This is a genomic window from Cupriavidus oxalaticus (genome assembly GCF_016894385.1).
In the GTDB taxonomy this organism is placed as follows: domain Bacteria; phylum Pseudomonadota; class Gammaproteobacteria; order Burkholderiales; family Burkholderiaceae; genus Cupriavidus; species Cupriavidus oxalaticus.
The window spans coordinates 1,984,539-2,040,885 of sequence record NZ_CP069811.1 but is presented as its reverse complement, the minus strand read 5'-3'; the positions used below and the strand labels follow the sequence as shown (position 1 = coordinate 2,040,885).

Below are 56,347 nucleotides of genomic sequence, written 5' to 3'. Positions count from 1 at the left end.
GCTGCGCGGCAGATAAGAGAGCTATACCTTGCCCATCGTCCATGAACTCCCGGCGACACGCCCGATCGACGCTGACAGCAGATCCCTGCTTGGCGATCTGGACGCCGCCGCGAGTCAGCTTGGCATCCGCTACTTCATTGGCGGCGCGACGGCCAGGCAGGTCATCCTGGAAAACGTCTTCGGCAACCAGCCGGGCCGGCGCACGCACGATATCGACATCGGCATCTGCATTGCAGACTGGGCGGAGCATGAGTTGCTATGCCGGCAACTGATTGCCGCGGGCCGGTTCAGGCCGGTCGACAAGAACCCGCACAAGCTGACTTATCACCGCGATGGGGAGCGGGTGATGGTTCTCGACCTGATTCCCTTCGGCGACATCGAGAAGCCCGCTGCCAGCATCGCGTGGCCGCCGGCCATGGACACGGTGATGAACGTTGCCGGATTCCGGCAAGCCTTTGACGCGGCGATTCGCATTGTTGTTGACGACAGCCTCGTCGTTCCGTTTGCATCGCTGCCGGGCCTGGCAATGCTCAAGCTCCTTGCGTGGCATGACCGCCATGGCGACGACCGGCGCGACGCTACCGACCTGCTGACCCTGCTCTGCAGCTATGAATCGGCCGGCAACCAGGATCGCCTGTTCGGACAGGAGGCTGACCTGCTGGAGAAATACGACTTCGATATCGACATCGCAGCAGCAGCGTTGCTGGCTCGCGGGGCCGAAGCGGCGACGAAGCAGATCGTTACGGTACTCGGGGACGAGCGGGTCTTTCAACGATTGCTTGACCACATGGCGTTCGGCGATCGCCAGGCAGTCGTTGGCGACGGCATGGATCCGCGGCGGGTGCATCCAAGGATGCAGGCGTTTCGGGCGGAGTTCCTGCCGCTACTTGGATTGGAGCGGTAGGCCCCTGTCCGCAGCCGCCGCTGTTAGCTGCCTCGAGCAGCCGCTCCCTCAATCACGCCCGCACAGTCTCCTTCGGCTGCCACGACACCGCGATATCCCCATGGAGCGGTCGACACGAAGCGCAGGGGGCGCCGCCGGCGCCCCTACCGCGCCCCTACCGCACCCACGCCGAAATCGCCGGCAGCATCAGGCTGACCCCGATCCCGATCAACACCCCGAACGCTACCCGCCGCGTCGTGGCCGGCGAGAACGGCGGCGGAAAGCGCCGTCCCAGCAGCGTGGCGGCCACCACCACCGGCACGCCGAGCGCCGCCTGCAGCCAGATTGCGCCATCGAGCTGGCCCTGCCACGCCGAGAACAGCGTGCGCACGCTGGACGTGACGGTGAACACCAGGATCAGCGCGCAGCGGATCTCCACGGGCTTCATCGGCTGCCGGTAGAACTGGAAGATCAGCGGCGGCCCGGACACGCCGAACATGCCGCTCAGCAGCCCGCCGAACACGCCGCTCATGAAGAAGCTGCCATCGCCGGAGCGCCGCGGCAGCGGGTCGGGTTTGAACGCGGCGCTCAGGCCGCCGTACAGGATCACCGCGCCCAGCAGCAGTTGCAGCAGCGTGGCGGCGCTGGAACTCAGGTACTCCAGCACCAGCACGCCCACCAGCACGGAGGGCAGGATGCCGATCGCGGCCGCGCCCACGGCGCGCCAGTCGATATGCTGGAACTTGCCGGGCAGCGCGCAGGCGCTGTTGGCCAGCGTCACCAGGCTGACCACGGCCGCCACGGTGGCCACCGGCGCGAGGCCCAGCCCGCTGGTGGCGCCCATCACGATCATGCCCAGGCCGAAGCCGGTCACCGTCTGGAAGTAGGTACCCGCGCCGAGCAGGGCCTGCAGCCCCAGCAGCGGCAACAACAATTCCGCTTTCATGCCGCCTGCTCGCCCTTGCCGGCCTGTTCCGCGCAGGCTTGCGCCTGGACCACGGTGACGGCGATGACATGGAACACATCGTCCGCGCTGCAGCCGCGCGACAGGTCGTTGGCGGGCTTGCTCAGCCCCTGCAGCATCGGTCCGATGGCCTTGGCGCCACCGACGCGCTCGGCCAGCTTGTAGCCGATATTGCCGGACTCCAGGTTGGGGAACACCAGCACGTTGGCGCGGCCATTGACCTGCGAATGCGCGACCTTGCGCGCGGCGATCTCGGCGACGATGGCGGCATCGAGCTGCACGTCGCCATCGATGGCCAGGCCGGGGCGCTGCGCGCGCACGCGCTCGGTCGCGGCCACCACCTTGTCGACGGCGGCGTGGTGCGCGCTGCCGCTGGTGGAGAACGACAGCATCGCCACGCGCGGCTCGTCGTTCAGCAGCGCACGTGCGCTGTCGGCGGCGGCCATGGCGATCTCCGACAGCTCTTCGGCATCGGGATTCACCACCAGCCCGCAGTCAGAGAAGATCAGCCCGCCCTTGAGCGTGTGGAAGGGCTCGCACAGCATCATCAGGAAAAAGCTCGACACCAGCCGGAAGCCGGGCGCCAGCCCGATCAGCTGGATCGCGTTGCGCACCACGTCAGCGGTGGTGTGCTCCGCCCCCGCGACCGAGCCGTCCGCATGGCCGAGGCGCACCATCAGGTTGGCGAAGCACAGCGGGTCCAGCACCGCGCGCCTGGCTTCGTCCAGCGTCATGCCTTTCTTCTGGCGCAATGCGTAGAGCTGTTGCGCGAACGAGGGCGTCAGCGCGGAGGTGGCCGGATCGACCAGCGTGATGCCGTCCAGCGCGATGCCGTGGATGGCGGCAGCCGCGTTGATCTGGCGCGGGTTGCCGGCCAGCACGATGCGCGCGATGCCTTCCTGCGTGGCACGCTGCGCGGCCTGCAGGATGCGCGGGTCTTCGGCCTCGCACAGCACGATGCGGCGGGGGGCGGCGCGGGCGCGGTCGATGATGCGGAGGATGGGTTTCATGGTGGTTGGCTCGGTGAAACTGAAAAAAGGGCCGAAGCCCTTGTCATGCTGGTGGTTGGCTCCCCTCTCCCGCTTGCGGGAGAGGGGCAGGGGGGTGAGGGCAGGCGCGTGGCAAGCACGACAGCGCTTCACTCCGTGGATGCTCCCGCCCTCACCCCAACCCTCTCCCGCAAGCGGGAGAGGGAGCACCCAATCGAGAACGAAAGGGTGCGGCTTAGATCAGACGTAGTCCTTGTACTTGTCCAGGTAACGCACCGGCTTGGCCAGCGCGTCGCGGCGGAACGGGTCGCCCAGTTCACGCGTGCACATGATCTCGATGATCGTGGTCTTGCCATGATTCATCTGCAGGTCGATGGCGCGCTTCAGGGCCGGGCCCACGTCTTCCAGGCGATCCACCACGATGCCTTCCGCGCCCATCGCCTTGGCGATTTCGGCGAAGCTCTGGTTGTCGAGCTCGCCCGCGACGAAGCGGCGGTTGTAGAAGTCCACCTGGTTCTTCTTCTCCGCGCCCCACTGGCGGTTGTGGAACACCACCGCGGTCACCGGGATGTTGTGGCGCACGCAGGTCATGGTTTCCATCAGGCTCATGCCCCAGGCGCCGTCACCGGCGTACGACACGGCCGGGCGATGCGGCGCCGCGACCTTGGCGCCGATGATGGTCGGGAAGGCATAGCCGCAGTTGCCCCAGCTCATCGCCGCAAAGAAGCTGCGCGGCTTCTCGAAGCGCAGGTAGCTGTTGGCCACCGAGTTGATGTTGCCGATGTCGGTCGAGACCATCACATCTTCCGGCATGGCCTTTTCCAGCTCGCGCAGCACCTGGCGCGGATGCAGGTAGTGGCCGCCGGTGGGCGTGCGCTCCTGCTTCTGCTCCTCGATCATGTCCAGGCTGTACGGGTCGCGCTCATGCGTCCAGTCGTCCAGCTCCTTCTCCCACGCAGCCTTCTCGTTGGCGATGTCGGTGGCGCGGCCGTCGCGGGTGGCGTCGCAGGCCAGCGTGCGGCCGGCCAGGCGCTGGGTCAGCGCGATGGCGGCAGCCTTGGCGTCGCCGCAGATGCCCACCGAGATCTTCTTCACCAGGCCCAGCATCTTGTGGTCGGCATCGATCTGGATGATCTTGGCGTTCTTCGGCCAGTAGTCCATGCCGTGCTGCGGCAGCGTGCCGAACGGCCCCAGGCGCGAGCCCAGTGCCACCACCACGTCGGCGCGCGAGATCAGCTTCATCGCCGCCTTGGAGCCCTGGTAGCCCAGCGGGCCGCACCACAGCGGGTGGCTGGCGGGGAAGGAGTCGTTGTGCAGGTAGCTGTTGACCACCGGCGCGCCCAGGCGCTCGGCCAGTGCCTTGCATTCCTCGATCGCATCGGCCATCACCACGCCGCCGCCCGAGATGATCACCGGGAATTTGGCGTTGGCCAGCAGCTCGGCGGCTTCGTTCAGGCTCTGCTCGCCGCCGGGGCCGCGATCGAGGTTCTGCGGCTTCGGGATCTCGGCGGTGATCTTGCCGTAGAAGTGGTCGCGCGGGATGTTCAGCTGCGTCGGGCCCATTTCGGCCTTGGCGCGGTCGAAGCAGCGCGCGGTGAACTCGGCCATGCGCGCCGGGTTGGTGACGTGGCCCTGGTACTTGGTGAACTCCTGGAACATCGGCAGCTGGTTGGCTTCCTGGAAGCCGCCCAGGCCGATGCCCATGGTGCCGGCTTCGGGGGTGACGATCACCACCGGGCTGTGGGCCCAGTAGGCGGCGGCGATGGAGGTCACGCAGTTGGAGATGCCGGGGCCGTTCTGGCCGATCACCACGCCGTGGCGGCCCGACACGCGCGCATAGCCGTCGGCCATGTGGCCGGCGCCTTGCTCGTGCACCACCGGGATCAGGCGGATGCCGGCGGGGGCGAAGATGTCCATGGCGTCCATGAAGGCCGAGCCCATGATGCCGAACATGTCGGTCACGCCGTTGGCGGCCATCGTTTCGACGAAGGCTTCGGACGGGGTCATGGTCTGCGGGCCAGCCGGAACCTGGCTGTCTTTCGCTGCGGCCGAGCCACCGGAAACGGCGGGCTGCTTGGTGGTTTCGAGGTCGCGCATGGCGGGTGTCTCCTGGTTGGGGTGTTATAAAATGGAACAGTACGTTCCGAAAAATTGATGCGATGGTCGAAATGTAGGCGGAAGACCGGCTGACGTCAATAAGAAGTTTTGGTTTACGGAATGAATTGAACAAAAAAATGAGACGAAACGCGTTTGCAAGAGACTTATAGGTAACTAATGGCGGCCTGCGGCGACGGACCGCTTAGTGCAACGGCACCGCGGCTGCCCCGCGCGTGCCCGCTTTGCAACTGACTCGTAGAAACCCGCATTCGGGGCCTTGATCGCGCATATGCGTTCATTAATCGCGCAAAGTGACAGATAAGACCGTTGGCTGGACGCTGGGCGGCCACTAATCTCCGGTCAACGACGCGCCCCCGTCTCTCCGCCAGGCCTCAGAGGCCCCGCATGCCGGAGTCCGGGAAGCGCGAATTACCGGAACCCAGGCACACCATGATCCACGGCAAGACCACGTTAATCCCCCACATCGGCTATCCGACGGAATCGTTCAAGGCGCCGATGATCTACAACCCCTGGTTCGACCAGCAGGGCATCGACGCCGCCGTGATCCCGATGGGGGTCAAGCCGGACGACTACGCCACGGTGTTCCCCGCGCTGTTCCGCATGACCAATATCCGCGGCGCGCTGGTGACCATGCCGCACAAGGTCGCCACCGTCGGGCTGGTCGACGAACTCACGCCCGCCGCGCGCATCGCCGGCGCCTGCAACGCCGTGCTGCGGCGCGACGACGGCACGCTGGTCGGCGACCAGTTCGACGGCGAAGGCTTCGTGCGCGGCATCCGGCGCAAGGGCTGCCGGCTCGAAGGGGCGCGCGCCATCGTGTCGGGCAGCGGCGGGGTGGGCAGCGCCATTGCCGCCTCGCTGGCCGCGGCCGGCGTGGCCGAGCTGGCGCTGTTCGACGCCCGCGAGGCGGCCGCGCGCGCGCTGGCGCAGCGCCTCGCCGAACACTACCCGGCGTTGCGCGTCAGCACCGGCTGCGCGGACCCGGACGGCTTCGACGTGGTGGTCAATGCCACGCCGCTGGGCATGCAGCCCGGCGATCCGCTGCCGTTCGACGTGGCGCGCATCGCCCCCGGCGCGATGGTCGGCGAGGTGGTGATGAAGCAGGAATACACGCCGCTGCTGCAGGCCGCGCTGGCCCGCGGCTGCAAGGTGCAGGTGGGCACCGACATGCTGTTCGAGATGATCCCGGCCTACCTGGAGTTCTTCGGCTACGGCACGGCCACGCCCGACGCGCTGCGCGAGGTGGCGCAGATCCGCTACTGACGCATCGACGGGCCGGGGCGCAAGCCCTTGCCCCAACGCCGCGCGCAGGCCACCACACAAAGGCACGCCGGCAAGCAAGACTTCTTATCCATTGGTGGAGACAGACAACATGACAACGACTCACAAGGAGCTGCCGGCGGCTTCCGCATTCGGCAACTCGCTCGGCGACAAGGTGCGTGCCGCCTTTGCCTTCGGCAAGGTGCGCTGGGGCATGCTGGCGCTGGTGTTCTTCGCGACCACGCTGAACTATGTCGACCGCGCCGCGCTGGGCGTGCTGCAGCCGGTGCTGGCCAAGGCCATGGCCTGGACCGCGCAGGACTACGCCAATATCAACTTCTGGTTCCAGGTCGGCTATGCCATCGGCTTTGCGCTGCAGGGCCGCTTTATCGACCTGGTCGGCGTCAAGCGCGCCTTTGCGCTGGCGGTGCTGCTGTGGAGCATTGCCTGCGGCGCGCATGCGTTCGCGGCGTCGGCGGTCGGCTTCATGATCTGCCGCTTCTTCCTGGGCTTGACGGAGGCGGCCAACTACCCGGCCTGCGTCAAGACCACGCGCATCTGGTTCCCGGCCAGCGAGCGTGCCATCGCCACCGGCATCTTCAACGCCGGCACCAATGTCGGCGCCATGATCACGCCGATCATGCTGCCGCTGATCCTGCAGGCATGGGGCTGGCAGGCCGCGTTCCTGGTGATCGCTTCGCTGGGCGCGATCTGGCTGCTGTTCTGGCATCTGCGGTACCACAACCCCGAGCAGCACCCGACCGTCAGCGCCGCGGAACTGGACCACATCACGCGTGATGTCGAGCCGGTGCCACAGCGCATCCGCTACGCGCAGATCCTGCGCATGCGCGGTACGTGGGCCTTCGCGCTGGCCTACGCCATCACCGCGCCGGTGTTCTGGTTCTACCTGTACTGGCTGCCGCCGTTCCTCAACCAGCAGTACCAGCTCGGCATCAGCGTGACGCAGATGGGCCTTCCGCTGATCGTGATCTACCTGTGCGCCGACGTGGGCAGCGTGGGCGGCGGCGCGCTGTCGTCGTGGCTGATCGCGCGCGGCATGCCGGCGGTGCGGGCGCGGCTGCTGTCGATGCTGGTCTTTGCCGTGTGCATCGTTTCGGTGGTGATGGCCGCCGGCGCCAGCAGCCTGTGGATGGCCGTGGCCGCGATCTCGGTGGCGATCGGCGCGCACCAGGCATGGACCGCCAATATCTGGAGCATGGTGATGGACTACACGCCCAGGCACGTGGTCAGCTCGGTGTTCGGCTTCGGCGGCATGATCGGCGCGATCGGCGGCATGTTCATGACGCAGCTGGTGGGCTATGTGCTGACCGTGACCAACAACAACTACGCGGTGCTGTTCACGATGATTCCGTGCGCCTACTTCATCGCGCTGACGTGGCTGTTCTTCCTCGCGCCGCGCAAGGTGCCTGACGCTGTCTGACGGCAATCCCTCGCCGGCACTGCGCGTGCCGCGAGTACGACAACAAAGACCGGGACAACACTCCGATGCATAAACGATTCATTGCGCTGCTCGCGCTGGGCGCGGGCAGCGTGCCCGCTGTCGCCCAGACTTCCGGCGGCGTCACGCTCTACGGGCTGCTCGATACCACCATCCGCTACAGCACCAACGAAGACGCGGCCGGCCACAGCCGCACGCAGATGACCGACGGCGTGCTGACCGGCAGCCGCTGGGGCATCCGCGGCACCGAGGATATCGGCGGCGGCAACAAGGCGTGGTTCATCCTGGAGTCGGGCTTCTCGCCCGACACGGGGACCAGCCAGCAGGGCGGGCGCCTGTTCGGGCGTACCGCGGTCGTCGGCTTCGACGGTCCTTACGGCAAGCTCGCGCTCGGCCGCCAGTACACGCTGGCGCATGAAGTGCTGTCGTCGTATGAGGCCATGGCCTTTGCCAACAATTCCATCGTCGGCTACCAGGGCGGCAACTACACCGGGCTGCGCTACGACAACACGCTCAAGTACATCAAGAGCTTCAACGGCCTGCAGGTGGCGGCAGCCTACACCTTCGGCGAGGTGCCGGGCAGCATGAAGACCGGTTCCGCAGCGGCGGGGTCGCTGGTGTACAGCTCGGGACCGCTGGAAATCGGCGCGGTCTACCAGCAGACGCAGAACGTCACCTCGGCCTATTTCGGCGCGGTGCCGGCGGCGCAGGCGAGCAAGCAGACGGTGTGGGGCGTGGGCGGGACGTGGAAGGCGGCGCGGTCGCAATACTACCTGGGCTATACCAACAACCGGCTCGACGTGGCGGACTATCGCAATAACGTGGGCTATGTCGGCACGCGCTTCAGCCTGACGGATGCGCTGGTGTTTATCGGCACGTTCCAGGTCGACTGGCTGCGGCACGCGGGGCAGGGCGGCAAGCGGCTGACTACCGCGGGCATGCTGGACTACAACTTCAGCAAGCGGACCGATGTGTATGTGGAGGTGGACTACACCCACCTGCAGGGGCAGTGGATTGCGCTGAACGGCGGGGCGGGGTTTGTGAGCAGCGGGAATACGTACGGGAACAAGACGCGGCTGGGGGTGATGGCGGGGGTCAGGCATAAGTTTTAACAGCGCAGCCTAATCCATCGCCGCGGGTGTGCTCCCTCTCCCGCGAGCGGGAGAGGGGAGCAAACACTCCGCGTGCGACGGTTGCCGGCAAACTCAGGCCCTCACCCCCGTCACCCCGTCACCTGCGCCACCGCCGCCACCGCCAGCCCATACCCCTTCACCCCCAGCCCCGCCATCACCGCCACCGCCACCGGCGAAATCCACGACTTGTGCCGGAACGCCTCGCGCGCATGCACGTTGGAGACGTGGTACTCGATCACCGGCACCGCAGCCCCCTTGATCGCATCGTGCAGCGCGATCGACGTATGCGTGAGCGCGCCCGCATTCAGCACCACGCCGGCCATCTCGCCGCTCGCGCACAGCCTGCCCGCCTCGTGGATCCAGTCGATCAGCTGCCCTTCGTGATTGCTCTGCCGGCACTCGGCCCGCAGCCCGAGCCGTTCTGCGGCCTGCTGGCAGATGCGTTCCACATCGGCGAGCGTCTCGCTGCCATAGACGGCCGGCTCGCGCGTGCCGAGCAGGTTGAGGTTGGGCCCGTTGAGCACCAGTACTGTCTTCATCATGTCTCCTTCGTGTTTCCTGTCATCGGCCGGCAATGCTGGCGCGGCCACGGCCGATAGCCTATCGTTTAGCCCTCGCCCCATCATCGACTGCCATGGAAATTCAGCATGCGCCCAGCGCGAACAATGACCCGTTCCTGCGCGACCTGCGCCTGTTCTGCGCGGTGGCGCGGCGCGCCAGCTTTATCGGCGCGGCCCAGGAGACGGGCATTTCGCCGGCCCATGTGAGCAAGCGCATCGCCATGCTGGAGGCCATGCTCGGCGCGAAGCTGTTCCACCGCACCACGCGCCGCGTCAGCGTCACGGCCGAGGGCGAGAGCGCGTTTGCGTGGGCGCAGAAGATCCTGGAAGACGTGGACGGCATGCTGGAAGCGGTCGGCGGTGCCGGCGGCGAGGCGCGCGGACAGTTGCGCATCGCCACCAGCCTGCGGCTGGGGCGCCGGCACGTGGCGCCGGTGCTGTCGCTGCTGCGGCAGCAGCATCCGGCGCTGGAGGTGTGGCTGGAACTGCTCGACCGCCGCGTCGACCTGATCGGCGAGCAGTTCGACCTCGATATCCGCGTGGGCGAGGTGCACGAGCCGCACCTGATCGCCAGCCGCATCGCCACCGGCAGCCGCGTGCTGTGCGCGGCGCCGGCCTACCTGGCGCGGCGCGGCATGCCGGAGCATCCGTCCGACCTGCCGCGCCATGACTGCCTGCTGCTGCGCGAGCGCGACCAGGCCTTCGGTGTGTGGCGGCTGCAGGGGGACGGTGGCGGCTGGGAGACCACCAAAGTCACCGGCCCGATGGCATCGAATGTCGCCGACGTGACGCACGAGTGGGCCCTGGAGGGCTACGGCATCATCATGGCGTCGGTCTGGGACGTGGCCGCCGCGGTGCGGGCGGGCGAACTGGTGCGCGTGCTGCCCGGCTGGCAGCATCCGTCCGACATCTGGGCCGTGACCAGCGCGCGGGCATCGGCCTCGGCGCGCATGCGCGTGTGCCTCGCTTTCCTGAAGGCGCAACTGACACAAGGGCCGCACGCGCTGGCGACATCGCTGGAAGGGTAGGCCCCCTACAGCACGCGCATGATCAGCAGCGCCGTGTCCTGCAGCACCTGCAGCACGCGGTCCAGCGCCTGCTGCGGGGTCTCGTCGCCGATCGGCATGTTGACCGACAGCGCGGCGATCACCTTGCCGTGGCGGTCGCGCAGCGGCACCGCCACGCCGCGCACGCCGGTCTGCAGCTGCTGCTCGAGCATCGCATAGCCCTGCGCGCCGGCCTTGCGGATCTCTTCCAGCAGCCGGTCGTGCTGCAGGATGGTGTAGGGCGTGTAGGGCGCCAGCACCACGTTTTCCAGCCATGCCCTGACCTGTTCCTGCGGCCGCGACGCCAGCATCATCACGCCCGCCGACCCCAGCGGCGCCGGCACCCGCGCGCCCAGCACGAAGCCCGTGCTCATCACGCGGTTGGTGCTGGTGCGGGCGATGAACACCAGCTCCCAGCCATCGAGCACGCTCAGGTAGGCGGCCTCGCCAAGCTGCGCGGTGATCTGCTGCAGGAACGGCTGCACCGTGCGCGGCAGCCGCGCCGAGTCGAAGTACGACCAGCCCACCTTGAGCACACGCGGCGTCAGGCTGAACAGCGTGCCGTCGCTGGTGGTGTAGCCCAGGTGCTCCAGCGTCAGCAGGTAGCGGCGCGCGGCGGTGCGCGTCAGGCCGGTGCGCTCGGCCGCCTGCGTGGGCGTCAGGCGCGGATGGTCGTGGTCGAAGGCCTCCAGGATGGCCAGGCCTTTCTCCAGCCCGGCGATCCAGTCGCGCCGGTTCAGCGGTTCGTTTTCCATGGTTAACCCTTGCTTCGCGCGATAGATGATTGCATCGGAGCGATTGTCGCACGCATGCGCGCGAATGACGGTTGTTGCGGGCAATGATGGCCCATAACCTTGGGAAATCCAAGCCGCTACCTCGACTGACCGCCATGACCCTCTTTCCTGTCCCGCTGCGCAAATCGATCGCTACCGTCACCTTGTCGGGATCGCTGCCGCAGAAGCTGCAAGCCGCTGCCGACGCCGGTTTCGACGGCGTGGAGATCTTTGAGGACGACCTGCTGCAGTTCCCCGGCACGCCCGCCGAGGTCCGGCGCATGGCCGCCGACCTCGGCCTGCAGATCGTGCTCTACCAGCCGCTGCGTGATTTCGAGGCCATGCCGGGCGGCCTGTCCGCCGCCGAACTGGCGCGCGCCGGGCGGAAGTTCGATGCGATGGAGCAACTCGGGGTGGACCTGGCGCTGGTCTGCAGCAACGTGCAGGACGCGGCGCTCGACGATCCCGCGCGCGCCGCCGCCGACCTGCACGCGCTGGCCGAAGCCGCGGCCCGCCGCGGCCTGCGCCTGGGCTACGAGGCGCTGGCCTGGGGCCGCCATGTGCGCCGCTGGCGGCAGGCGTGGGACATCGTGCAGCGCGCCGGGCATCCCGCGCTGGGGCTGATGCTGGACAGCTTCCATACGCTGGCGCTGGGCGATACGCTGCATGGCCTCGACGCAGTGCCGGCCGGGCGGATCTTCTTCGTCCAGCTTGCCGACGCGCCGCGCATGCCGCTGGACGTGCGCACCTGGAGCCGCCACCACCGCAATTTCCCCGGCCAGGGCGACCTGCCCGTGGTCGGCTTCACGCGTGCGGTGCTGCGGGCCGGCTATCGCGGGCCGCTGTCGCTCGAGGTGTTCAACGATGCCTTCCGCGTGGCGCCCCCGCTGCCGGTTGCGCGGGACGGGCTGCGCTCGCTGGCATGGCTGGAAGCCGTGACGAACGGCGCGCCCGTGGCCGCAGCGCGCGCCGGCGGCGCGGCGCTCGCGGCACGATGAAACGCTAGGCCGCGCCCGCCTGCCGCGCCGCCGGCCGTGCCGGCAAGGCGCGCTCGCGGGCCGCCACCGCGGTGCCGGCCACGCCGCTGGCGGCGATCATCGCCACGCCCAGCAGCGACCACGCATCGGGCAGCCAGCCGAACACCAGCCAGCCGCCCAGCATGGCAAAGGCGATCTGCAGGTAGAGATAGGGCGTCAGCACGCCGACCGGCGCGCGCGCATAGGCCAGCACCAGGAACATGTGCCCGGCGCAGCCGGCGAGCGCCATGCCTGCCAGCAGCCACCAGTGCAGCGCGTCGATGTGCCAGGTCCACGCCAGCGGCAACGCCGCCGAAAGGAGCACCGCGGCAATGCAGCCGGTATAGAAATGCGTGGTGCCGGCGCCGTCGGTCCGGGTCAGCACGCTGGTCAGCAACTGGTAGGCGGCGTTGAGGCAGACCGCCGCAAGCGGCAGCAGCATGGCCGGCTCCAGGCCGGCGCCGGGGCGGATCACCACCAGCGCGCCGGCGAATCCGGCCAGCAGGCAGAGCCAGCGCAGCGCCGACATGCGCTCGCCGAACAGCGTCGCCGCCGCCAGCGCGATCGCCAGCGGCGTCAGGCTGACCACCGCGGTGAACTCGCCCACCGGCAGCACCTGCAGGCTGAAGAACGCGCACACGCTGGACAGCACCATCGTCACCGCGCGCGTGGCCTGCAGCCACGGCCTGCGGGTGCGCAGCAGGGTGCGGCCGCGCGCCGGCAGCAGCACCGCGCCGGTCAGGGCCGCCTGCGCGAGATAGCGGACCCACAGCGCCATCACCACCGGGACGGCGGCGCCGGTGATCTTGGTCATCGTGTCGAGCGCGGCAAAGCATGCCACCGCAGCGACCATCAGCGCGATGCCCTGCAGGGCCCGCGAACTTCCCATGGCGCTCATGGCGCCATCCTTGACCGCAACATGTCAGCGTTCCAGGCTGGTCCTTCATGAAGCCGAGGGTACTGTCCCGGGCGCGGTCGATGGCGCCGGCGGCTGGAAAGTCAGAATTCGCTGCCAGCGAACAATCCCTGCTCAATGGATGAAACCGCCCTTGACGAAGCGAACCGGCTCGGCGTCCATGCGCAGCAACAGCGCCGTCAGGCCATCGATCCCGGCAGGCATGGCCCGCGTCGCGGCGGCCGGCCCGGACACGCAGACGAGGTCGGCATCGGACCATGCGCTGCCCGGCGTGCCGCGCGCGCGCAGCCATCCCGCGCGGTCGGAGAGCAGTTGGGTGCCGGCCAGCTGTGCCGGCGGCAGGCCGGCAATCGCCGCCATGGCCTGCCAGGCCTGGGTCGATGTTGCCGTGCAGCCGGCGCGGAAGCGCGGCACCTGCGCCGGCGCGCGGCCGTCCGGTGTGACGAGCACGGTCACGAAGCGCGGGTCTTCATAGGGCAGGGAAGCGGCGCTCCCGTCCACCGCCACCAGCCGCACGCGCTGCTCGCCGCGCCAGTGCGACAGCGCCACCGGGGACGCGTCGCCGCAGCGGATGGCCATCTCCGGCAACCGCAGCGGCACCGGCCAGTTGCCGTCGGCACTGTTGGCTGCCGACAACGCCTTCATGTAGTCGATCACGGCCCAGGCCTCGCGATCCCTCAGCTCGCCACGGAATGCCGGCATGGTCTGCTGGCCGCGTCGGTCTTGCATGCCGGACAGCACGTGCCAGAACAGCTCGCCATCGGCGCGGCGCGCGAGCAGGGGACTGGCCAGCGTTGGCGGCCATTGCGGCAGGCTGCCGGCCAGCGGCCCTTCGCCGCGGCCGTCATGGCCGTGGCACGCGGCGCAATGCTGCGTGTAGACGCGTTGCCCCAGCGCGATGGCATCGACCGCAAAACGGGTAGGGCTGGCGTGGAAGCTGGTGGGGCTGGCGGGGCCGAGCAGCAGCGACGCCTGCGGCCACGGCGCCAGCAGCAGGGCCAGCATCGCTGCCGCCAGCAGCATCGGGCGGCCCCGGCGCCAGGCGATGGCGAAGGCGACCGCCAGCACGGCAAAGGCGAGCGCGCACAGGCTCAAGCCTACCTGCCGTGCCAGGGCCAGGTCGATCAGCAGCGTTTCGCCGGCAATGCGCCGCGCCCACGGCCAGGCCGGCTGGCCATGGCTGGTGCCGGTCAGGCCCAGCGCATGCCACAGCCACAACAGGCCCAGCTGGCATTTCTCGATCAGGACAAGCAGTGCGTTGAGCCACGCCTGGGGCGGCGGGCCGCTCATGGCGCGGCCCGCCCGGTGCTGCGAAGGGCCATTACCAGCTCGCGTCCAGTCCCAGGTGGCGCAGCGCTTGGTGCCGCAGTTCGGTCAGGCGCGGGTCGCCGCGATGGCGCGGGTAGGGCAGGTCGACCTTCAGCTCCGCCGCGATGCGCGCGGGCCGCTGGCTGAACACGATCACGCGCTGCGCCAGGAACAGCGCCTCTTCCACGTCGTGCGTGACCAGCAGCGCCGAGAAGCGCGAGCGCTGCCACAGTTCGACCAGGTCGCTCTGCATCGCCAGCCGCGTCAGCGAATCGAGCTTGCCCAGCGGTTCGTCCAGCACCAGCAGGCGCGGATCGTTGACCAGCGCGCGCGCCAGCGCCACGCGCTGCGCCATGCCGCCGGAGAGCTGGTGCGGGAAGGCGCGCGCGAACGATTCCAGCCCGACGCGGCGCAGCGCGTCGTCGACGCGATGGCGCTGCTGCGCGAGGATGCCCTGTGCCTGCAGGCCGAGCGCGACGTTGTCCCACACGCGGCGCCACGGGTACAGCGTGGGGTCCTGGAACACCACGATGCGCGAGGGATCGGGCTCGGCGATGGGCGTGCCGTCCTGCAGGATCTCGCCCGACGCGGGCTGGTCCAGGCCGGCAACGAGCCGCAGCAGCGTGGACTTGCCGCAGCCGCTGGGGCCGAGCAGGGCGACGAATTCACCCGGTGCGACATTGAGGTCGACGTCGTCGAGGACCTGCAGGCGCTCGTTGCCGTGGCCGAACCAGTGGCTGACCTGGTGGATGTCGATGCGGGCGCCGGTCTGTACTTTCGGGTCATCACCTGCCGCCGCGTTAACTCCCCTCTCCCGCTCGCGGGAGAGGGGCTGGGGGAGAGGGCCGGCGTTTGCAGCACCTGTATCGCCTGCGGCCCAGCCAGCGCCTGCCCTCACCCCCGACCCCTCTCCCGCTGCGCGGGAGAGGGGAGCCTTCTGCGGGCGCACGTGAGATCTCGATGCTTTCAACCGCTCCACCACGCTCACCATTTCACCGTCCCCTTCTGCCACGACAACACGCGGTCCCGCGCCACGAACAGCAACGTGATCACCCCGGAAAACAGCAACGCCATCACGATCAGCGCCGCATACATGTTCACGTACGAGGCCCACCCCTGCGCCCAGGTCAGGTACCACCCCAGCCCCGATTTCACGCCCATCATCTCGGCCGTCACCAGCACCGAGAACGACGCCCCCAGCCCCATGAACAGCCCGACAAACACCTGCGGCAGCGCTGCGGGAATCGCCACGCGCAACACCAGGAACCAGCCCGAGGCGCCCAGCGTGCGCGCCACGTCGTAGTAGCTCTTGTTGACGCCGGCGACGCCCGACCACGTCAGCACGGCCACCGGGAAGGCGGTCGCCAGCGCGATCAGGAACACCGCGGCCGAATAGCTCGACGGAAAGAAGTAGAAGGTCAGCGGCAGCAGCGCGGTCGACGGCAGCGGACCCAGCACGCGCAGCAGCGGATGCACCCAGTAGCCGATGCGCCGCGACCAGCCGATCGATACGCCCACGAGGAAGCCCACCAGCCCGCCATACGCCACGCCCAGCCCCAGCAGCTTCAACGTGTTGAACACGCTGTCGCCGAGCCGGCGCCAGTCATCGGCATAGACCTCGATCAGCGCCTGCGGCGGCGCGAAGAACGGCGTCGGCAGGATCGCGGTCTTGGCGGTCAGGATCTCCCATGCGGACAGTACCGCCGGCACCGCCACCAGCCACGGCCCTGCGGTCCGCAGCGCAGCCAGCGGCCGTTGCAGCGCGCGCACGTGCTGGCCGCCCGGTGCGAACAGCGCGAGCAGCGCCAGCAGCGCGGCGGCTGACAGCGCGGCCAGGCCGAGCTCCTCGGTATAGGCCCAGTCACTGAAGCCCACCACTTGGTTGGGCCAGCGCCACGTCAGCGCGCCGAAAGCGGCCCACGCCAGCGCCGCGAGCAGGCCCACGGGCCAGATGCGAGCGGCGCTGGCATCCTGCGCGCGCACGCCGGAAGCCGCGGCGGCCGGCTGGCGCGCCAGCCGCGCATCGAGTGCAGGTTGGCTTGTCGTCATCGCTTACCCCAGGACATTGGCGTAGACATGCTGCGCCAGGCGTTTGGCATCGGTGCTCTTCTTCAGCACGCCGATGCGGCGGAAATCGTCGGCGTAGAACGCGATCTCCTCGCGCAGGTCGACGCCGGTCGGGTGGTGGTTGAAGGTCAGCGTGGCGAACAGCTTGCGCAAGTCCTCGGGGTTGATCTTGGGCGAGTACTTTGCAAAGACCTTGGCGGCTTCGTTCGGGTTCTCGTCGACATAGTCGGTGGCCTGCACGATGGCACGTGCCAGCGCCGCTGCGGTGGGCTTGTCATTGCGCACCAGTTCCCCGCGCGCGCCGACCACGCAGCAGACCTTGCGCGCGTATTCGCCGGTGAGGTTGGTGGCCAGTTCCACGTAGGCGCCGTTGGTGCGCTTCTCCAGCAGGTACAGGTTGGGATCGCCGTCGGCGATGGCCTGGATCTCGCCCTTGTCGACCGCCACGCCGAGCAGGTCGGCCGGGTACTGGCGCCAGGTGATGTCCTTGTCCGGGTCGATGCCGTTCTTGGCCAGCAGGATGGTGAAGAAGTGCTTGCCCGGCGCGGCCAGGTCGCTGACGCCCACGGTCTTGCCCTTCAGGTGCTGCAGGCTGGTCACGCCCGCTGCCTTCGCTCCCACCAGCCGCACGCAGCCGCCGTGCGAGCTGCCGATGATCTTGACGTCGAAGCCTGCCTCCAGCGGCTTGAGCCAGCGGTGGATCATGCCGACCGCGGCATCGGCCTTGCCGGTGGCGATCGATTCCAGCAGCTGGTCGGTCGAGCCGCTGTAGTTGATCAAATCGACCTGCAGGCCGTTTTTCTCGAAGAAGCCTTTCTCCTGCGCCACCACGATGGGCGTCAGGCAGAAGGCATTCTGGTTCCAGGCAAAGGTCAGCTTGCGCGGCGCCGACCACGCCTGGCGCCCCAGGATCAGCGCGGGCGCGGCGATGGCGGCGGCGCCGGCCAGGCGCAGCACGCTGCGGCGGCGCGGGTCGGTGTCGTTGTCGTTGTGGTTGTGCTTCTGGCTCATGGTGATAACTCCCCGATTCTTGTTGTGGGTGTTCAGGCGGCGCGGCGCTGCGCGAGGTGCGCGGCATCGTGCTGCGCCACCAGCTCGCGCACGCGCGGGATCAGCTCGCGGCCATAGTCGATGGCGTCTTCGAGCGGGTCGAAGCCGCGGATCAGGAAGGTGGTCACGCCCAGTTCGTAATAGGCCAGCAGTGCCTGCGCCACCTGCTCGGGCGTGCCGACCAGGCCGGTCGAGTTGGAGCGCCCGCCGGTCTCGCGCGCGATTGCGGTCCACAGCCGCTGGTCGACGCGGTCGCCTCTGTCGGCGGCGGCGAGCAGCCGGCGCGCGCCTTCGCTCTGCTGCGGGCCGCCCCGGCTGTAGCCGGCCTGCACGCGCAGCGCGCGGGTGCGTTCCAGGATGCTGTCGGCGCGTGCCCACGCCTTCTCCTCGGTCTTGGCCAGCACCGGGCGGAACGAGACCGAGAAGCGCACCGTGCGGCCATGGCTTGCCGCCTCCGCACGCACGCGGGTGGTCAGTTCGCGCACCTGGTCGAGCGATTCGCCCCACAGTGCATAGACGTCGGCGTGCTTGCCGGCGACCTTCAGCGCCGCTTCTGACGCGCCGCCGAAATAGACCGGCACATGCGGCTGCTGTGCCGGCTTGACTTCGGAAAAGCCCTGCGTGAAACGGTAAAACTCGCCAGCATGGTCGAACGGTTGCGGCTCGGTCCAGATGCGGCGCAGGATCTGCAGGTACTCGTCGGTGCGTGCGTAGCGCTGGTCATGGTCGAGGAAATCGCCGTCGCGCTGCTGTTCGCTGTCGGAGCCGCCGGAGATGACATGCACGCCCAGCCGCCCGCCGCTGAACTGGTCGAGCGTGGCGATCTGGCGCGCGGCCAGCGTCGGCGCGGTAAAGCCGGGCCGGTGCGCCAGCATGAAATGGATGCGTTCGGTCACGCTCGCGGCATAGGCGATCGTCAGCGTGGCCGACGGCCCGGTCGAATGGTGCGGCACCAGGATGCGGTCGAAGCCGGCCTGCTCGTGCGCCTGCGCAAAGGCGCGCACATAGTCGCGGTCGATCACGGGGCCCGCAGGCGGGTGGATCTCGGACTGCTTCTGGCTCTGGATCATGCCGATGAAATCGACGCTCATGCGTACGCTCCTGATGCGGTGATGGCGGCGGCGTGCCGCCCGGGCTTGGTATGGACTGGGAAACAAAGTAAGCCAGCGGCGCGCTTCGACTAACGAATAAAAACGACGGACCATATTCAATAAGCGTCGTTTTCGGAACGCAGGCGCGGCGCTACGCTATGCGGCATTCATGGCAACCGGCCCAAGCTGCCTGGATTGCCAACTGTCCTTCCCCCGGAGTGCCGTTCCATGTCTTCAACGTCTTCCCTGCGCCGCGTGCCCGCCGGCGACGCGCGCCTTGGCGAAGTGCTGGCCGAACTGTCGGCGCGCTTTGCCGCCGGCGCCGCCGCGCACGACGCCGCGGCCAGCTTCCCGCATGACAATGTCGCGCAGCTGCACGCGCAAGGCCTGGTCGCGCAGGTGGTGCCGCGCGACTACGGCGGTGGCGGGGCCGGGCTGGCGCAGGCGCGCCGCATCATCGCGGCGGTCGCGGGTGGCGACCCGGCCACGGCGCTGGTGCTGACCATGACCTACCTGCAGCATCGCGCCATCGCGCGCCCCGATTCGCGCTGGCCGCACGTGGTGCGCGAGCAGGTCTTTGCCGATGCGGTGCAGGACGGGGCGCTGATCAACGCGCTGCGCGTCGAGCCTGAGCTCGGCTCCCCTGCACGCGGCGGCCTGCCCGGCACCATCGCCACGCGGGTCGGCGATGGCTGGCGCCTGAGCGGCCGCAAGCTGTACAGCACCGGCATCCCGGCACTGCGCTGGCTGGCGGTATGGGCGCGCACCGACGAGCCGCAGCCGCGCGTGGGCGTGTTCCTGGTGCCGGGGCCGGCAGCGGGCGTGGCCGGCGTGCGCATCGTCGAGAACTGGAACCACCTGGGCTTGCGCGCCTCCGGCAGCCACGAGACCGTGCTCGACAATATCTGGATCCCGCTCGACCACGCCGTCGATATCCGGCCGCCCGCGGCATGGGCGCCGGCGGGTGCGAGCCAGGCCGACATCGACGCCAGTGCCGACCAGCAGGCGTGGATGATCGTGCTGCTCGGCAGCCTCTATGACGCCGTGGCGCGCGCCGCGGCGTCATGGGTGCGCGGCTTCGTGCGCGAGCGCGCACCGGGCAGCCTGGGCGCGCCGCTGACGACGCTGCCGCGCGTGCAGGAAACCATCGGCGAGATCGCCGCGCTGCTGCGGACCAACCAGGTGCTGCTCGACGATGCCGCCGCGCGCACCGACGCCAATGCGCCGCCCGCCGCCGCCGACAGCGGCCTGCACAAGTTCACCGTGACCGGCAATGCGATCCGCGCGGTGGAGCTGGCGCTGCAGCTGGCGGGCAACCACGGCCTGAGCCGCAGCAATCCGCTCGAGCGGCACTATCGCGACGTGCTGTGCAGCCGCATCCATACGCCGCAGAACGATTCGATCCTGGTCGCCGCCGGCAAGCACCACCTGGGGCTGTAGGGGCATGCAGCGCTGGCATGAACGCGGCCGCCGCGCCGTGTTATGTTTGCAGCGGCAGCGCCCCACAGAGGGCCCGAAGTCAGAAACATCCCCGGAGGCATTCCATGAGCAGTTCCCCCGAAGCCAGCGGGCTCGCACCGCTGCGCGATTTCATCACCGGCCTGGCCGCGCTGCTGGACCAGCATCCCGACGAGCCGCGCATCCTGCGCGAGGGCGGGGCGCTGCTCGCGCGGCTGGTGGCAAACGACGACTGGCTGCCCGAGGCCTGGGCCGAACCCCACCCCGAGTACTACCAGCAGCACCTGCTGCATTGCGATTCCGCCGAGCGCTTCTCGATCGTCAGCTTTGTCTGGGGCCCGGGGCAGCGCACGCCCATCCACGACCACACCGTCTGGGGGCTGATCGGCATGCTGCGCGGCGCGGAGGACTCGCAGCCGTTCGTGCTCGACGCCGCCGGCCGCCCCGTGCCGCATGGCGAGCCGGTGCGGCTGCTGCCGGGGCAGGTCGAAGCCGTGTCGCCGGCGGTGGGCGACATCCATCGCGTCAACAACGCGCATGACGACCGCGTCTCGATCAGCATCCACGTGTACGGCGCCAATATCGGCGCGGTGCGCCGCTCGGTCTACGCCGAGGACGGCACGCGCAAGCCCTTTGTCTCCGGGTATTCCAACCCGACCCTGCCCAACCTGTGGGACCGTTCCCGCGAAGTCTCGAAGTCATGACTATCCAGCACGCCACGCCATCCACCACGCCAGCCACCACGCCAGCCACCCCGGCATTCCCGACTTTCACCCGCGCGCAGGTGCGCCAGGCCCTGCTGGCCGGCGCCGAGATCGCGCTGATCGACGTGCGCGAGGAAGACCCGTTCGCGCAGGCGCATCCGCTGTGGGCCGCCAACTTCCCGCTGTCGAAGCTCGAGCTGGAAGCGTGGCCGCGCATCCCGCGCCGCGACACGCTGATCGTGGTCTACGGCGAGCACGCCGGCGAAGACCTCGCGCCGCGCGCGGCGTCGGTGCTGCAAGCGCTGGGCTATACCAACGTGCACCGGCTCGAAGGCGGACTCGCCGCCTGGATCGCCGAGGGCGGTGAAGTGTTCCGCGACGTCAACGTGCCGAGCAAGTCGTTCGGTGAAGTGGTCGAGGCACAGCGCCATACGCCGTCGCTGTCCGCCGAGCAAGTGCAGGCGCTGATCGACAGCAAGGCCGACGCGGTGATCGTCGACGCGCGCCGCTTCGACGAATACCAGACCATGAGCATTCCCACGGCCACCAGCGTGCCCGGCGCCGAGCTGGTGCTGCGCGTGCGCGAGCTGGCACCCGACCCGCGCACGCAGGTGATCGTCAACTGCGCCGGCCGCACGCGCAGCATCATCGGCACGCAGTCGCTGGTCAACGCCGGCATTCCCAACCCGGTGGCGGCGCTGCGCAACGGCACCATCGGCTGGACGCTGGCGGGCCAGCGGCTCGATCGCGGCGCCAGCCGCCGCGCGCCTGCCGCGGTCGGCGCCGACAACCGCGACAGCGCCCGCCGCGGCGCGCGCGAGATCGCCGACCGCGCCGGCGTGCGCCGCATCGCGCTGGCGGCGTTGCCATCGCTGCAGGAGCCGGGGCGCACCGTGTACCGCTTCGATGTGCGCACGCCCGAGGAATTCGCCGATGGCCACCTGCCTGGCTTCGTCAATGTGCCGGGCGGACAGCTGGTGCAGGAAACCGACCACAACGCCCCGGTGCGCGGCGCGCGCATCGTGCTGGCCGATGACGACGACGTGCGCGCCGGCATGACCGCCTCATGGCTGGCGCAGATGGGCTGGGACGTCTGGGTGGTGGAGCCAGCCGATGCGGCCGCGCGCAGCGAGGCCGGCGCGGTGGCGGCCAGCGTGCCGGTGCCGCCGGCGGTGCCGACGGTGGCGCCCGCCGAACTGGCCGCGTGGCTCGACAAGGACGCGCACGGCGGCACCGTGGTGCTCGATTTCACCGCCAGCGCCAACTACGTCAAGCGCCATCTCCCGGGCGCGTACTTCGTCATCCGCGCGCAGCTGGCCGATGCGCTGGTGCGTATCCCGCCGGCACGGCGCTATGTGCTGACTTGCGGCTCCAGCCTGCTCGCGCGCTTTGCCGCCGCCGACCTGCAGCGGCTGACCGATGCGGAGGTGGCGGTGCTGGAGGGCGGCACGCAGGCGTGGATCGCGGCCGGGCTGCCGCTGGAGTCCGGCGAGACGCATCTGGCGTCAGAGCGCACCGACCGCTATCGCCGGCCGTATGAAGGCACCGACAACCCGCGCGAGGCGATGCAGGGCTACCTCGACTGGGAATTCGGGCTGATCGCGCAACTGGAGCGCGACGGCACGCACGGGTTCAGGGTGGCCTGATCAGCCTCACTTCGGGCGGCGCGCACCCGTGCCGCCCGCTTCCGGGCCTGGATCGAGGCCCAGCTCGGCGCACAGCCAGGCGACCAGGGTCGCGATCTTCGGCAAGTGCGCTTCGTTCTGCCGGTAGCACAGGAAGTGGGTTTCACGCGCGACCGGCCGGAACTCGCCTTCGCCGACCGGCACCAGGTCGCCGCGCGCCAGTTCGCGCTCGGCCAGGCGGATACTTTCCAGCGCCACGCCCATGCCGTCGACCGCCGCGGAGATCGCCAGTGCGCCGCGGTCGAATGACGCGCGCGGCCGCGTCGGGCACACCATGCCGTTGGCGTCGAACCAGTCGGGCCAGGTCACGCGGCTGAGCTGCGAGTCGATCAATGGCAGCGACTGCATCTGCGTGCGCGCCGGCAAGCCATCGTCGAGCAGCCGGGGCGAACACAGCGGCAGGATCCGCTCCTTGCCCAGCGGCGTGACGATGACCCCTGCGCGCGCCTGGGCGGTGCCATAGGTGATGGCGAGATCGACTTCGCGCGCCAGCGTCATGTCGATCGGCTCGGCACCGGAAGACAGGCGGATGGTGATGTCGGGATGCTGCTGCATGAACGCCGGCAGCCGCGGCCCCAGCCATTTCACCGCGAAGCTGGGCGCGCTGTACACCGCCAGCACCTGCGCCTGCGGCGCCAGCGCGACCTCATTGCATGCGGCCTCGATCACGTCGAACACGCGCGACAGGCTTTCCAGCAGGCGCCGGCCCTCGGGCGTCGGTTCTACACGGCGGTTGCGGCGCACGAACAGCTTGCGCCCGAAGTAGTCCTCCAGCTCGCGCACCTGGTGGCTGATCGCCGATTGGGTCAGGTGCAGCTCGCTGGCCGCCAGCGTAAAGCTCTCCAGCCGGGCTGCCGCTTCGAAGGCGCGCAGCAGCACGAAGTTTGGTACACGCCGCATTGCAGTTCCCCTCAGCGCCAATCCATGAATGCAGTTCATGCTTTCATGAACACCCATCGTTTGTCAACACGTCTGCCCGGCGCGACCATGCGTCCAACGCGACGATGCTGCCCGGCGTCGTCGCAACCACGGTTCCCTTCGCAACCCAACACGCAACCCAACACGCAACCCAACAGGAGCAGTCATGGCGGCAGTCCTCGAACGCACCGCGCAGGTCTTCAACGACGAAGCACGCGTTTCCATCTATCAGCCCGAACAGCGCGGCCTGATCTTCCCGTCGATCCCGAAGTTCGCTTCCTTTGCCGAAGAGCGCCAGTACCGCAAGGAGCGCCTGGTCGCGGCGTGCCGCGCCTTCGCGCTGGAAGGCTACGACTACGGCTTTGCCGGCCATCTCACGGTGCGCGACCCGGAGCACCCGGAGCTGTACTGGACCAACCCGATGGCGATCCATTTTGCGCAGGTGCAGGTATCGAACCTGATCTGCGCGGACCACGAGGGCAAGGTCGTGGAAGGCCGCCATGCCATCAACCGCGCCGGCTTCGTGCTGCATGCCGCCGTGCATGAGATGCACCAGGACATTGTGGCGATGTGCCACGCGCACACCGAATACGGCACCGCGTTCGCCTCGCTGGGCAAGCCGGTCGAGCCGATCACGCAGGACGCGGCCGCGTTCTATGAAGACCACGTGGTGATCGGCGACGAGGCCGGCAAGGTCGCGGTCGAGGTCAAGGGCGGCCACAAGGTCGCCCATGCGTTCAAGGGCGTCAAGGCGGCGATCCACCAGAACCACGGCCTGCTGACCGCGAGCCGGCACAGCATCGAGTCGGCCGCGTTCTGGTTTATCGCGCTGGAGCGCTGCTGCAAGCAGCAGCTGATGGTGGCGGCGACCGGCATCACGCCGCGCCTGGTTGCGCCGGAGCGCGCGCGCTACAGCCGCGAGCACGTCGGCAGCGACTACATCGGCTGGCTGCACTTCCAGCCGATCTGGGACCACCTCTGCGCCACCCAGCCCGACATGTTCGACTGAGCGGGCACGCCCGCTTGCCGCGGCCGCCGCGTGCTCGCATGGCACGGGCGGCCGCCGATGCAGTTCCCCGCCAGATCACGCCACTACAGCGATGACGCCCCCAGGAGACACCCATGCAATCACCCAGCGCAACCGCGGCGCCGTTCGCCGCCGCCGAGTCGGAAACCTATACCCGGGTCATGTGGCGGCTATTGCCGTTCCTGTTCCTGTGCTACCTGTGCGCCTACCTTGACCGCATCAACGTCGGCTACGCCAAGCTGCAGATGATGCAGGACCTTGGCCTGAGCGACGCCGTCTATGGCCTGGGCGCCGGCATCTTCTTCGTCGGCTACCTGCTGTTCGAGGTGCCCAGCAACCTGATCCTGCTGCGCGTCGGCGCGCGGCGCTGGATCGCGCGCATCATGGTCACGTGGGGCGTCATCTCCGCCGCGATGATGTTCGTGAAGTCGCCCACCAGCTTCTACATCATGCGTTTCCTGCTGGGCGTGGCCGAGGCCGGCTTCATCCCCGCGATCCTGCTGTACCTGACGTACTGGTTTCCCGCGTCACGGCGCAGCAAGGTGACCGCGCTGTTCCTGACCGGCATCCCGATGTCCGGCGTGATCGGCGGGCCGCTGTCGGGCTGGATCATGAGCGCCATGCACGGCTCGCACGGCTGGGCGGGCTGGCAATGGCTGTTCCTGCTGGAAGGCATTCCGACGGTGCTGGTGGGCGTGATCGCGTATTTCTACCTGGATGACAAGGTGGCCGATGCGAAGTGGCTGACGGCACAGCAGCGCGCCATGATCGAGACCAACCTCGCGGCCGAAAGCCGCGGCCATGCGTTGCATTCGGTGCGCGACGGGCTGACCAACCCGCGCATCCTGCTGCTCAGCGTGATCTATTTCTTCTTCACCATGGGGCTGTACGGCGTCAGCTTCTGGCTGCCGACCATCGTCAAGGCCAGCGGCGTATCCGATCCGCTCGATATCGGCCTGCTGTCCGCGATCCCGTATGCCGCGGCGACGGTATCGATGATCCTGGTCGGCCAGCGTTCCGATGCGCGTGGCGAGCGGCGCTGGCACCTGGCCGTGCCGGGCGTGCTTGGCGCGGCGGGCCTGTGCCTGAGCGTGGCCTTTGCCGGCAACACCGCGCTGGCGATGCTCGCCCTGACCATCGGCACCATGGGCATCATGACCACCATCTCGCAGTTCTGGACGCTGCCGCCCGCGATTCTTGGCGGTGCGGCGGCCGCGGCGGGCATCGCGCTGGCCAATTCGGTCGGCAGCATCTCGGGCGTGATCAGCCCTTACCTGATCGGCTGGGTGCAGTCGAGCACCGGCACCACCGGCAACGGCGTGCTGGTGCTGGCGGCGAGCCTGGTGATCGGCGGCATGCTGGTGTTTACGGTGCCCGCCAGCCTGGTCAACAGCGCGGCGCGCAAGGACTGACGATGGGCCGCCGCAAGGCGGGGGGCAGGCGCGTGCGTTCAGGCGAGCTGGCGCGCCTCGCCCAGGAATTCGCCAAGCCGGCGCGTCAGGTTCTCGCGGGCGCGGGTGGTGTGCAGGTCGGTCAGTTCGGCGGCGCGGACCGCGTCGCCGGCGGCGATGGCGTCGGCGATGGCTTCATGCTCGTCCCAGATCGACTCGCGCTGCGCCGAGGACTGCAGCACCGCGCCCATGGCGCGGCGCAGGTGGACCCAGTACATCTCGGCGCTCTGCGCCAGCAGCGGGTTGCCGGCGGCCTCGTAGATGGCGTGGTGGAAGGCCATGTCGGCATCCATCATCGCCTTCACGTCCTTGCCGCGCGCGGCACGGCGGCCCTGCGCGATCAGCGCGGGGTCGACCCGGAAGCGCCGCGCCGCGGCCAGGCGCGCGGCCAGCGCGTCAAGGGCGCCGCGGACCTCGTAGTAGTGGCCGACCGCCGCCGCATCGAGCGGGGTCACCAGCACGCCGCGGCCGGGCGCGTCCTGCACCAGGCCGTCTTTCTTCAGCAACCGCAGCGCCTGCAGCACAGGCGAGCGCGACACCTGCATCTGGTCGGCGATCTCTTCCTGCGTCAGGCGCGTGCCCGGGGCCAGGGTGCCATCGCTGATGGCGTCGAGGAGCATCTTGTACACCTCGTCGACATAGTCGGGGCGGGTCTGGATCTTGGGGAGGATGGCGGTCATGGTAGGGCAGTCTGCACTTTGTATTCAGACTACACGGCGCGCTCGCGCGCCGTCAATCCGGGACAAGGCAGGGTGGCAAAAGACTGAATCCCGGCAGCAAAAACCGATTGCGGCTGCCGGCAACGGAATTCAAACAGGAGTGAATGAACCATGCCCCGGGGTAAACCTTGACTTGCATTGGCGCCTTCTGCGCCTAAACTCTGTATACAGAGTTCAGAATTCGGTAGCCGGTAATGAAACCGGCATCCCTCACCCTCACGGAGACAAGCCATGACCCAGACGTCCGAGAAGCTCGATACCCCCCGCACCGCCGGCGGCAATGCCGTCGCCAGGAAGCTGATTCCCTACGGCGGCTACTACGCCAACCGTATTCCCGACCACGACCCCGAACTGACCGAAACCGGCGCCGGCACCCCGATGGGAGAGTACATGCGCCGTTTCTGGCACCCCGTGTGCATGTCGCTGGAACTGACCGACACCCCGCGCTTCCTCAAGATCCTGGGCGAGGAACTGGTCGCCTTCCGCGACGGCAGCGGCCGCGTCGGCGTGCTGCATGCGCATTGCGTCCACCGCGGCGCCTCGCTGGAATACGGCGCGATCCAGGAGCGCGGCATCAAGTGCTGCTACCACGGCATGGTGTTCGACGTGGACGGCGCCTGCCTGCATGTGCCGTTTCCCAAGGGCGAGGAGAAAGAGGCCGAGAAGTACGCCTGCTCGATCCGCCAGGGCGCGTACAAGGCATTCGAGCGCAACGGGCTGGTGTTTGCGTACATGGGACCGCCCGACGAAGAGCCGCCGTTCCCCGAGTGGGAAGCGGATTTCACGGTGCTGCCGGGCGACGAACTGGTGCCGTACAGCAACTTCCAGCACTGCAACTGGCTCCAGGTCCAGGACAATGCCGCCGACAATTTCCACCCGACCGCGCTGCATGCGGCCAGGAACGTGGTCGGCGGCAACTACCAGGGCACGACCTTCGATGAAGTGGGCGCCGCGTCGATGGAAGTCGCGCCCGACATGCAGTTCATCCCGGTGCACCAGGGCCGCGGGCTGGCGTGCGCCGGCGCGCGCCGCGTCGACAAGGACAAGCTGTTCCTGCGCGTGCAGCACCAGGTGTTGCCGAACCTGAGCCTGCACGCCTACACCTCGGAGGACGGCTCGGAGAAGAAGCTGTTCAGCCGCTTCCATATCATCCGCTGGACCGTGCCGGTCGACGACGAGAACAGCAAGATGATCGGCTGGCGCGTGATGGGGCCGGGCATCGACACGCGCGGCGTGGGCGACAAGAGCATGGTCGGCTATGAAACCATCGACTTCCTGGAAGGGCAGGTGGCGATGCGCCGCCCGGAGCGGTTCGGCAAGTACAAGCTGGAAGACCTGCCCCCGATCCCCCCGAACCACCGCGAGCGCCACGACTACAAGGCGGCCCAGTACGCGCCCGGCGACTACGAGGCCATCATCAGCCAGCGCCCGATCGCCGTGCACGCGCTGGAAAACCCGACCAAGTTCGACGCCGGCCTGTTTGCCTTCCGCAAGATGCTGCGCGAGGCGGTGCGCGGCACCAATGTCTCATCCGAGGCGCGCGGGTTTGCCGACTGGCTGCGCGCGGTCAGCGGCGAGCCCAACAGCTTCTGCTCGGGCAATGTGTTCGCAATTCCCGAAGCCGCGACCGTGGAGCAGGAAGTCGCCAATCGCCGCCGCCTGGCACGCGAGGTGGTGGCCATCCTGAACGAGTCGGACAGCCTCAAGGGCGCGGCGCGGGCGAAGTTCGTGCGCGACCGGTTCGAGGCCCTGGAGCAGAGCTTCCGCGCCTGAGGCGCGCAGCGTGAACGGGCGGGCGGCAGCACCTGGTGTGCGCGCCGCCCGTGCAACAGCCCAAGCCGTGAAGGAAAGCGAAATGAGCACTACCCCTGAATCCGCCCCGATCGAACTGCTGGTCCGGCAGATCCGCGCCGAAGCCGCCGGCATCAATGCCTATGAACTGGTCGAGCCCGACGGCCGGCCGCTGCCGCCGTTCACCGCGGGCGCGCATATCGACGTGCATGTCGCGCCCGGGCTGGTGCGGCAATACTCGCTGTGCAACGATCCGGCCGAGCGCCACCGCTATGTCATTGCCGTGCTGCGCGATGAAGGCGGGCGCGGCGGCTCGCGCGCGGTGCATGAGCGCCTCCGCGTGCGCGACCGCGTTGCCGTCAGCGCGCCGCGCAACCACTTCGCGCTGGCCGGCGGCGCGCGCAAGGTGGTGCTGCTGGCAGGCGGCATCGGCGTGACGCCGCTCAAGGCAATGGCGCATCGCCTGCAGGCGGACGGCGCAGACTTCGAGCTCCACTATTGCGCCAAGGCGCCGGACTGTGCCGCGTTCTGCGAGGAACTGTCGGAGCTCGGCGGCCATGTCCACTACCACTTCGACGGTGGCAATCCCGCCAACGGCCTGGACATTGCCGGCATGCTGGCGCAGCCCGCGGCCGGCACGCACCTGTATTACTGCGGCCCCGGCGGCTTCATGAAAGCCTGCGGCGATGCCTCGGCGCACTGGCCCGCGGGCACCGTCCACTGCGAGCACTTCAAGGCCCCCACCGTGCCGGCCCGCGCCGCGGTTGCCACCGGCGGCTACATTGCCCAGATCGCCGGCACCGGGCAGGAGATCATGGTCGGCGCGGGACAGAACCTGGCCGAAGCGCTGCAGTCCGCCGGCATCGCGCTGGAAACCTCGTGCCAGTCCGGGCTGTGCGGCACGTGCAAGGTGCGCTACGTGAGCGGAGAGGTCGACCACCAGGACTACATACTCGACGAGGCGCAGCGGCAGTCGTTCCTGACGCCGTGCGTGTCGCGGGCTTGTGGTGGGCGGCTGGTGCTGGATTTGTGAGCGAAGAGAAGCCATGCCAGCGCCGGTTCAACCCGGCGCTGCCGGCGTCAGCATGGCGAGCGGCTGCGTGCCCATGGGGGACATGCGGGGTGGGACGGCGTGATGGGCCGGGCGAAGCCCGGTCGAGGCACGCGACCACCCCCAATCAGCTGGACAGGCCGAAGAAGCGCGTCGCATTCCCTGCGAGTATCTGTGCGCGCACGTCGTCGCCCAGCCATGGATTGCCCGCCACCAGCTTGCCGATCTCCTGTTCGCCCAGCGGGAAGGGGTAGTCCGAGCCCAGCATGACCCGGTCTGCGCCCATAACCTCGACCAGCAGGCGCAGCGCGTGATCGTCGAAGACGGCGCTGTCGACGAAGAAGCGCTTCAGGTAGTGCGAGGGCGGCTGGGGGCAATCCTCGCGGACGATGTCGCGGCAGTGCCAAGCGTTCTCCGCGCGGCCAAGCAGGAAGGCGAAGCCGCCGCCGCCGTGGGCAAAACAGAGCTTGAGCGTTTCCGGAATCCGCTCGAAGGCGCCTGAGAGGATCAGCGAGAGGATGCCAAGCTGCGTTTCCGCCGGCATCGAAACCAGCCACGGCAACATCCATTTCTTCATGCGCCCGTCGGTCATCATGTCCCAGGGATGCACCAGCACCGGGATGCCGTCGTTGGCACAATGGACGAGAAAATCAACCAGGTGGGCGTCGTCCAGATCGCGTGGTCCGAGGTGGTTTCCAATCTGTACGCCAACATGGCCCGCAGCCTTGGCGCGCGTGGCTTCGCGGCAGGCAAGCTCCAGGTTCTGCAGCGGCACCTGGGCCAGCGCCTTCAGGCGGGCAGGGCGATAGGAACAGTGTTCGAGGGCAAGGTCGTTCATCCGCTCTGCCCACGCAGCCGTCGCCGCGGCTTCGTAGCGGTAGCCGAACATCACGGGGGTTGCGCACACGATCTGGACGTCCAGTTCGTGGCGGTCCATTTCCTCAATCCGCAGGGCGGGATCCCACAGCGCGCGATAGACTGGCCGGAAGCGGGTATCACCGGTCATGATGTGGCCGGATTCGCCATCTGCTTCGGTGGCGAGCCAGGGGGCGCGTTCCGCGTCGAGCATGGCCGCTTCCTTCTGCGTGATGCGCGGAAAGAAGTGGGCGTGCATATCAATCTTTTTCATGTTGCTTGCGTCCGTTTCATTGCGGCTCAGCTGCCCTTGCCCGGATGGATCCTGCCGCAGCCGGGGCAGCGGCGGCTGTCCTCGCTGCGATAGAAGGCCTCAAAGAGCGGGGGAAGATCCGTCACGATGTTCTGCAGCTGGACCTCAACGCGGTGCACGAGATGGCCACAGCCTTCCTCGCTGTCGCAATACCACTCGAAGCCATCCAGGGTGCCGGGCGGGCGCTGGCGTTCGATGACCAGGCAGGCACTCCCGGCTTCCGGACGTTGCGGCGAATGACGCACGTGGGGCGGCAACAGGAAAATGTCACCTTCCTTCAGGTCGACGCGCTCGCGCTTGCCGTCGACCCACAGGTTGAGATAGGCATTGCCGCGCATCTGGTAAAAGAACTCCTCGAGCGGATCGTCATGGTAGTCGGTGCGATGGTTGGGACCGCCCACGACCGTGACCATCAGGTCGGCGTCCTTCCAGACCTGCTGATTGCCCACCGGGGGCTTGAGCAGATGAGCGTGCTCGTCAATCCATTTCGGGAAATTGAAGGGGAGGCCGTAGCGAAGGGTATTGATTGTCACAGGGCCTCCTGTTTGACGAGGGGACGGTAGGCGATCGCCTTGATCTCGATACGAAGGTGGGGGTGGGGCAGCTGGTGCACGGCCACGGTGGTGCGGGTGGGGCCCTCGAAACCAAAGTATTCCGAGTACACGGCGTTGTAGCCACCAAAATCGTTCATGTCGACCAGGAAGCTGGTGATTTCCACCACGTCCTCCAGGTCCGCGCCGACGCTGCGCAAGATATCGCGGATATTCTCAATCACCGCCCGGGTTTGAGCACGAATATCGAGCGAGGTTGTGCCCAGGGCATCCACCTCGACGCCTTCGAAGGTGTTGTCCGGGCGTCGGGAACTGGTCCCCGAGACGAAGAGGAAATCCCCGGCACGGCGCACATGGGGGAAGGTGCCGCGCGGCATGGCTTTGCCGGCCACCACCGAAGATGTGGGTACTGCTTGCATGCGTGTTCTCCTTGCTTGCCGCCTTTTACGGCATGTCTTTGGGTGTATAGACCAGTTCGAAGCCGGCCTCCGCCGGGATGTCGGGCATCTCCTGCGCCCAGTCCTGGTAGCACTGGCGCAGGACATCCAGCATGCCGGGCTCGCGGCTGGCCAGATTGGCGCGCTCGCGCGCATCCCGCGACAGGTCGAACAGGTATTCGTTGCCGTCCACCGACAAGTACTTCCAGTTGTCTTGGCGTACCGCACGCTGGGCGCGATATTTCATTCGCCAGAACACCTTGCGCGGGCTTGCCTGGGCCGGGTCGGCCAGGCACGGCAACAGGGAGATGCCATCTGGCGCGTGGGTGGCCGCAGGCGCAATACCGGCGGCATCGAGCATTGTCGGGCACCAGTCCATGGTCATGGCCACCTGGGCGGTGACCCCGCCCGGCGGGATCCGAGCCGGCCACCGGGCGATCAGCGGTACGCGGATGCCGCCTTCGAGGAGATCCATCTTCTTGCCCGACAATGGCCAGGTGTCGGAGAAGCGCTCGCCGCCGTTGTCGCTGGTGAAGACCACCAGCGTGTTCTCCGCCAATCCCTTGCTGGCCAGGACGTCCAGAATGCGTCCGATACCTTCGTCCATATGGCGGATCATGGTCTGGTAGGTTTCGACCGAGCCGCCATCGGTATGCTGGATGGCCCCCCGGATACGCGCCGATTCCGCCTCGTCGAAACGGGTCTCCCAGGGCCAATGCGGGGCGGTGTAATGCACGCTCAGCATGAAGGGGGAATCTGCCGGCGCTGCCTGCAGCCAGTTGAGCGCGCGTTCGCTGATGATGTCGGTCAGGTAGCCGCTGCGCTCCACTTCCCGTTCGTCCTCATAGAGGTCGTGCGTGCCGCTGCGGTCGCAGTGGGTGAAGTAGTCGACGCCGCCGCCATAGGGTCCGTAGAACTCGCCATAGCCGCTCTTGAGCGGGCCGAAGTGTGGCGGGAAGCCCAGGTGCCACTTGCCGATCAGGGCGGTGCGGTAGCCTTGCTCCCGCAGCAGTGATGGCAAGGTCGGATGCTCGGGCGGCAGGCCCAGGTGCTGCTGCCCGCGCGCGCGCCCGGTCATCGGCTCTTCAGCGCCGCCGCGCAGCCGATACTGGTACCGCCCGGTCATCAACGCAAAGCGGCTGGGCGAGCAGACCGGAGAGTTGGCATAGGCGTCGGTGAAGCGCACCCCCTCGGCCGCCAGCCGGTCCAGATTGGGCGAGACCGGAGCGCGGCCGCCATAGCACCCCAGGTCGGCGTAGCCGAGGTCGTCGGCGAGGATGAAGACCAGGTTGGGCCTGGCCTGAGACTGGTGGCGGGAGGAATCCATGGTTTTCCTGGCAGATGGCATGATGGCGGGCGCTCAGTCCTGCGCGGTGAAGCCGGTCTTGGCCACGATGGCGCGCCAGCGCTCGATTTCACTCTGGGCATAGGATTGGAACGCCGCGCTGCCGATGAAGGCCGGACGCACACCTTGCCCGGAGAGCTTGTGCTGCAAGTCCGGATTCTGCAAAACGACGCCAACCTCCTGCTCGAGCCGCTTCAGGATGGGCTCGGGCGTGCCCTTGGGCGCATAGAGCCCATACCAGCCGGTGGCAACCACGTCGCCATATCCGGCCTCTGCCATGGTTGGCAGGTCAGGAGCCGCCGCCTGGCGCTTGCTGCCGGTCACGGCAAGCAACCGGACCTTGCCGGCCCTGGCCAGCTGCTGGGCGACCTGCAGCACTACGAAGCCATACTGCACCTGGCCGCCAACCAGGTCAGTCACCAGGGGCGCCGAGCCTTTGTACGCCACGTGCTGCGCGTCCGAGCCAGCACTCCTGGCGAACATCTCGCCGGCGAACTGCGAAGGCGAACCCGCTCCGAAGGAACCAAAGGCAGCCTTGCCCTTGTTTGCCTTGAGCCATTTGACCAGGTCGGCCACGCTCTTGACTGGCAGTGCCGCGGGCACGGCCAGCACCAGTTCGAATTCAACCAGGCGGGCAATCGGTGCGAAGTCGCGAAGCGGGTCGTAGGGAATGCGTTTGAACGTTACCGGGTTCAGTGCCATGGTCTGGGCAAAGCCCATCAGCAGGGTATAGCCGTCGGGCTGCGCGCGCGCCGCGCCCTGCACTCCGATAAAGCCATTGGCGCCGGCGCGGTTATCGACCACGATCTGCTGCCCGAGCCTGCCGCGCAGCGATTCGCCAATCAGCCTTGCCACGACGTCCGGCGTGCCGCCGGCCGGTCCCGGCACGATCAGGCTTATCGGCCGGGCCGGATAGGTTTCGGCCGTCACCGGCGGGCTTGACGTCAGCATGGCGATAACCGGAAGCAATGCGGCGATGCGAAACTTGGTCCTGGACATTGAGAGCTCCTCCTTGGCGGCATCCATCAACCTTGCGACCTTGCGGACTGCGTTCATGCCGCATGAAAGGCCGCGGTGCCAAGTCCGCTGACCATCGCTGACACATGGTTGCCGCGCGCGAGCACCTCAGCCGCCGTAGCCGCGCCGGCCATGATCAGGCTTCCGGCGGGCAATATCGTGCCGGTCGTGGCCAGGATCTGCGAAGCCTGGACCAGGCTGCGCAGCGGATGACCCAGGATGGCGGCGGTCGAGCCGGTCTGCGCGACACGCCCGTCGACGCGCATCACAACGCCGAGATTCGCAAGCGCGTCGCGCTTGCCCGACCACGGCCCCACCACGAGGCCGGCGGATGAGCAGTTGTCCGCTACCACGTCTTCCAGCGTGAACCTGAACGCTTCGTAACGTGAGTCGATGATTTCGATGGCGGGTGCGACCGCTTCGATATAGTGGACCGCCTCAAGCAGGGTCAACGGCCGGTCGATGTCGCGCCGTGACAGGAAGCAGATCTCGGGCTCCGCGCGCGGGTGGATGTACTTCTCCAGCTGCACGCTGCCGCCATCCTCCTCGACCATGTCGTCAGTGAGCCAGCCCCAGATCAGGCTGTCGACCCCCATCTGGACCATCTTGGCGCGGCTGGTGAAGCCCAGCTTGATGCCGATGCGGCGTTCGCCGCGTTGGCAGCGGCGCTCGATCGAGAGGGCCTGGATGCGGTAGGCCTCCTCGATGGAAAACGGTGTGCTGCCGCTGAACTGGGGGACTGCGACGGCCTTGCGTGCGGCATCGTCCAGCGCGGCGGCGACGGATGCGTGATGGCTGCTCATGCTGCCTCCGTGCGGAAGGTTTCCCGGCGCTGGAGAAGGTCAAGTGCCACATCGACAATCATGTCTTCCTGGCCCCCCACCATGCGCCGACGCCCCAGTTCCACCAGGATGTCCACGGTCTTGAGCCGGTACTTTGCAGCCGCTGCTTCGGCATGGCGCAGGAAGCTGGAATACACCCCGGCATAGCCCAGTGCCAGCGTTTCCCGGTCGACCCGGACGGGCCGATCCTGCAGCGGACGGACGATGTCGTCGGCGGCGTCCATCAGGCGGTAAAGATCGCAGCCGTGGTGCCAGCCCAGGCGTTCGGCCGCGGCGATGAAGACCTCCAGCGGCGCATTGCCCGCGCCCGCGCCCATGCCGGCCAGGCTGGCGTCGATGCGGTCGCAGCCTTCCTCGACCGCGACGATGCTGTTGGCCACGCCCAGGCTGAGGTTGTGGTGGGCGTGGATGCCGGTCTCTGTCTCTGGTTTCAGCACGTCCTTGAAGGCGCGGAAGCGCTCGCGCACGTCGTCCATGGTGAGGGCGCCGCCGGAGTCCACCACATAGACACAGTGCGCGCCATAGCTTTCCATCAGCTTGGCTTGCTCGGCCAGCTTGGCTGGCGACGCCATATGACTCATCATCAGGAAGCCGGCCACGTTCATATCCATGGCGCGGGCTGTCTCGATGTGCTGGCGCGCCGTGTCGGCCTCGGTGCAGTGCGTTGCGACCCGGACCACGCGTGCACCGGCCGCATGGGCTTCGGTCAGGTCATGCAAGGTACCGATGCCAGGTAGCAGCAAGGTGGCAACCCTGGCGCGCTGCACGGTCTGCGCCACGGCGGCAATCCATTCCACATCGGTATGGGCGCCAAATCCGTAGTTGAAACTGGAGCCCGCCAGGCCATCGCCGTGCGCCACCTCGATCGAATCGACGCCGGCCTGGTCGAGTGCGCGGGCAATGGTACGGACCTGCTCGACCGAATACTGGTGACGCACGGCATGGCTGCCGTCGCGCAGCGTCACGTCCGAAATATAGAGCTTCTTGTTCGTCATGATTGACTCCTCAGGCTGATGCTGCCGACGTGGCCTTGGCGCCAACCAGCGTTTGCGCCAGGCGCTCGGCGCAAACCAGTGCGGCGCTGGTCATGATGTCAAGGTTGCCCGCATAGGCAGGCAGGTAGTGCGCGGCGCCTTCCACCTCCAGGAAGATCGATGTCTTCAGGCCGGTCTTGCGGCCTACGCCCGGCACGGGCACGGGCGCGTCGATACGGTCGAACTGCACGCGCTGCTTGAGGCGGTAGCCGGGGACATAGGCCTGCACGCGCGCCACCATGGCTGCCACGGCTGCCTCGATGACGTCGGTATCGGCCTCATCCGTGAGGCAGCACACGGTGTCGCGCATGATCAACGGCGGCTCGGCAGGATTGAGGATGATGATGGCCTTGCCCTTGGTGGCGCCGCCCACGGTCTCGATGGCGCGCGACGTGGTCTCGGTGAATTCATCGATATTGGCGCGAGTGCCCGGGCCGGCGGACTTGCTGGCAATGGAGGCGACGATCTCGGCGTAGTGGACCTTGGTCACGCTGGCCACCGCTGCGACCATCGGGATGGTGGCCTGGCCGCCACAGGTGACCATATTGATGTTCGGTGCGTCGAGGTGCTCCCCGGCGTTGACGCTCGGCACCACGTAGGGGCCGATGGCGGCAGGCGTCAGGTCGATCACGCGCACGCCTCGCGCCTGCAATGCTGCATTGTGGCGCGCGTGGGCGCCGGCGCTGGTGGCATCGAACGCAATGCGGATGTCACCCAGGTCCGGCATGGCCAACAGGCCGTCGATGCCTTCGGCCGTCACGGGCACGCCAAGGCGCGCCGCACGCGCCAGCCCCTCGGAGGCGGGGTCGATGCCCACCATGGCCCCCATGGCCACGTGCTTGCCGTGGCGCAGGACCTTGATCATCAGGTCGGTGCCGATATTGCCGGAACCGATGATGGCGACTTTGCAGGGTGCTTTCATGTCAGGCATTTCCTTCCTTGCTGGCGGTCCGGAACGACGCAGTCACGGCGCCCAAACCTTCGATATGTGCGGTGAAGACATTGCCCGGCCGGACCGGCACCATGGGGCCGAGGGCGCCGGTCAGGATCACGTCGCCGGCCTTGAGCGGCGCACCGACGCGGGCCATGGTATTGGCCAGCCAGACGGCGGCGTTGAGCGGGTTGCCCAGGCACGCGGCGCCGGCACCGACAGAGACGGGCTCGCCGGCGAGTTCCATGCTCATGCCACAGTTGACCAGGTCCAGCGCGGCGAGCGCCACGGGGCGCGTGCCCAGCACGAAGAGGCCGGAGGAGGCGTTATCGGCAACGGTGTCGGTCAGGCGGATATTCCAGTCGGCGATGCGGCTGCCGACGATCTCGATGGCCGGCAGCGCGAAGGCGGTGGCCCGGATCACGTCGGCAACGGTGAGCGTGGCGTGCGGCAGGTCGCGCTCCAACACCAGGGCGACCTCGGCCTCGACCTTGGGCTGCAAGACATCGCCGCAATCGATATCCTCGCCGTCCTGGCGGGCCATGTCGGCAAACAGCATGCCGAAGTCCGGCTGGTCAACGCCGAGCTGGCGCTGCACCGCCGTGGAAGTCAGGCCGATCTTGCGGCCGACCAGGCGCCGCCCGGCAGCGCGCGCGCGCTCGGTGTTGTGCTGCTGGATGGCGTAGGCCAGCGCAACCGGATCGGCGCCACTGGCGGCGGCTTGCGCAATGGCTTCGCGCACAGGCGGGCAGGGCTGGCGATGCTCGGCGGCGGACCAGAGCTGGTCCGCCGCCTGAATGAGTTCAGGATTCAGCATGCGGTCTCTCGCGATGGGCTCAGGGGTTGACGCAAATCGTGGTCAGGGAGGAGTAGAAATCGAGCGAATGACGCCCACCTTCCCGGCCGATGCCTGACAGGCGTGTGCCACCGAAGGGCGTGCGCAGGTCGCGCAGGAACCAGGTGTTGACCCAGACGATGCCAACGTCGAACTGCCGGGTCACGCGGTGGGCGCGCGCCAGGTCGCGCGTCCAGACGGAGGCGGCCAGGCCATAGCGGGAGTCGTTGACGCGCGCCACCACCTCGTCGTCGCTGTCGAAGGGAGCGATATGACAGACCGGTCCGAAGACCTCCTCCTGCACGCAGCGCGCCGAGTCCGGCAGTCCGGTCCAGATCGTCGGCTGTACGTAGGCACCGTTGTCCCGCTCGTCGCCGAAGCGCGGTACGCCTCCGCCTGTGACCACGGTAGCGCCCTCTTCACGCGCCAGCGCGAAGTAGGACAACACCTTGTCGCGATGGCCATGCGAGATCAGCGAGCCCATTTCCACGCCATCGGCGTTGGGATAATCGATCTTGAGCGCTTCGGCGCGCTCCTTCATTGCCGCCACAAACCGATCGAAGATGGGGCGCTCCACATAGACGCGCTCCGAGCACAGGCAGACCTGGCCGGTATTGGTGAAGCTCGAACGGATGACGCCCGCCACGGCCTTGTCAAAATCGCAATCGGCGAACACGACGGCAGCATTCTTGCCGCCAAGTTCGAAGGACACTTCCTTCACGCCATCGGCGACCGCCTTCATGATGGTGCTGCCGGTGCGAGACTCCCCGGTGAAAGTGATGGCGTCGATGCCCGGATGGCGCGAAAGGAATTCGCCGGCCGAGCCGCCACCGAAACCATGCACGAGATTGAAGACGCCCGGCGGAACACCGGCCTCGTCCATGACCTCGGCCAGCAGGGTCGCGCTGCCCGGCGTTTCCTCGGAGGGCTTGACCACGACGGCGTTGCCACAGGCCAGCGCCGGTGCCACCTTCCAGGTCATCAGCAGCATCGGCAGGTTCCAGGGAGAGATGATCCCGATCACGCCGTGGGGCTTGCGAACGGCATAGCTGAAGACATCTCCATCGGCGGTGCGCATGTCGAAGTATTCGCCGCCAGCCTGGCTGGCCAGTTCGGCAAACGTACGGAAATTTTGCACGCCGCGGCGGATGTCCAGGCTGCGCGCCTGGTGTTCCGGCCGCCCGGTGTCGGCGACCTCCGCCTTTACAAATGCGTCAAAGCGCTTTTCGATCCCGTCGGCGATGGCGTGCAGCACCCTGGCACGCTCGGCGGCGCTGGTCTTGCCCCATGGACCTTCCATGGCTTGGCGCGCAGCGCGCACGGCGCGGTCTACCAGCGCGGCATCGGCCTCGCAGACCTGGCCAATCGCGGCACCGTTGATCGGCGAAACGTTTGGAAAGGTCTTGGCGGCCTGCACGAAGCGACCGTCGACATAGTTTCGATACAGGTTGGGGTGGGGCAGCACAGCGGTCTCCAAGGCTTGTTTGCGTTGCAGTGTAGAGACGCCTGCCTTTCCTGAAAAATGAAACTTTCCGCCTCATGTATTCCTGTCTGGAATATATGAGGCGATGCGAACCCCGACTGACCTCGACTGTTGCCGACCAGACGTTGAGGTTCCTGCTGGAACTCCTGTTGGATGGCGTGAACTCCGCTACGAGGGGCGGCTCCGTGAGTCACTCTTTGCCGGGGGCACCATCCCCGTGGCTGCCTCGCGCAGGCAGTTTCTGAACAGTTCGACGGCCGGACCCGGCGCCCGCCCAGTGAAGGCAAAGCAGCCGATCTCGCCGAATTCGGGCAGGCCTGCGATTGGCAATACTGCAAGGAGACCGGCTTGCGCGAACTGTTGCGCTGCCGAATGCGGCATCAGGCCGACGGTCATCTGGTCCAGCATCAGGGCGACATTGGTCATCACCGAGAGCGATTCCACCACGTTCGACGGCCCCGGCAGGCCGGCCTTGTGGAACATGCGATCCGCTGTCAGCCGCAACGAGGAATCGCGCGTCGGGAGAATCCACGGAAACTCGAGCATGTCCATGAGCCCGGTCGCCGTGTGCGACGCCAGTGGATGGTGTACGCCCCCCACGGCGCAGAGCGGCTCCCGATACAAGGTCTCGGCTTCAAGCTGCGGCGACTTGGCGTGCCAGCTGCCATCTTCGGGCACGCGTCCGACGACGAGGTCGAGATCCCCGGCGATCAAGGCAGGCAGCAGCTGATCCATTTGCGCGACGCGTAGCGTCACGACCACGGCCGGCGCTTTGGCCTTGAGTAACTGGATCGCGCGCGGCAGCAGCGCGGCCGACGCCGAGATCAACGTGCCGACGAACACATGCCCGGCTGCGCCGGTTCGAAATGCATTGACCTCCTCGGTCATGTAGCGCAGTTCGGCCAGCAGCGACTTTGCTCTCTTGGCAACCAGCTCGCCGAACTCCGTCGCGCTGACACCCCGATTCCCCCGTACCAGCAAGGGCGCGCCGAGCTGATTTTCCAGTTCGTGGACCACCTTGGTCACCGCCGACTGCGTCATGTTGAGCGCTTGCGCCGCGCGCAGGATCGATCCGCTGCGCAGCACTTGCTCGAACACGACGATCTGGGAAAAGCGCAGCTTTCGGCTTAGGGAAACAGGGATCTGACTCATGGAAGTAACTGGAGGCGGCCGGGAAACGGCGATGGCAGGCTTGGACGCAACTATGCCGCGTTGGAATATCCACGGCCAGAAGATTTCAGTCCCGGCGCAGCTTCTATTGCCTCTTTCCAGGGAACGAACGTAACGATTTCCTGTCAATGGTAATCGTTACGTTACAATGCTGTACCGCAGCACGGCGTGCGCCATGGCCAAATGGTGCTTCCGCCCCGTGCTCCAAGCCCCCGACTCATGCGATTGTTGTTCCTGCTGCTGACCGCCATGTGCCTGTCGCTGCTCTCCTTCGGAGCCGTGGCGGATGCGCGCGCGTCGGTGCAGCCGGAGGTGCAGGCCAGTACCGAACTGGCCGCGCTGCAGCCGGTGGACGACCTGGGCCGCGTCATCGTTCCCGGCGACGATGGCCTGAATGACGACGACATCTGTGCAGACCCGCCGCCCGGATACTGCAATATCTGGTCGGCCGACCTGCTCGATCCGCTGGACGTGCTCGACGAGATCGAAGAGTCCAGCGCCCTCTTTGCCTTGCCGCCGGTGAAGCTGCTGCTGCCCACCGGCGACATTGCGCAGTATCCCCCTGGCCGCGCCGAGCCGCCGCCTACCGCCTTCTTCCGGCCACCGATATTCCTCTCCTGAGCGCCAGGCGTTTGCACGCCTTGCCGCTCGCTCCCGCACGCACGCGCTGCGCATGCAGCGGCCGTGCCGCGGGCCGCGCCCCCATGCCTGATATCGCCAGCCTGCCCGCGGCCTTGCCGCGCGGGTAAGCCGTTGCCGTCCTGCCGTGCCCGCGCACGCCGGGGCGCGCGGCGGCATGGCGCAGGCGTCGTATTGCTTGCATTCCGGACTCATGACAACAACCAAGCTGACCCTGATCGCGTCGCTTTCGCTGCTCGCGTTCGCCGCTGCCCCGGCCCATGCCGGCGAGCAGGGCGCCGCGCCGGCGAAGGCCGCGGGGGCAGCGGGCACCGTACCCGCCGCCCCGGCCGCACCGCTCTCCAAGCCTGCTTCGAAATCTTCCGCCTTGCTGCCCACGCCGGGCGCAGAACTGCTGGCCGCCACAACCGTGCCGAAGACAAATTCGGCACGCCCGGCCGGCCCCGCAGCCGGCCCCGCTTTCTCGCTGCCGCAACTGCTCGACATGGCGCAGTCGACCAACAAGGGCGTTGCCGCGGCCGAGGCCAACGTCGATGCCGCCAGCGCCGCCATCAGCAGCGCGCGCGCCTATCCCAATCCGCAGGTCGAGGTGATGTACGGCCGCCTGTCCGGCAAGCAGCCCGGCGTGACCAGCGGCAATGCGCCCAGCTACGCCGTGGTGCAGAAGCTGGACTACCCGCACCAGCGCAGCCTGCGCGAGGCCATGGCGTCGCGCGGCCTGGAGTCGTCGCAAGCGGCTCGGCAGGGTTTCCGCGCCGACCTCGCCGCGCGCGTCAAGACCTCTTACTACGATGTGCTGCGCCGCGAAAGCGAGCTGCATGCCGCCGAGGAAGACCTGGCGATGATGCGGCAGATCCATTCGCGCGCACGGCTGCGCGTGGAAGTGGGCGAGGCGCCGCGTTATGAACTGATCAAGGCCGAGACCGAACTGCTGGCCTCGCAGAAGAGCCAGCAGACCGCCGAGCTGCGCGTGAACCAGGCCAAGGCCGCGCTGCGCCAGCAGGTCGGCGGCGCCATGCCGGGCCAGTTCTCGCTGGCCGGCACGCTGGGACAGTCGCCGGACGTGCCGCCGCTGCCGGTGCTGCGCGACACCATGACCGCGAGCAATGCCGAGCTGGTCCAGCGCCGCACGGAGCTGGAGCGCGCCCGCCTGGGTGTCGACTACCAGCGTTCGCTGCGCTGGCCGGAAGTGGCGGTGCGCGCCAGCACCGACCGCCAGCCCGACAACAACGTCTCGCAGATCGGCCTGGTCATGACCATCCCGCTGTGGGACCGCCGCCGCGGCCCCGTGGGCGAAGCCACCGCGCAGGCGACGCAGGCGCAGAGCGCGCTGGAAATGCGCGAGTTCGAGCTGACGCAGGAACTGGAATCGGCCTACCGCCAGTACGAGATCACGCAGGCGCAGGTGACCGCGCTGGAGTCCGGCATCGTGCGCGAGGCCGAGTCGGCGCTGGGCGTGGCCGAGTCCGCCTATCGCTTCGGCGAGCGTGGCATCCTGGACTTCATCGATGCCCAGCGCGTGCTGCGCAGCGCGCGCAACGAGCTGATCGCCGCCCAGTACGAGCAGCAGCTGGCCGCCATCCAGATCGAAAAGCTCATGTCGAGCGCCCCGGGCACCACTGCCGCGCCGGGCCTGCCGCCGACCTCCACCATCGAACAGAACTAACCATGCGTCCCAATTTCCTGCTATCGCTGACGGCCGCTGCCGTCCTGACGTTCAGCCTGGCGGCCTGTTCCGACAAGCCTGAACCCGTGGCCGAGGCGCCCAAGCTGCCGCCCGGCGTGATCCAGCCGGAAGGCAACCTGCAGCAGTCGCTGAAGGTGGCGCCGGTTACCACCTCTCCGTTCAGCGAGATGCTGCGCGTGGCCGGCCGCATCGACTTCGACGAGCAGCGCGTCTCGCGCATCGGCGCCAGCGTGACCGGGCGCGTCACCGACCTGTATGCCACGCTGGGCCAGGAAGTGAAGGCCGGCCAGGTGCTGGCGCGCCTGCACAGCAGCGAGCTGGGCGCGGCGCAGATGTCGTTCCTGAAGAGCGAGGCCCAGCACGACCTGCAGGTGCGCAACGCCGAGCGCGCGCGCCAGCTGTTTGCCGCCGACGTGATCGGCCGCGGCGAGCTGCAGCGCCGCGAGAGCGAACTGGCGATTGCCTCCGCCGAGATGCGCGCCTACCGCGACCAGCTGCGCGTGCTGGGCATGTCGCAGGGCTCGATCGCCGAGCTGGCGAAGAACGGCAGCATCAACTCGCATTCGCCGGTGTATTCGAGCATCAGCGGCACCGTGGTCGAGCGCAACGTGGCGCAGGGCCAGGTGGTGCAGCCTGCCGATGCGCTCTACACCGTGGCCGACCTGTCGCGCGTGTGGGTCGTGGCCGAGGTGCCCGAGCAGCAGGCCGCGCAGGTGGCCGAAGGGCAGAGCGTGGAGATCGAGGTGCCGTCGCTGGCCAACGGCAAGGGCGGCAACACCATCACCGGCAAGCTGATCTACGTGGGCCGCACGGTCAGCCCGCAGTCGCGCACCGTGCTGGTCCGCACCGAGCTGGAGAATCGCGAGGGGCGCCTGAAGCCCGCCATGCTCGCCAGCATGCTGATCGCCGGCAAGCCGCAGGACCAGCTGGTGATCCCCGCGGCCGCGGTGGTGCGTGACGGCAACGACGAGCTGGTCTATGTCGAGATGCCGGGCAACAAGTTCCGCCTGACCAAGGTCAAGCTGGGTGCCGAGAGCGACGGCATGCGCGTGGTGCAGAACGGCGTGAAGGCCGGCGACCGCATCGTGGTCGATGGCGCGTTCCACCTGGACAACGAGCGCAAGCGCATCGAGCAAGGGTAATCGGACATGATGAAATCCCTAGTCGAAGCCGCCATCAAGCAGCGGCTGGTGGTTTGCGTGATCGCCGTGGTGCTGTTCTTCTTCGGCCTGAACGCTGCCACCAAGCTGTCGGTGGACGCTTTCCCCGATGTGACCAACGTGCAGGTGCAGATCGCCACCGAAGCCGCGGGCCGCTCGCCCGAGGAAGTCGAGCGCTTTGTCACCGTGCCCGTGGAAATGGCGATGACGGGCCTGCCGGGCCTGGAAGAGATGCGCTCGCTGAACAAGGCGGGCCTGTCGCTGATCACGCTGGTGTTTACCGATGCCACGGACGTGTACTTCGCACGCCAGCTGGTGCTGGAGCGGCTGATCGAAGTCGCCGGGCGCATGCCGGAAGGCGTGTCGCCGGTGCTGGGACCGGTCTCGACCGGCCTGGGCGAGGTCTACCAATACACGCTGGACCGCGCCGACGACGGCGACCGCGAGCTGACCCAGGAAGAGCTGGCCGAGCGCCGCATCGCCCAGGACTGGGTGGTGCGCCCGCTGCTGCGCTCGATCCCCGGCGTGGCCGAGATCAACTCGCAGGGCGGCTACGTGCGGCAATACCAGGCGCTGGTCAACCCGGAGCGGATGCGCCACTACGGGGTATCGATCCAGCAGGTGTATCAGGCACTGGCGCGCAACAACGCCAACTCCGGCGGCGGCGTGCTGCCGCACTACGCCGAGCAGTACCTGATCCGCGGCGTGGGCCTGGCCAAGGGAGTGGAGGACCTGGGCAGCATCGTGCTCAAGGAGGTCGAAGGCACCCCGGTCTACCTGCGCGACGTGGCCAACGTCACCATCGGCCATGAGGTGCGGCAGGGCGCGCTGGTCAAGAACGGCCAGACCGAGGCCGTCGGCGGCATCGTCATGATGATGCGCGGCGGCAATGCCAAGGAAGTGGTCAGCCGCGTGAAGGCACGCGTGGCCGAGATCAACGAGCGCGGCATGCTGCCCGGCAAGCTGCAGATCGTGCCGTACTACGACCGCAGCGAGCTGGTCGATGCCGCGCTGTGGACCGTGACCAAGGTGCTGCTCGAAGGCGTGGTGCTGGTGGTGATCGTGCTGTTCCTGTTCCTGGGTGACGTGCGCTCGTCGGTGATCGTGCTGGCCACGCTGGTGCTGACGCCGTTGCTGACCTTTATGGTGATGAACGAGGTGGGCCTGTCGGCCAACCTGATGTCGCTGGGGGGGCTGGCGATCGCCATCGGCCTGATGGTCGACGGCTCGGTGGTGGTGGTCGAGAACGCGTTCGAGCGGCTCGGCCACAAGGAGCCGGGCCTGACCAAGACCGAGATCCTGGTCAAGGCGGTGCAGGAAGTGGCCACGCCGGTGATCGTGGGCGTGGGCATCATCATCCTGGTGTTCCTGCCGCTGATGACGCTGTCCGGCATGGAAGGCAAGATGTTCGCGCCGCTGGCGTTCACCATCTCGATCGCGCTGGCGATCTCGCTGTTCCTGTCGCTGACGCTGTCGCCGGTGCTGTCGTCGTACCTGCTCAAGGGCGGCGCCGAGCATGACACGCGCGTGATCGCGTTCATGAAGCGCCACTACCTGCGCATGCTGCACTGGGCGCTGGGCAACAGCCGCAAGACCGTGCTCAGCGCGGTGGGCGCGTTCGTTGCCACGCTGCTGATCGTGCCGCTGCTCGGTACGTCGTTCATTCCGGAGATGAAGGAGGGCTCGATCGTTCCCGCGATCGACCGCGTGCCGAACATCTCGCTGGAAGAGTCGATCAAGCTGGAGAAGGAAGCCAACAAGCTGGTGCTGGGCGTGCCCGGCGTCAAGTCGGTGGTGTCGGGCGTGGGCCGCGGCGAAAGCCCGGCCGATCCGCAGGGCCAGAACGAATCGACCCCGATCGCCAGCCTGAAGGACCGCGACGAGTGGCCGGACGGCTGGACCCAGGACGATATCGCCAACGCCATCCGCGAGAAGCTCAAGGCCATTCCCGGCGTGCAGATCGTGATGGCGCAGCCGATCTCGGACCGCGTCGACGAAATGGTCAGCGGCGTGCGTTCGGACGTGGCGGTGAAGGTGTTCGGCGACGACCTGGACAAGCTGCGCGAGCTGGCGGGCGAGATCTCGCGCGTGGCCGGCGGCATCCAGGGCTCGCAGGACATCCGTATCGAGCGTGTCTCGGGGCAGCAGTACCTGTCGATCGAGATCGACCGCCAGGCGATTGCGCGCTACGGGCTGAACGTCTCCGACATCCACGACGTGATCGAGATCGCGATCGGCGGCAAGCGCGCCACGGACATCTTCGAGGGCGAACGCCGCTTTGCCGCGGCCGTGCGCCTGCCGGAAGACTTCCGCAGCAACGTGCAGGCGATCCGCCAGCTGCTGGTGAACACCCCGGACGGCATGCAGGTGCCGCTGCAGAGCGTGGCCAGGATCGAAGTCAACGACGGCCCGGCCCAGATCAGCCGCGAAATGGCCAAGCGCCGCGTCGTGGTGATGATCAACGTGAAGGACCGCGACCTCGGCGGCTTCGTGGCCGAGCTGCAGCAGGCCACGGCATCCAAGGTCAAGCTGCCGGAAGGCTACTACCTGGAGTGGGGCGGCCAGTTCCAGAACATGGAGCGCGCCATGGGCCACCTGAAGATCATCGTGCCGGTGACCATCGCCGCGATTTTCTTCCTGCTGTTCCTGCTGTTCAACTCGCTGCGCTTTGCCACGCTGATCATCACGGTGCTGCCGTTCGCATCGATCGGCGGCATCATCGGGCTGTTCGTCACCGGCGAATACCTGTCGGTGCCGGCGTCGGTGGGCTTTATCGCGCTGTGGGGCATGGCGGTGCTGAACGGGGTGGTGCTGGTGTCGTATATCCGTTCGCTGCGCGATTCGGGCTTGTCGGTCGACGAGGCGGTGGTGCAGGGCGCGACGCAGCGGTTCCGTCCGGTGATGATGACTGCGACCATTGCGATGCTGGGGCTGGTGCCGTTTTTGTTCTCGACCGGGCCTGGCTCGGAGGTGCAGCGGCCGCTGGCGGTGGTGGTGATCGGCGGGCTGATTACGTCGACGCTGCTGACGCTGGTGATGGTGCCGACGTTGTATCGGTGGTTTGATGATCGCAAGCCGGATCCGACTAGGGATGTGCCGGTGTAAGATTTTTGTTTTTGTTTAGGTAGTGGGACGCCCTGGGCGCTGAATGCGTGTGGGGCGTTTTTTTTGGATTATGCTGCGGCAGGCATCTGGTGGTGCTTGATATGCCCGGTTCCGCCCTAAAGGGCGGGTAACTCTTTGTCCGAGCGACAAAGAGTCACCAGAAAGCGCGTTGAGGTACGGTTCACCCACATAGGTAACAGAACAGTTCAAGCACATAGGTAACAGTTTTCTACGCTGCGTGGGTCAACGTCGGAACGCCTACGGCTGCGCTGCGCGCCGGCAGCATCTCAGGTCAAGGGCTCCGACACAGAACGCGTCGCTGCGCTCGCTTCGCGCCATCGCCGATGAGCCTACAAACCTATCCCTGCCCATTGTTTGCTCCCCTCTCCCGCCCGCGGGAGAGGGGCCGGGGGAGAGGGCCGGAGCCTCCACGAAGTGCAGCGCTTCACTCCGTGGTCACGCCGGCCCTCACCCCAACCCTCTCCCGCAAGCGGGAGAGGGAGCAAACCATCAGCAAGCTTGGCCATCAAGGGGCCGGGCACAGAACGCCCCGCTGCGCTCGCTTCGCGCCATCGCCGATGAGCCTACAAACCTATCCCTGCCCATTGTTTGCTCCCCTCTCCCGCCCGCGGGAGAGGGGCCGCGGGAGAGGGCCGGAGCCTCCACGAAGTGCAGCGCTTCACTCCGTGGTCACGCCGGCCCTCACCCCAACCCTCTCCCGCAAGCGGGAGAGGGAGCAAACCATCAGCAAGCTTGGCCATCAAGGGGCCGGGCACAGAACGCCCCGCTGCGCTCGCTTGGCGCCATCGCCGATGAGCCCACAGACCTATCCCTGCCCATTGTTTGCTCCCCTCTCCCGCCCGCGGGAGAGGGGCCGGGGGTGAGGGCCGGAGCCTCCACGAGGTGCAGCGCTTCACTTTGTAGACACGCCGGCCCTCTCCCCAACCCTCTCCCGCAAGCGGGAGAGGGAGCACACAATCAGCACGTTTGGTGCCAGCAGCCCGAACCCCAAATTCCACCCTCAAGCCACCCTCATCTCCAACCGCCTGGACCACAAATCCATCGTGAAATCCGGCTCCTGGTGATGAATATGCCGATACAGCCCAGGCTGAGAATCGATCGCATCATGCACCGCCTGCGCCGTGATCTGCTGCTCCGCGAACAGATGCCGGAAATGGCAGGCGACAATGACGCCGTCATCGCTCAATGCCCCCGCCGCAAGCGCCGCGACCTCGTGCCAGTCGGACTTCGGAAAGTAATACCCCAGTTCGGAAAACACGATCAGGTCGAACGATCCTTCGGGCCAATGCTGCGGCAGTTCCCCCGTCAGCACCTGCACGTGCGCAAACTCCGCCACGCGTTGCCGCGCCTGCCCGGCAGCGCTGTCGGCCAGCTCCATTGCCACCAGCGCATCGCAGCGCGGCGCCAGCTCGACGGTAAGATGCCCGCCGCCGCAGCCGGGCTCGAACGCGCGTGCGAAGCGTTCGCGCGGCAGCGTGGCCATCAGCAGCGCGCGCTTGCGCGCCTCGTACCAGCGCGTGCCGATGCCCCAGGGGTCGTCCTGCCGGCTGAAGTATTCGCGGTCGACCGGCATGTTCAGTAGCCGTAGTACGGCGCTTGCTGGTAGTAGCCGGACGGCTGCGGGCCGCACGGCACGTACGCGCGGTCGTAGTCGCGGTAGCAATAGCCGGGCGGCACCGCAGGCGGCGCGTACGAGACCGGCGCGGGGGCATAGGTGACCGGCGGCGGCGCCACCGCCACGGGTGCTGCCACTACCGGCGCCGAGGCCAGCGCGGCGCCGAATGCCAGGCCCACCAGCGCGCCGACGGCGAGCACCGCGCCGGCATTCGACCCGCCGCCATGATGGCGGCCGCGCGCGGACGCGGGGCCGGCGGCAACCAGGGCCACGGTCAGGGCGGCCGCGGCGACGATTCGGGTGGAGGGGCGCATGTCGGACTCCTTGTGATGCAGCTTGTGTCCCTGAATGATGGATGCAAACTGCCCGGCAAGGTGTTTCGCCGCGGAGGCCGACTTGTTAGCTTTGTAACGGGGGCTTTTTACCGGCCCGTTTTTTAACGGACCGTAATATGGCCCCTGTCCGGAACCCCTCTTTCAGGGTTCGGGCCAGCCCGCCCGGGGCCAGCGCAGGGCGGGCGCACCGATGTTCCGAGCCGGATCAGTGAGCAGCGCAGCCGGCGGCCTTATCCCGCCGCGTATGCGCGCTGCGAGGCTTCGCCGAACGGCGGCAGGTTCTCCAGCCGCAGCGATTGCGGTTCGGTCAGCGCAATGTCCGCGGCGCGCAACCGCTTGAGGATCTCGAACAGCAGGTTGCTGCGCGTGGTCGCGGCGATGCGCGGGCTGCTGACGTAGCCTGTCACCGACAGCGTGATGCCGTTGGGCGCCAGCTGGCTGAACATGACCGATGGCGCCGGCACGTCCAGGATGGACTCGTTCTCCTTGTAGACATCGATCAGCAGGTCGCGCAGCTGTTCCGGATCGGTATTGAGCGGGAACGTCAGCTGCAGCGACGCCACGCCCTGCGTGCTGTTGCTCATGGTCACGTTGCGCACGTTCTGCGAGATCAGCTGCGAGTTGGGCACGATCACGGTCGAGCGGTCGCCCAGCTGGATCTCGGTCGCGCGCACGTTGATGCGGCGGATGTCGCCCTCAACGCCGGCCAGGCTGACCATGTCGCCGACCTTGACCGGGCGCTCGGTCAGCAGGATCAGGCCCGAGACAAAGTTCTTCACGATCTCCTGCAGGCCAAAGCCGATCCCCACCGACAGCGCGCTGACGATCCAGGCCAGGTTGTCCCAGCGCACGCCCAGCAGCGACAGCGTCAGCAGTACCAGCAGCACGTAGCCGACATTGCTGAACAGCGTGATCAGCGAGGCGCGCAGCCCCGGCTCCTTGCACACCTTGGGCAGCAGCTCGGCATCGAGCCAGCGCCGCACCGAACGCAGCAGCCAGATGCCCACGCCGAGCGCCAGCACCGCATTCAGGATGCGGTCCGGCATGATGTTCAGGCTGCGCAGCTTCTCGCCGCCCAGCACCGTCAGCAGGCTGTTGAGCAGGTCAACCGGCGTGGTGCCGAAGCCTCCGGTCAGCAGCGCCACCACGGCGACCAGCAGCAGCATGCTGGCACCGATGCCCGACAGGATGGTCGAGGCCTGCTCCAGGTGCGAATCGTCGACGCCGAACAGCTGCTTGATGACGCGGCCGCTGGCGTGGTTGGTCGACAGCACGGCCTCGCACACATCGCGCGTGACCTGTGTCAGCAGGTACATGCTGCACAGCACGATGTCGAACCAGACCAGCTCATAGGTCAGGAAGCGCGCGAAGCTGATATAGCCGGCCAGCAGCGCGACCATCGATACGATCACCAGCACGGTCACGGCGGCGTGGATCATGCCGGCCAGCGTGGCGCGCGCCTCCGGGCGTTCGCCCGCGGCGGCGAGTTCATTGCGCACGCGGTTGGCGCGCAGCAGCGCCGCGCCGATGGTCAGCACCACCACCAGCGACACCAGCCCGCGGCCCAGCAGCGTGACCTGCACGCTGGTGTCGGCGATGCGGTTGATCTGCTCGAGCGTGCCGGCCAGCAGCAACAGGCCGGCCAGTACGGCGGGGAAGGGCTTCATTGCCAGCGCGACCGGATCGGCCAGCGCGGGCAGGCGCCAGCTGGGATGCCGCGTGCACAGCAACGCGCGCCCCAGCCCGACGATCAGCGCGCTGGTCAGCGTCAGCTTGACCAGCTGCGCGTAGAGCGCCATCACGTCGGGCGGCAATTCATCGCTGCGCGCGAAGGCGTGGTAGACCAGCTGCACCGCGAGACCGGTCGTGCAGACCGTCGCCAGCGTGGTCGCCAGCGCCAGCGCGCTGCGGCGCAGGCGCGTCTCGGGCAGCCGGGTCAGGCAGAACCACGCCAGCGCGCGCTCGGCCAGGCGCCGTCCCAGCGTCCATACCGCCAGCGCGAGCAGCAGCAGGGCCACCGTGGCCGCGCGCTGCGACGGCTGCCACGCCAGCTGCAGCATCGGCACCACCTGGTCGCGGAAGCCGTCCAGCCGCGCCTGGTCTTCCGGCGGCGGGCTGAACAGCGGCTGCCAGAACTGCGGGTTGAGGATGCTTTCCGAGCGCAGCGCGAGCTGGTCTTTCAGGTGGCCGCGCTCCAGCCGCGCCAGCTGCTCGCTCAGGTTGGCGATGTTCTCCTTGCTCTCGGAAGCCTGCTTGAGATGCGCGTCGAGCTGCGTGCGGCGCGTGTTCAGCTCGGCGCGCTGCTTCACCACCGCGGGGGCTTCCCTGGTGGTGCCGTCGACCGGTGGCGGACCGAGCACGTCGAGCTGTGCCTGCAACTGCTCGCGTTGTGGCGCCAGGGCGGCGCCGAGCTTGTCGGCATCGGCATCCAGCCGCCGCAGCGTCTCTTGCAGGTCATGCAGCCTGGTATTGCCGTCGGGGTCGGAGGCCTGCTGCTTGACGCTGTCCTGCTCGGTCTGCAGGCGCTTGAGTTCGGCGGTGGCCTCGGCGTGGGTCAGCGCGGGCGCTTGTGCGGCGGCCTCGGCTTCCGATGCGGTCTCTGCGGCATGGACGGCGGGCAGCGTAACCGGCATCAGGTGGCATAGCGCGGCGAGCGCAAGGCCCAGTGCGAGCCGTGAAACTTTGCTCATGGCGGATTCTCGTCGGATGGTGACGGCTTGCGGGCGCTCCGGCGGCGGATGGAAATGGCAAGGCACGGTGCGGGCAGGGCCACATGGCGCTGCGTCGCGATTCCGCTGCGGAACGGCCGGGACACCGGCGATGAACACGGGAAGGGATGGCTGCGTACCGGCCATCCGCTTCGGCGAATTTGGGTCAGCCACGAGAAAGGCCTGCGGGCGAAGCCACAGGCCGGCAATGCGTGGCACGGGTCGTGCTGACCGAACGCGGCGAACCCGTTTGCCGGGGGTGCCGCGGTTCGGGCCATTATACGAAAGCGTTCGGGTCACATGCCCCGCACAGGCGGCGCATGGGGCACCGGAGGGCAGAATTTTGCGCATCGGTGCCGTGCGTGGCCGTGTGTGGAGACAGCGCGGGCGGCATGTTCGCCACAATCGCATTACCATCACGGCTTTCGCCGGCCGGCAAACCGCCGGCAAACGGCCGGCATGCGGCCCGCACCGACATTGCAAGGAGCATTCATGGGAGTACCGTCCGCCACGGAAACGGCGCACCGCGCCGGCGCCGCCGGGCCGATCGAAATGCTGGTCGACCGTCCCGCCGGCATGCCGCGCGGCATCGCGGTGGTGTCGCATCCGCACCCGCTGCTGGGCGGCTCGGCCACGCACAAGGTGCCGCACCAGTTGGCCAAGGTGCTGCTGGCGCGCGGCTATCTGGCCGTGCGGCCCAACTTCCGCGGCGTGGCGGGCTCGGGCGGCGAGCACGACCAGGGCCGCGGCGAGACCGACGACATGCTGGCCGTGGTGGCGCAGCTGCGCGACGACCACCCCGGCCTGCCGCTGGCGCTGGCGGGTTTTTCGTTCGGGGCGTTCGTGATGGCGCAGGTGGCCGCCAGGCTGGCGGCGCAGGGCGTGCCGATCCGCCACCTCGTGCTGGCCGGCCTGCCGTATGGCACGGTCAAGGCCCATCGCAGCTATGACACGCCGGCCGTGCCCGCCGATTGCCTGGTGGTGCATGGCGAGCGCGACGAGCGCGCAGAACTGGCCGCGCTGTTCGACTGGGCCCGTCCGCAGGCGTTGCCCGTGGTGGTGGTCCCGGGCGCCGATCATTTCTTTACCGGCAGGCTGCCGTTGCTGGTGCGCATCGTCGGCCAGTATCTCGACCGGCCCGACGGGGAGGGCCGAAGCGCATGACGATGTTGCGCATCGTGTAAAAACTGCGTCCCGCGGCGCCGCCCGGAGCGCCGCGCGGCAAGCCCCGGCGCAAGGGCATGTTTTGTGCTACCGATACCAGGCTAGGACGTCAGATCGGAGGCAATCCATGAAAGACTACCCACCGTCGGAAATCCGGGAAACCTGGCGCCATCGCGGCTACGCTGATGAACCCGAGGTTAGCCGCCCGGCACACCATTGGCGCAGCGGCGACACTGGCGGCTCGCCGTATGGCTATGGCGAGGCCCGCTATGGCATGGAGGATGAAGACGACGAGCGGCCCCCGCGTCCTTCGCGCTGGGCCGCGCAGGCGGGGTCGCGCCGCATGCCCAAGGGCTACCAGCGCACCGACGCCCGCATTCGCGATGACTTGTGCGAACGGCTCGCACACGCCGATGACGATGTCTCGGATGTCACCGTCGACGTCGGCTCGGGCATCGTCACGCTGGCCGGCACCGTCCGGGACCGCGAGGTCAAGTTCCGCATCGAGCAATTGGCCGAGGATGTGCTCGGCGTCAGCGAAGTGCGCAACAACATCCAGATGGCGCGGCCGGGCAACGGCGCCGCAAGCGGCGGCAATGGCGGACTCCGCGAGCGTGGCGGCGGCGCCGCGCGTGGCCAGGGCCAGGACCAGAATGCGCAGCGGGTCGGCCAGTCCACCGGCGAGCGCCGGCAGGTCGGCTCCCCGGCCGGCGACGTGCTGTACATCGTGCAAGGCTGGGACGGGCGTTTCCTCGCCAACGAGCGCGGCGAGGGGGTGATGGTGAAGTCGATCGCGCAGGCCGGACTGTTCGACGATGCCGACGTGGCCCGCGCCGCTGCCGCCGAGCACTGCGGACGCGGCTACCGCCTGCTGGCCACGCGCCGATAGTGCTGTTGCGCGCGCAAGCCTGTGCGCAAGCCCGCGCCGGTGTTATCGTGAGGGCCCACGGCAAGCACTGCCGCCACCGGGCCCCACACCATGCATGAAGCCAGCGTTTTCCGGCCGCCGCACGCGGCGGCCGGCCAATTGTTGTCAGCGCTGCCGACGCCTGCGCTGCTGATCGAACTCGATGCCTTTGAAGCCAACCTGGCGCGCATGGCGGAACTTGCCGAACGCGCCGGCGTTGCGCTGCGCCCGCATGCCAAGGCGCACAAGTCCGTGGCGATCGCGCAGCGGCAGGTCGACGCGGGCGCGGTGGGCATCTGCTGCCAGAAGCTGTCCGAGGCGTATCCCTTTGCCGCGGCCGGCATCGGCAGCATCCACCTGAGCAATGAATTCGTCGGCGCCGACAAGGCCGCGATGGCGGCCGAACTGGCCCGCCACGCGCGTCTGTCGATCTGCGTGGACGACGTGCGCCAGGTCAGCCAGGTCGGCGCCGCCGCCGCGCGCGCCGGTGTGCGCATCGCGGTATTGCCGGAGGTCGACGTGGGACAGGGCCGCTGCGGCGTGGCCAACGACGACGCGCTGCTGGCGCTGGTCGACGCGATCGACGCCGAAGCCGCGCTGGATTTCGGCGGCGTGCAGGGCTATCACGGCGGTATCCAGCATATCGAGGCATGGGCGCAGCGGCGCGAGGCCGCGCAGCGCGCGGCCGAGGCCACCGCCGGCTACCTGCGCGCGCTGGAGCGGCGCGGGCTGCGCTGCCCGGTGGTGACCGGCGGCGGCACCGGCACCGCCGAGTTCGACCTGGAGAGCGGCGTCTACACCGAGATCCAGCCGGGTTCGTACCTGTTTCTCGACGGCCATTACGGCTCGCTTGAATGGGAAGGCGCGCTGCGGCCGCTGCATTCCCTGTTCGTGGCATCGACCGTGATGAGCGCGGCGCGCGCCGGCGTGGCCGTGTGCGATGTGGGCCTGAAGTCGGTCGCGGTCGATTCCGGCCTGCCGCACGTGTGGCCGCGCGATGCCGATGGTGCGCTGGAGTACGTTGCCGCCAACGACGAGCATGGCGTGCTGAGCGTGACCGGGGCCGACAGCCGCGACCTGCTGGGCGAGCGGCTGTGGCTGGTGCCGGGCCATTGCGATCCCACCGCCAACCTGCACGATGCCTATGCCTGCGTGCGCGGCGAGCGCGTGGAAGCGGTATGGGCCATCGAGGCGCGCGGGCTCAGCCGTTGACCATCGCCCTGGCCCTCTGATTTGCCTCGTCCCCGCTCCGCCAGGCTTGGCCGGCTCCTCGCCGACATCGCCGCCTGCCGCGCCTGCGCCTTGCCTCACGAGCCCAGGCCGGTGGTGCAGGCCGGCGCCCATGCGCGCCTGCTGATCGTCGGCCAGGCACCCGGACGGCGCGTGCATGAAACCGGCATCCCATGGAACGACCCGTCCGGCGACCTGCTGCGCAGCTGGCTGCAGCTGACGCCGGAACAGTTCTATGACGCCGGCAAGGTGGCGATCGTGCCGATGGGGCTGTGCTATCCCGGCAAGGGCGCCAGCGGCGACCTGCCGCCGCGGCGCGAATGCGCGCCCTTGTGGCATGCGCCGCTGCTGGCGTCCATGCCCGATATCCGCCTGACGCTGCTGATCGGCCGCCATGCACAGGCGTACTACCTCGGCCGCCGGGCCGGAGCGACGCTGGCCGATACCGTCGCCGCCTGCGCCGACTTCCTGCCGGCGTTCTTCCCGCTGCCGCACCCCAGCCCGCGCAACCGCTTCTGGCTGCGGCGCCACCCTTGGTTTGACGCCGAGGTGCTGCCGCTGCTGCGCCAGCAGGTGGCGCTGGCGCTGTCAGGCTGATGCGGCTCAGTGGTCCTTGTGCGGGAAGCGGATGTTGAACTCCGTGAATTCGTGCTCGACGGAACGGCAACTGATGCCGGCGCCCCAGCTGGTCAGCACGTTCTGGCAGAACGCCAGCCCGATGCCGGTGCCGCGGTGCGCCGGATAGGAAAAGAAGGGCTGGAACATGCGCGCCAGCACCTGCGGCGGCACCCCGGTCGCGGTGTCGCGGAAGGTGACGTGCACCGCGTCCGGCCGCACCTCGCAGCGGATCTGGATATCGCCCTTGCCGGCGCGCTTGATCGCTTCGAGCGCGTTCTTCAGCAGGTTGGTCATGACCAGCCCGAACAGCTGCGCGTTGCCGAGCACGCGCACCGGGCCGGGCAGATCGATCGTGACGATGTCGCCGCCCGGCTCATCGAACGGAAACCGGGCGATGGTGTCGCGGATCACGCCGCCCAGCTCGAACAGCTCGCGCGTGGCCTTTTCCGGGTTCTTGGAGTTGGCCACCAGCAGTTCGATGCTGTTGCTGATATGCGCGATGTCGGATTCCATGCGCGCCACCGCCTGCATCAGCCCCTCGCGGCGCGGCGCGTCCTGGTCCAGCGCTGCCGGCAGCCGCGCCTTGAGGCCCCCCGCGCTGATGCTCAGGCTGGTCAGCGGCGTACGCAGCTCGTGCGCGACGGTGGCCAGCGCCGCCGCCATGCCGCGCCGCTTCTGCTCGATCAGCAGCTGCCGGTCGAGCTTGATCACCACCAGCACCGAAATCACGAAGCCGATGATCGGCAACTGCAGCAGTACCGGCTCCCACGGGATCCCGCCCATGGAGTTGCCGGCCAGCACGAACAGCGCCACCGCGGCGGCCGCGCCGGACAGCAGCGAGATGGTCGCGAACGCCGTATTGAAGTGGTAGAGGATCACCACGGCGATGATGACCGACTCGGCCCAGG

The 56,347-nt window shown here is 68.0% G+C and carries 49 protein-coding genes and 1 pseudogene (2 of these 50 only partly in view); 22 read left to right on the top strand and 28 right to left on the bottom strand.

Annotation, left to right across the window (positions count from 1 at the left end; all coding sequences use genetic code 11):
- Both JTE92_RS08900 and JTE92_RS08895 read left to right on the top strand, forming a co-directional pair.
- A protein-coding gene (locus JTE92_RS08900) for a type IV toxin-antitoxin system AbiEi family antitoxin (protein WP_147318606.1) crosses the window boundary here: on the top strand, positions 1-45 show its final stretch. The gene continues 1,005 nt to the left of window position 1, outside the view; 45 of the gene's 1,050 nt are visible here — the last part of the coding sequence; its start codon lies beyond the left edge, outside the window; the stop codon is at positions 43-45.
- Positions 29-904: a nucleotidyl transferase AbiEii/AbiGii toxin family protein gene (locus tag JTE92_RS08895; RefSeq protein ID WP_063239812.1), complete on the top strand. Its 876-nt coding sequence runs from the start codon at positions 29-31 to the stop codon at positions 902-904. The genes JTE92_RS08900 and JTE92_RS08895 overlap by 17 nt, the downstream gene beginning before the upstream one ends.
- A 154-nt stretch (positions 905-1,058) precedes the next feature.
- Here the strand turns inward: JTE92_RS08895 and JTE92_RS08890 are convergent, their stop codons facing one another.
- The 3 genes from JTE92_RS08890 to xsc all read right to left on the bottom strand — a co-directional run bounded on the left by JTE92_RS08890 (position 1,059) and on the right by xsc (position 4,843).
- Complete coding sequence (locus JTE92_RS08890; RefSeq protein ID WP_063239813.1) at positions 1,059-1,829, bottom strand: sulfite exporter TauE/SafE family protein; 771 nt, start codon at positions 1,827-1,829, stop codon at positions 1,059-1,061.
- Positions 1,826-2,857 (bottom strand): phosphate acetyltransferase, encoded by a 1,032-nt coding sequence (gene pta, locus JTE92_RS08885; protein ID WP_063239814.1) that lies wholly within the window; start codon positions 2,855-2,857, stop codon positions 1,826-1,828. Before pta ends, JTE92_RS08890 begins: the two co-directional genes overlap by 4 nt.
- A gap of 219 nt (positions 2,858-3,076) precedes the next feature.
- A complete protein-coding gene (xsc, locus tag JTE92_RS08880; RefSeq protein WP_063239867.1) occupies positions 3,077-4,843 on the bottom strand; it encodes a sulfoacetaldehyde acetyltransferase in 1,767 nt (588 codons plus the stop codon).
- 540 nt (positions 4,844-5,383) lie between these two features.
- Here xsc and JTE92_RS08875 point away from each other — a divergent pair.
- From JTE92_RS08875 to JTE92_RS08865, 3 genes are all read left to right on the top strand, one after another.
- Complete coding sequence (locus JTE92_RS08875; protein ID WP_063239815.1) at positions 5,384-6,217, top strand: shikimate dehydrogenase family protein; 834 nt, start codon at positions 5,384-5,386, stop codon at positions 6,215-6,217.
- A 109-nt stretch (positions 6,218-6,326) separates the two neighbouring features.
- The gene (locus tag JTE92_RS08870; protein ID WP_063239816.1) at positions 6,327-7,655 is read left to right on the top strand and encodes an MFS transporter; all 1,329 of its coding nucleotides are present in this window, start codon (positions 6,327-6,329) and stop codon (positions 7,653-7,655) included.
- A gap of 65 nt (positions 7,656-7,720) precedes the next feature.
- Positions 7,721-8,785, top strand: coding sequence for a porin (locus JTE92_RS08865; RefSeq protein WP_063239817.1), 1,065 nt, complete (start codon positions 7,721-7,723; stop codon positions 8,783-8,785).
- A 110-nt stretch (positions 8,786-8,895) separates the two neighbouring features.
- Here JTE92_RS08865 and aroQ read toward each other — a convergent pair whose 3' ends face one another.
- Complete coding sequence (gene aroQ, locus JTE92_RS08860) at positions 8,896-9,345, bottom strand: type II 3-dehydroquinate dehydratase (protein WP_063239818.1); 450 nt, start codon at positions 9,343-9,345, stop codon at positions 8,896-8,898.
- Between the two features lie 95 nt (positions 9,346-9,440).
- On the opposite strand from aroQ, the gene JTE92_RS08855 reads away from it, so the two are divergent.
- Positions 9,441-10,394 carry a LysR family transcriptional regulator gene (locus tag JTE92_RS08855; protein ID WP_063239819.1) on the top strand — a complete coding sequence of 318 codons (954 nt, stop codon included), beginning with the start codon at positions 9,441-9,443 and terminating at the stop codon, positions 10,392-10,394.
- A 5-nt stretch (positions 10,395-10,399) separates the two neighbouring features.
- On the opposite strand, the gene JTE92_RS08850 is transcribed toward JTE92_RS08855, so the two are convergent.
- Positions 10,400-11,167 (bottom strand): IclR family transcriptional regulator domain-containing protein, encoded by a 768-nt coding sequence (locus JTE92_RS08850; protein WP_063239820.1) that lies wholly within the window; start codon positions 11,165-11,167, stop codon positions 10,400-10,402.
- Between the two features lie 134 nt (positions 11,168-11,301).
- Here JTE92_RS08850 and JTE92_RS08845 point away from each other — a divergent pair.
- Positions 11,302-12,147: pseudogene (locus JTE92_RS08845) on the top strand (sugar phosphate isomerase/epimerase family protein); the annotation flags it as partial.
- Between the two features lie 40 nt (positions 12,148-12,187).
- On the opposite strand, the gene JTE92_RS08840 reads toward JTE92_RS08845, so the two are convergent.
- The 6 genes from JTE92_RS08840 to JTE92_RS08815 all read right to left on the bottom strand — a co-directional run bounded on the left by JTE92_RS08840 (position 12,188) and on the right by JTE92_RS08815 (position 18,633).
- Entirely contained in the window at positions 12,188-13,099 is a 912-nt protein-coding gene (locus tag JTE92_RS08840) for a DMT family transporter (RefSeq protein WP_084254661.1), read from the bottom strand.
- A gap of 132 nt (positions 13,100-13,231) precedes the next feature.
- Positions 13,232-14,407 carry a c-type cytochrome gene (locus JTE92_RS08835; protein ID WP_063239822.1) on the bottom strand — a complete coding sequence of 392 codons (1,176 nt, stop codon included), beginning with the start codon at positions 14,405-14,407 and terminating at the stop codon, positions 13,232-13,234.
- A gap of 31 nt (positions 14,408-14,438) precedes the next feature.
- Complete coding sequence (locus JTE92_RS08830) at positions 14,439-15,416, bottom strand: ABC transporter ATP-binding protein (RefSeq protein WP_232353486.1); 978 nt, start codon at positions 15,414-15,416, stop codon at positions 14,439-14,441.
- The gene (locus JTE92_RS08825; RefSeq protein WP_063239823.1) at positions 15,410-16,474 is read right to left on the bottom strand and encodes an ABC transporter permease; all 1,065 of its coding nucleotides are present in this window, start codon (positions 16,472-16,474) and stop codon (positions 15,410-15,412) included. The genes JTE92_RS08830 and JTE92_RS08825 overlap by 7 nt, the downstream gene beginning before the upstream one ends.
- Positions 16,475-16,477: 3 nt before the next feature.
- The gene (locus tag JTE92_RS08820; protein WP_063239824.1) at positions 16,478-17,503 is read right to left on the bottom strand and encodes an ABC transporter substrate-binding protein; all 1,026 of its coding nucleotides are present in this window, start codon (positions 17,501-17,503) and stop codon (positions 16,478-16,480) included.
- 32 nt (positions 17,504-17,535) lie between these two features.
- Positions 17,536-18,633: an LLM class flavin-dependent oxidoreductase gene (locus JTE92_RS08815; protein ID WP_063239825.1), complete on the bottom strand. Its 1,098-nt coding sequence runs from the start codon at positions 18,631-18,633 to the stop codon at positions 17,536-17,538.
- Between the two features lie 228 nt (positions 18,634-18,861).
- Between JTE92_RS08815 and JTE92_RS08810 the strand changes: the two genes are divergently transcribed.
- From JTE92_RS08810 to JTE92_RS08800, 3 genes are all read left to right on the top strand, one after another.
- Positions 18,862-20,073, top strand: a complete 1,212-nt coding sequence (locus JTE92_RS08810) for an acyl-CoA dehydrogenase family protein (protein ID WP_063239826.1) — start codon at positions 18,862-18,864, stop codon at positions 20,071-20,073.
- Positions 20,074-20,177: 104 nt separating this feature from the next.
- Complete coding sequence (locus JTE92_RS08805) at positions 20,178-20,795, top strand: cysteine dioxygenase family protein (RefSeq protein WP_063239827.1); 618 nt, start codon at positions 20,178-20,180, stop codon at positions 20,793-20,795.
- Complete coding sequence (locus JTE92_RS08800) at positions 20,792-22,441, top strand: rhodanese-related sulfurtransferase (RefSeq protein ID WP_063239828.1); 1,650 nt, start codon at positions 20,792-20,794, stop codon at positions 22,439-22,441. The genes JTE92_RS08805 and JTE92_RS08800 overlap by 4 nt, the downstream gene beginning before the upstream one ends.
- 6 nt (positions 22,442-22,447) lie before the next feature.
- Here JTE92_RS08800 and JTE92_RS08795 read toward each other — a convergent pair whose 3' ends face one another.
- Positions 22,448-23,380: a LysR substrate-binding domain-containing protein gene (locus JTE92_RS08795; RefSeq protein ID WP_084254662.1), complete on the bottom strand. Its 933-nt coding sequence runs from the start codon at positions 23,378-23,380 to the stop codon at positions 22,448-22,450.
- 184 nt (positions 23,381-23,564) lie between these two features.
- Here JTE92_RS08795 and JTE92_RS08790 point away from each other — a divergent pair, with 184 nt between their 5' ends.
- Positions 23,565-24,407: a class II aldolase/adducin family protein gene (locus JTE92_RS08790; RefSeq protein ID WP_063239830.1), complete on the top strand. Its 843-nt coding sequence runs from the start codon at positions 23,565-23,567 to the stop codon at positions 24,405-24,407.
- Between the two features lie 113 nt (positions 24,408-24,520).
- The gene (locus JTE92_RS08785) at positions 24,521-25,837 is read left to right on the top strand and encodes an MFS transporter (protein WP_063239831.1); all 1,317 of its coding nucleotides are present in this window, start codon (positions 24,521-24,523) and stop codon (positions 25,835-25,837) included.
- Between the two features lie 38 nt (positions 25,838-25,875).
- Here JTE92_RS08785 and JTE92_RS08780 read toward each other — a convergent pair whose 3' ends face one another.
- Complete coding sequence (locus tag JTE92_RS08780; RefSeq protein ID WP_063239832.1) at positions 25,876-26,556, bottom strand: GntR family transcriptional regulator; 681 nt, start codon at positions 26,554-26,556, stop codon at positions 25,876-25,878.
- Between the two features lie 270 nt (positions 26,557-26,826).
- Here JTE92_RS08780 and JTE92_RS08775 point away from each other — a divergent pair, with 270 nt between their 5' ends.
- Both JTE92_RS08775 and JTE92_RS08770 read left to right on the top strand, forming a co-directional pair.
- Positions 26,827-28,368, top strand: coding sequence for a Rieske 2Fe-2S domain-containing protein (locus JTE92_RS08775; protein ID WP_063239833.1), 1,542 nt, complete (start codon positions 26,827-26,829; stop codon positions 28,366-28,368).
- 82 nt (positions 28,369-28,450) lie between these two features.
- On the top strand, positions 28,451-29,419 hold the full coding sequence (locus tag JTE92_RS08770; protein ID WP_063239834.1) for a PDR/VanB family oxidoreductase: 969 nt from the start codon (positions 28,451-28,453) through the stop codon (positions 29,417-29,419).
- A 145-nt stretch (positions 29,420-29,564) separates the two neighbouring features.
- On the opposite strand, the gene JTE92_RS08765 is transcribed toward JTE92_RS08770, so the two are convergent.
- The 11 genes from JTE92_RS08765 to JTE92_RS08715 all read right to left on the bottom strand — a co-directional run bounded on the left by JTE92_RS08765 (position 29,565) and on the right by JTE92_RS08715 (position 40,232).
- Positions 29,565-30,566 carry an amidohydrolase family protein gene (locus tag JTE92_RS08765; RefSeq protein ID WP_063239835.1) on the bottom strand — a complete coding sequence of 334 codons (1,002 nt, stop codon included), beginning with the start codon at positions 30,564-30,566 and terminating at the stop codon, positions 29,565-29,567.
- 26 nt (positions 30,567-30,592) lie between these two features.
- Complete coding sequence (locus JTE92_RS08760) at positions 30,593-31,132, bottom strand: 3-hydroxyanthranilate 3,4-dioxygenase (RefSeq protein WP_084254668.1); 540 nt, start codon at positions 31,130-31,132, stop codon at positions 30,593-30,595.
- Positions 31,133-31,134: 2 nt separating this feature from the next.
- Entirely contained in the window at positions 31,135-31,575 is a 441-nt protein-coding gene (locus JTE92_RS08755) for a RidA family protein (RefSeq protein ID WP_063239837.1), read from the bottom strand.
- Between the two features lie 25 nt (positions 31,576-31,600).
- Positions 31,601-32,920 carry a sulfatase family protein gene (locus JTE92_RS08750; protein WP_063239838.1) on the bottom strand — a complete coding sequence of 440 codons (1,320 nt, stop codon included), beginning with the start codon at positions 32,918-32,920 and terminating at the stop codon, positions 31,601-31,603.
- Between the two features lie 33 nt (positions 32,921-32,953).
- Positions 32,954-33,937 carry a Bug family tripartite tricarboxylate transporter substrate binding protein gene (locus JTE92_RS08745; RefSeq protein WP_169834831.1) on the bottom strand — a complete coding sequence of 328 codons (984 nt, stop codon included), beginning with the start codon at positions 33,935-33,937 and terminating at the stop codon, positions 32,954-32,956.
- 53 nt (positions 33,938-33,990) lie between these two features.
- Entirely contained in the window at positions 33,991-34,758 is a 768-nt protein-coding gene (locus tag JTE92_RS08740; protein ID WP_063239840.1) for a 2-keto-4-pentenoate hydratase, read from the bottom strand.
- Positions 34,755-35,792 (bottom strand): 4-hydroxy-2-oxovalerate aldolase, encoded by a 1,038-nt coding sequence (dmpG, locus tag JTE92_RS08735; RefSeq protein ID WP_063239841.1) that lies wholly within the window; start codon positions 35,790-35,792, stop codon positions 34,755-34,757. Before dmpG ends, JTE92_RS08740 begins: the two co-directional genes overlap by 4 nt.
- Positions 35,793-35,802: 10 nt before the next feature.
- Positions 35,803-36,753 (bottom strand): acetaldehyde dehydrogenase (acetylating), encoded by a 951-nt coding sequence (locus tag JTE92_RS08730; protein ID WP_116386916.1) that lies wholly within the window; start codon positions 36,751-36,753, stop codon positions 35,803-35,805.
- 1 nt (position 36,754) lies between these two features.
- Positions 36,755-37,579: a 2-keto-4-pentenoate hydratase gene (locus JTE92_RS08725; RefSeq protein WP_063239843.1), complete on the bottom strand. Its 825-nt coding sequence runs from the start codon at positions 37,577-37,579 to the stop codon at positions 36,755-36,757.
- Between the two features lie 19 nt (positions 37,580-37,598).
- Positions 37,599-39,062, bottom strand: a complete 1,464-nt coding sequence (locus JTE92_RS08720; RefSeq protein ID WP_371136887.1) for a 2-hydroxymuconic semialdehyde dehydrogenase — start codon at positions 39,060-39,062, stop codon at positions 37,599-37,601.
- Between the two features lie 186 nt (positions 39,063-39,248).
- The gene (locus JTE92_RS08715; protein WP_063239845.1) at positions 39,249-40,232 is read right to left on the bottom strand and encodes a LysR family transcriptional regulator; all 984 of its coding nucleotides are present in this window, start codon (positions 40,230-40,232) and stop codon (positions 39,249-39,251) included.
- Between the two features lie 237 nt (positions 40,233-40,469).
- On the opposite strand from JTE92_RS08715, the gene JTE92_RS08710 reads away from it, so the two are divergent.
- The 4 genes from JTE92_RS08710 to JTE92_RS08695 all read left to right on the top strand — a co-directional run bounded on the left by JTE92_RS08710 (position 40,470) and on the right by JTE92_RS08695 (position 46,841).
- Positions 40,470-40,871 carry a hypothetical protein gene (locus JTE92_RS08710; RefSeq protein ID WP_063239846.1) on the top strand — a complete coding sequence of 134 codons (402 nt, stop codon included), beginning with the start codon at positions 40,470-40,472 and terminating at the stop codon, positions 40,869-40,871.
- 211 nt (positions 40,872-41,082) lie between these two features.
- Positions 41,083-42,555 (top strand): TolC family protein, encoded by a 1,473-nt coding sequence (locus JTE92_RS08705; protein ID WP_063239847.1) that lies wholly within the window; start codon positions 41,083-41,085, stop codon positions 42,553-42,555.
- 2 nt (positions 42,556-42,557) lie between these two features.
- On the top strand, positions 42,558-43,718 hold the full coding sequence (locus JTE92_RS08700) for an efflux RND transporter periplasmic adaptor subunit (RefSeq protein ID WP_063239848.1): 1,161 nt from the start codon (positions 42,558-42,560) through the stop codon (positions 43,716-43,718).
- Positions 43,719-43,724: 6 nt separating this feature from the next.
- Positions 43,725-46,841, top strand: a complete 3,117-nt coding sequence (locus tag JTE92_RS08695; protein ID WP_063239849.1) for an efflux RND transporter permease subunit — start codon at positions 43,725-43,727, stop codon at positions 46,839-46,841.
- A 1,021-nt stretch (positions 46,842-47,862) separates the two neighbouring features.
- On the opposite strand, the gene JTE92_RS08690 is transcribed toward JTE92_RS08695, so the two are convergent.
- The 3 genes from JTE92_RS08690 to JTE92_RS08680 form a co-directional block, all read right to left on the bottom strand.
- The gene (locus JTE92_RS08690; RefSeq protein ID WP_063241286.1) at positions 47,863-48,435 is read right to left on the bottom strand and encodes a class I SAM-dependent methyltransferase; all 573 of its coding nucleotides are present in this window, start codon (positions 48,433-48,435) and stop codon (positions 47,863-47,865) included.
- 2 nt (positions 48,436-48,437) lie between these two features.
- Entirely contained in the window at positions 48,438-48,791 is a 354-nt protein-coding gene (locus JTE92_RS08685; RefSeq protein WP_063241287.1) for a hypothetical protein, read from the bottom strand.
- A gap of 251 nt (positions 48,792-49,042) precedes the next feature.
- Positions 49,043-51,502: a DUF3772 domain-containing protein gene (locus JTE92_RS08680; protein WP_084254777.1), complete on the bottom strand. Its 2,460-nt coding sequence runs from the start codon at positions 51,500-51,502 to the stop codon at positions 49,043-49,045.
- Positions 51,503-52,012: 510 nt separating this feature from the next.
- On the opposite strand from JTE92_RS08680, the gene JTE92_RS08675 reads away from it, so the two are divergent.
- The 4 genes from JTE92_RS08675 to JTE92_RS08660 all read left to right on the top strand — a co-directional run bounded on the left by JTE92_RS08675 (position 52,013) and on the right by JTE92_RS08660 (position 55,418).
- Positions 52,013-52,684, top strand: coding sequence for an alpha/beta hydrolase (locus JTE92_RS08675; protein WP_063241289.1), 672 nt, complete (start codon positions 52,013-52,015; stop codon positions 52,682-52,684).
- 127 nt (positions 52,685-52,811) lie between these two features.
- Positions 52,812-53,573, top strand: coding sequence for a BON domain-containing protein (locus tag JTE92_RS08670; protein ID WP_063241290.1), 762 nt, complete (start codon positions 52,812-52,814; stop codon positions 53,571-53,573).
- Between the two features lie 90 nt (positions 53,574-53,663).
- Positions 53,664-54,803, top strand: coding sequence for a DSD1 family PLP-dependent enzyme (locus tag JTE92_RS08665; protein WP_063241291.1), 1,140 nt, complete (start codon positions 53,664-53,666; stop codon positions 54,801-54,803).
- A 21-nt stretch (positions 54,804-54,824) separates the two neighbouring features.
- A complete protein-coding gene (locus JTE92_RS08660; protein WP_063241292.1) occupies positions 54,825-55,418 on the top strand; it encodes a uracil-DNA glycosylase family protein in 594 nt (197 codons plus the stop codon).
- Between the two features lie 6 nt (positions 55,419-55,424).
- On the opposite strand, the gene JTE92_RS08655 is transcribed toward JTE92_RS08660, so the two are convergent.
- Positions 55,425-56,347: the 3' portion of a sensor histidine kinase gene (locus tag JTE92_RS08655; RefSeq protein ID WP_084254780.1), read on the bottom strand. It continues 400 nt past the right edge of the window; 923 of the gene's 1,323 nt are visible here — the last part of the coding sequence; its start codon lies beyond the right edge, outside the window; it ends in the stop codon at positions 55,425-55,427.

Excerpts from the sequence above, each read along its gene's own strand:
- JTE92_RS08890 (WP_063239813.1), bottom strand. The coding sequence starts at position 1,829 with ATGAAAGCGGAATTGTTGTTGCCGCTGCTGGGGCTGCAGGCCCTGCTC.
- pta (WP_063239814.1), bottom strand. The coding sequence starts at position 2,857 with ATGAAACCCATCCTCCGCATCATCGACCGCGCCCGCGCCGCCCCCCGC.
- xsc (WP_063239867.1), bottom strand. The coding sequence starts at position 4,843 with ATGACCCCGTCCGAAGCCTTCGTCGAAACGATGGCCGCCAACGGCGTG.
- JTE92_RS08875 (WP_063239815.1), top strand. The coding sequence starts at position 5,384 with ATGATCCACGGCAAGACCACGTTAATCCCCCACATCGGCTATCCGACG.
- JTE92_RS08870 (WP_063239816.1), top strand. The coding sequence starts at position 6,327 with ATGACAACGACTCACAAGGAGCTGCCGGCGGCTTCCGCATTCGGCAAC.
- JTE92_RS08865 (WP_063239817.1), top strand. The coding sequence starts at position 7,721 with ATGCATAAACGATTCATTGCGCTGCTCGCGCTGGGCGCGGGCAGCGTG.
- aroQ (WP_063239818.1), bottom strand. The coding sequence starts at position 9,345 with ATGAAGACAGTACTGGTGCTCAACGGGCCCAACCTCAACCTGCTCGGC.
- JTE92_RS08855 (WP_063239819.1), top strand. The coding sequence starts at position 9,441 with ATGGAAATTCAGCATGCGCCCAGCGCGAACAATGACCCGTTCCTGCGC.
- JTE92_RS08850 (WP_063239820.1), bottom strand. The coding sequence starts at position 11,167 with ATGGAAAACGAACCGCTGAACCGGCGCGACTGGATCGCCGGGCTGGAG.
- JTE92_RS08840 (WP_084254661.1), bottom strand. The coding sequence starts at position 13,099 with ATGAGCGCCATGGGAAGTTCGCGGGCCCTGCAGGGCATCGCGCTGATG.
- JTE92_RS08835 (WP_063239822.1), bottom strand. The coding sequence starts at position 14,407 with ATGAGCGGCCCGCCGCCCCAGGCGTGGCTCAACGCACTGCTTGTCCTG.
- JTE92_RS08830 (WP_232353486.1), bottom strand. The coding sequence starts at position 15,416 with ATGGTGAGCGTGGTGGAGCGGTTGAAAGCATCGAGATCTCACGTGCGC.
- JTE92_RS08825 (WP_063239823.1), bottom strand. The coding sequence starts at position 16,474 with ATGACGACAAGCCAACCTGCACTCGATGCGCGGCTGGCGCGCCAGCCG.
- JTE92_RS08820 (WP_063239824.1), bottom strand. The coding sequence starts at position 17,503 with ATGAGCCAGAAGCACAACCACAACGACAACGACACCGACCCGCGCCGC.
- JTE92_RS08815 (WP_063239825.1), bottom strand. The coding sequence starts at position 18,633 with ATGAGCGTCGATTTCATCGGCATGATCCAGAGCCAGAAGCAGTCCGAG.
- JTE92_RS08810 (WP_063239826.1), top strand. The coding sequence starts at position 18,862 with ATGTCTTCAACGTCTTCCCTGCGCCGCGTGCCCGCCGGCGACGCGCGC.
- JTE92_RS08805 (WP_063239827.1), top strand. The coding sequence starts at position 20,178 with ATGAGCAGTTCCCCCGAAGCCAGCGGGCTCGCACCGCTGCGCGATTTC.
- JTE92_RS08800 (WP_063239828.1), top strand. The coding sequence starts at position 20,792 with ATGACTATCCAGCACGCCACGCCATCCACCACGCCAGCCACCACGCCA.
- JTE92_RS08795 (WP_084254662.1), bottom strand. The coding sequence starts at position 23,380 with ATGCGGCGTGTACCAAACTTCGTGCTGCTGCGCGCCTTCGAAGCGGCA.
- JTE92_RS08790 (WP_063239830.1), top strand. The coding sequence starts at position 23,565 with ATGGCGGCAGTCCTCGAACGCACCGCGCAGGTCTTCAACGACGAAGCA.
- JTE92_RS08785 (WP_063239831.1), top strand. The coding sequence starts at position 24,521 with ATGCAATCACCCAGCGCAACCGCGGCGCCGTTCGCCGCCGCCGAGTCG.
- JTE92_RS08780 (WP_063239832.1), bottom strand. The coding sequence starts at position 26,556 with ATGACCGCCATCCTCCCCAAGATCCAGACCCGCCCCGACTATGTCGAC.
- JTE92_RS08775 (WP_063239833.1), top strand. The coding sequence starts at position 26,827 with ATGACCCAGACGTCCGAGAAGCTCGATACCCCCCGCACCGCCGGCGGC.
- JTE92_RS08770 (WP_063239834.1), top strand. The coding sequence starts at position 28,451 with ATGAGCACTACCCCTGAATCCGCCCCGATCGAACTGCTGGTCCGGCAG.
- JTE92_RS08765 (WP_063239835.1), bottom strand. The coding sequence starts at position 30,566 with ATGAAAAAGATTGATATGCACGCCCACTTCTTTCCGCGCATCACGCAG.
- JTE92_RS08755 (WP_063239837.1), bottom strand. The coding sequence starts at position 31,575 with ATGCAAGCAGTACCCACATCTTCGGTGGTGGCCGGCAAAGCCATGCCG.
- JTE92_RS08750 (WP_063239838.1), bottom strand. The coding sequence starts at position 32,920 with ATGGATTCCTCCCGCCACCAGTCTCAGGCCAGGCCCAACCTGGTCTTC.
- JTE92_RS08745 (WP_169834831.1), bottom strand. The coding sequence starts at position 33,937 with ATGTCCAGGACCAAGTTTCGCATCGCCGCATTGCTTCCGGTTATCGCC.
- JTE92_RS08740 (WP_063239840.1), bottom strand. The coding sequence starts at position 34,758 with ATGAGCAGCCATCACGCATCCGTCGCCGCCGCGCTGGACGATGCCGCA.
- dmpG (WP_063239841.1), bottom strand. The coding sequence starts at position 35,792 with ATGACGAACAAGAAGCTCTATATTTCGGACGTGACGCTGCGCGACGGC.
- JTE92_RS08730 (WP_116386916.1), bottom strand. The coding sequence starts at position 36,753 with ATGAAAGCACCCTGCAAAGTCGCCATCATCGGTTCCGGCAATATCGGC.
- JTE92_RS08725 (WP_063239843.1), bottom strand. The coding sequence starts at position 37,579 with ATGCTGAATCCTGAACTCATTCAGGCGGCGGACCAGCTCTGGTCCGCC.
- JTE92_RS08715 (WP_063239845.1), bottom strand. The coding sequence starts at position 40,232 with ATGAGTCAGATCCCTGTTTCCCTAAGCCGAAAGCTGCGCTTTTCCCAG.
- JTE92_RS08710 (WP_063239846.1), top strand. The coding sequence starts at position 40,470 with ATGCGATTGTTGTTCCTGCTGCTGACCGCCATGTGCCTGTCGCTGCTC.
- JTE92_RS08705 (WP_063239847.1), top strand. The coding sequence starts at position 41,083 with ATGACAACAACCAAGCTGACCCTGATCGCGTCGCTTTCGCTGCTCGCG.
- JTE92_RS08700 (WP_063239848.1), top strand. The coding sequence starts at position 42,558 with ATGCGTCCCAATTTCCTGCTATCGCTGACGGCCGCTGCCGTCCTGACG.
- JTE92_RS08695 (WP_063239849.1), top strand. The coding sequence starts at position 43,725 with ATGATGAAATCCCTAGTCGAAGCCGCCATCAAGCAGCGGCTGGTGGTT.
- JTE92_RS08690 (WP_063241286.1), bottom strand. The coding sequence starts at position 48,435 with ATGCCGGTCGACCGCGAATACTTCAGCCGGCAGGACGACCCCTGGGGC.
- JTE92_RS08685 (WP_063241287.1), bottom strand. The coding sequence starts at position 48,791 with ATGCGCCCCTCCACCCGAATCGTCGCCGCGGCCGCCCTGACCGTGGCC.
- JTE92_RS08680 (WP_084254777.1), bottom strand. The coding sequence starts at position 51,502 with ATGAGCAAAGTTTCACGGCTCGCACTGGGCCTTGCGCTCGCCGCGCTA.
- JTE92_RS08675 (WP_063241289.1), top strand. The coding sequence starts at position 52,013 with ATGGGAGTACCGTCCGCCACGGAAACGGCGCACCGCGCCGGCGCCGCC.
- JTE92_RS08670 (WP_063241290.1), top strand. The coding sequence starts at position 52,812 with ATGAAAGACTACCCACCGTCGGAAATCCGGGAAACCTGGCGCCATCGC.
- JTE92_RS08665 (WP_063241291.1), top strand. The coding sequence starts at position 53,664 with ATGCATGAAGCCAGCGTTTTCCGGCCGCCGCACGCGGCGGCCGGCCAA.